Annotated in this window: 50 protein-coding genes, 1 tRNA gene, 1 other RNA gene and 2 pseudogenes; 30 read left to right on the plus strand and 24 right to left on the minus strand. The window is 68.1% G+C overall.

Translation table 11 applies throughout. The features are described 5' to 3' along the window. A pseudogene (locus H521_RS26525) lies at window positions 1-174 on the plus strand (glycerol kinase); the annotation flags it as partial. Between the two features lie 37 nt (window positions 175-211). Here H521_RS26525 and trpD read toward each other — a convergent pair. Continuing rightward, on the minus strand, window positions 212-1,264 hold the full coding sequence (gene trpD, locus H521_RS0118065) for an anthranilate phosphoribosyltransferase (protein ID WP_022894421.1): 1,053 nt from the start codon (window positions 1,262-1,264) through the stop codon (window positions 212-214). A 130-nt stretch (window positions 1,265-1,394) separates the two neighbouring features. Here trpD and ctaE point away from each other — a divergent pair, with 130 nt between their 5' ends. The 6 genes and pseudogenes from ctaE (at window position 1,395) to H521_RS0118090 (ending at window position 6,546) form a co-directional block, all read left to right on the plus strand. Beyond that, window positions 1,395-2,033: an aa3-type cytochrome oxidase subunit III gene (ctaE, locus tag H521_RS0118070; RefSeq protein WP_022894422.1), complete on the plus strand. Its 639-nt coding sequence runs from the start codon at window positions 1,395-1,397 to the stop codon at window positions 2,031-2,033. Between the two features lie 49 nt (window positions 2,034-2,082). Further along, entirely contained in the window at window positions 2,083-2,877 is a 795-nt protein-coding gene (gene qcrC / locus H521_RS0118075; protein ID WP_022894423.1) for a cytochrome bc1 complex diheme cytochrome c subunit, read from the plus strand. A 38-nt stretch (window positions 2,878-2,915) separates the two neighbouring features. Next, window positions 2,916-3,992 (plus strand): cytochrome bc1 complex Rieske iron-sulfur subunit, encoded by a 1,077-nt coding sequence (gene qcrA, locus H521_RS0118080; protein ID WP_022894424.1) that lies wholly within the window; start codon window positions 2,916-2,918, stop codon window positions 3,990-3,992. Continuing rightward, window positions 3,989-5,596, plus strand: a complete 1,608-nt coding sequence (qcrB, locus tag H521_RS0118085) for a cytochrome bc1 complex cytochrome b subunit (protein WP_022894425.1) — start codon at window positions 3,989-3,991, stop codon at window positions 5,594-5,596. The genes qcrA and qcrB overlap by 4 nt, the downstream gene beginning before the upstream one ends. Before the next feature lie 32 nt (window positions 5,597-5,628). After that, window positions 5,629-5,751 (plus strand): annotated as a pseudogene (locus tag H521_RS26695) (putative RNA methyltransferase); the annotation flags it as partial. Between the two features lie 48 nt (window positions 5,752-5,799). Further along, window positions 5,800-6,546 carry a methyltransferase domain-containing protein gene (locus H521_RS0118090; protein WP_245561019.1) on the plus strand — a complete coding sequence of 249 codons (747 nt, stop codon included), beginning with the start codon at window positions 5,800-5,802 and terminating at the stop codon, window positions 6,544-6,546. Between the two features lie 132 nt (window positions 6,547-6,678). Here the strand turns inward: H521_RS0118090 and H521_RS0118095 are convergent, their stop codons facing one another. From H521_RS0118095 to H521_RS0118115, 5 genes are all read right to left on the minus strand, one after another. Beyond that, the gene (locus H521_RS0118095; RefSeq protein WP_022894427.1) at window positions 6,679-7,110 is read right to left on the minus strand and encodes a cytochrome c oxidase subunit 4; all 432 of its coding nucleotides are present in this window, start codon (window positions 7,108-7,110) and stop codon (window positions 6,679-6,681) included. Continuing rightward, window positions 7,110-8,846: an aa3-type cytochrome oxidase subunit I gene (gene ctaD, locus H521_RS0118100; protein WP_022894428.1), complete on the minus strand. Its 1,737-nt coding sequence runs from the start codon at window positions 8,844-8,846 to the stop codon at window positions 7,110-7,112. Before ctaD ends, H521_RS0118095 begins: the two co-directional genes overlap by 1 nt. Before the next feature lie 6 nt (window positions 8,847-8,852). Beyond that, on the minus strand, window positions 8,853-9,746 hold the full coding sequence (ctaC, locus tag H521_RS0118105; RefSeq protein WP_022894429.1) for an aa3-type cytochrome oxidase subunit II: 894 nt from the start codon (window positions 9,744-9,746) through the stop codon (window positions 8,853-8,855). Window positions 9,747-9,946: 200 nt separating this feature from the next. Further along, complete coding sequence (gene erpA / locus H521_RS0118110) at window positions 9,947-10,297, minus strand: iron-sulfur cluster insertion protein ErpA (RefSeq protein ID WP_022894430.1); 351 nt, start codon at window positions 10,295-10,297, stop codon at window positions 9,947-9,949. Between the two features lie 79 nt (window positions 10,298-10,376). Next, on the minus strand, window positions 10,377-11,813 hold the full coding sequence (locus tag H521_RS0118115) for a dipeptidase (RefSeq protein ID WP_022894431.1): 1,437 nt from the start codon (window positions 11,811-11,813) through the stop codon (window positions 10,377-10,379). 37 nt (window positions 11,814-11,850) lie between these two features. On the opposite strand from H521_RS0118115, the gene H521_RS0118120 reads away from it, so the two are divergent. Continuing rightward, window positions 11,851-12,435: a DUF3043 domain-containing protein gene (locus H521_RS0118120; protein WP_022894432.1), complete on the plus strand. Its 585-nt coding sequence runs from the start codon at window positions 11,851-11,853 to the stop codon at window positions 12,433-12,435. Window positions 12,436-12,453: 18 nt separating this feature from the next. Here H521_RS0118120 and H521_RS0118125 read toward each other — a convergent pair whose 3' ends face one another. After that, window positions 12,454-13,605: an alkaline phosphatase family protein gene (locus H521_RS0118125; protein ID WP_022894433.1), complete on the minus strand. Its 1,152-nt coding sequence runs from the start codon at window positions 13,603-13,605 to the stop codon at window positions 12,454-12,456. 73 nt (window positions 13,606-13,678) lie between these two features. On the opposite strand from H521_RS0118125, the gene H521_RS0118130 reads away from it, so the two are divergent. Beyond that, window positions 13,679-16,153 (plus strand): DNA gyrase/topoisomerase IV subunit A, encoded by a 2,475-nt coding sequence (locus tag H521_RS0118130; RefSeq protein ID WP_022894434.1) that lies wholly within the window; start codon window positions 13,679-13,681, stop codon window positions 16,151-16,153. A gap of 125 nt (window positions 16,154-16,278) precedes the next feature. Further along, complete coding sequence (locus tag H521_RS0118135; RefSeq protein ID WP_022894435.1) at window positions 16,279-17,613, plus strand: FAD-binding oxidoreductase; 1,335 nt, start codon at window positions 16,279-16,281, stop codon at window positions 17,611-17,613. Here the strand turns inward: H521_RS0118135 and H521_RS0118140 are convergent, their stop codons facing one another. Then, complete coding sequence (locus H521_RS0118140) at window positions 17,614-19,692, minus strand: DNA gyrase/topoisomerase IV subunit B (protein WP_026482459.1); 2,079 nt, start codon at window positions 19,690-19,692, stop codon at window positions 17,614-17,616. A gap of 145 nt (window positions 19,693-19,837) precedes the next feature. Here H521_RS0118140 and H521_RS0118145 point away from each other — a divergent pair, with 145 nt between their 5' ends. Beyond that, window positions 19,838-20,074 (plus strand): DUF7455 domain-containing protein, encoded by a 237-nt coding sequence (locus H521_RS0118145; RefSeq protein WP_022894437.1) that lies wholly within the window; start codon window positions 19,838-19,840, stop codon window positions 20,072-20,074. Window positions 20,075-20,176: 102 nt separating this feature from the next. On the opposite strand, the gene H521_RS24225 is transcribed toward H521_RS0118145, so the two are convergent. The 4 genes from H521_RS24225 to H521_RS0118165 all read right to left on the minus strand — a co-directional run bounded on the left by H521_RS24225 (window position 20,177) and on the right by H521_RS0118165 (window position 24,669). Next, window positions 20,177-20,914 (minus strand): type 1 glutamine amidotransferase, encoded by a 738-nt coding sequence (locus H521_RS24225; protein ID WP_022894438.1) that lies wholly within the window; start codon window positions 20,912-20,914, stop codon window positions 20,177-20,179. Then, the gene (locus H521_RS24230; RefSeq protein WP_022894439.1) at window positions 20,911-22,176 is read right to left on the minus strand and encodes a Mur ligase family protein; all 1,266 of its coding nucleotides are present in this window, start codon (window positions 22,174-22,176) and stop codon (window positions 20,911-20,913) included. Before H521_RS24230 ends, H521_RS24225 begins: the two co-directional genes overlap by 4 nt. 7 nt (window positions 22,177-22,183) lie before the next feature. Further along, entirely contained in the window at window positions 22,184-23,494 is a 1,311-nt protein-coding gene (locus H521_RS0118160) for an RNA polymerase sigma factor (RefSeq protein WP_022894440.1), read from the minus strand. A 254-nt stretch (window positions 23,495-23,748) separates the two neighbouring features. Next, a complete protein-coding gene (locus tag H521_RS0118165; protein ID WP_022894441.1) occupies window positions 23,749-24,669 on the minus strand; it encodes a proteasome assembly chaperone family protein in 921 nt (306 codons plus the stop codon). Between the two features lie 86 nt (window positions 24,670-24,755). Here H521_RS0118165 and H521_RS0118170 point away from each other — a divergent pair, with 86 nt between their 5' ends. From H521_RS0118170 to sucB, 3 genes are all read left to right on the plus strand, one after another. Next, window positions 24,756-26,228: a leucyl aminopeptidase gene (locus tag H521_RS0118170; protein ID WP_026482460.1), complete on the plus strand. Its 1,473-nt coding sequence runs from the start codon at window positions 24,756-24,758 to the stop codon at window positions 26,226-26,228. 98 nt (window positions 26,229-26,326) lie between these two features. Next, the gene (gene lpdA, locus H521_RS0118175) at window positions 26,327-27,700 is read left to right on the plus strand and encodes a dihydrolipoyl dehydrogenase (RefSeq protein WP_022894443.1); all 1,374 of its coding nucleotides are present in this window, start codon (window positions 26,327-26,329) and stop codon (window positions 27,698-27,700) included. A gap of 68 nt (window positions 27,701-27,768) precedes the next feature. Beyond that, on the plus strand, window positions 27,769-29,301 hold the full coding sequence (sucB, locus tag H521_RS0118180) for a 2-oxoglutarate dehydrogenase, E2 component, dihydrolipoamide succinyltransferase (RefSeq protein WP_022894444.1): 1,533 nt from the start codon (window positions 27,769-27,771) through the stop codon (window positions 29,299-29,301). On the opposite strand, the gene H521_RS0118185 is transcribed toward sucB, so the two are convergent. Further along, window positions 29,298-30,863 carry a hypothetical protein gene (locus tag H521_RS0118185; protein WP_156891540.1) on the minus strand — a complete coding sequence of 522 codons (1,566 nt, stop codon included), beginning with the start codon at window positions 30,861-30,863 and terminating at the stop codon, window positions 29,298-29,300. The genes sucB and H521_RS0118185 overlap by 4 nt on opposite strands. A 109-nt stretch (window positions 30,864-30,972) precedes the next feature. Here H521_RS0118185 and lipB point away from each other — a divergent pair, with 109 nt between their 5' ends. The 3 genes from lipB (at window position 30,973) to H521_RS0118200 (ending at window position 33,379) form a co-directional block, all read left to right on the plus strand. Beyond that, window positions 30,973-31,608 carry a lipoyl(octanoyl) transferase LipB gene (lipB, locus tag H521_RS0118190; RefSeq protein ID WP_022894446.1) on the plus strand — a complete coding sequence of 212 codons (636 nt, stop codon included), beginning with the start codon at window positions 30,973-30,975 and terminating at the stop codon, window positions 31,606-31,608. Further along, window positions 31,605-32,594, plus strand: a complete 990-nt coding sequence (gene lipA, locus H521_RS0118195) for a lipoyl synthase (protein ID WP_022894447.1) — start codon at window positions 31,605-31,607, stop codon at window positions 32,592-32,594. Before lipB ends, lipA begins: the two co-directional genes overlap by 4 nt. Before the next feature lie 71 nt (window positions 32,595-32,665). Next, window positions 32,666-33,379 (plus strand): DUF4191 domain-containing protein, encoded by a 714-nt coding sequence (locus H521_RS0118200; protein WP_022894448.1) that lies wholly within the window; start codon window positions 32,666-32,668, stop codon window positions 33,377-33,379. A 50-nt stretch (window positions 33,380-33,429) separates the two neighbouring features. Here H521_RS0118200 and H521_RS0118205 read toward each other — a convergent pair whose 3' ends face one another. Then, a complete protein-coding gene (locus H521_RS0118205; RefSeq protein WP_022894449.1) occupies window positions 33,430-33,864 on the minus strand; it encodes an RDD family protein in 435 nt (144 codons plus the stop codon). A gap of 138 nt (window positions 33,865-34,002) precedes the next feature. On the opposite strand from H521_RS0118205, the gene glnA reads away from it, so the two are divergent. Next, window positions 34,003-35,427, plus strand: coding sequence for a type I glutamate--ammonia ligase (gene glnA / locus H521_RS0118210; RefSeq protein WP_022894450.1), 1,425 nt, complete (start codon window positions 34,003-34,005; stop codon window positions 35,425-35,427). Between the two features lie 152 nt (window positions 35,428-35,579). On the opposite strand, the gene H521_RS0118215 is transcribed toward glnA, so the two are convergent. Beyond that, window positions 35,580-38,597 carry a bifunctional [glutamine synthetase] adenylyltransferase/[glutamine synthetase]-adenylyl-L-tyrosine phosphorylase gene (locus H521_RS0118215; RefSeq protein ID WP_022894451.1) on the minus strand — a complete coding sequence of 1,006 codons (3,018 nt, stop codon included), beginning with the start codon at window positions 38,595-38,597 and terminating at the stop codon, window positions 35,580-35,582. An 8-nt stretch (window positions 38,598-38,605) separates the two neighbouring features. Continuing rightward, complete coding sequence (locus tag H521_RS0118220) at window positions 38,606-39,961, minus strand: glutamine synthetase family protein (RefSeq protein WP_022894452.1); 1,356 nt, start codon at window positions 39,959-39,961, stop codon at window positions 38,606-38,608. Window positions 39,962-40,049: 88 nt separating this feature from the next. On the opposite strand from H521_RS0118220, the gene panB reads away from it, so the two are divergent. Beyond that, window positions 40,050-40,934 carry a 3-methyl-2-oxobutanoate hydroxymethyltransferase gene (panB, locus tag H521_RS0118225; protein ID WP_022894453.1) on the plus strand — a complete coding sequence of 295 codons (885 nt, stop codon included), beginning with the start codon at window positions 40,050-40,052 and terminating at the stop codon, window positions 40,932-40,934. 10 nt (window positions 40,935-40,944) lie between these two features. Here panB and H521_RS0118230 read toward each other — a convergent pair whose 3' ends face one another. Next, window positions 40,945-41,130 (minus strand): SPOR domain-containing protein, encoded by a 186-nt coding sequence (locus tag H521_RS0118230; protein ID WP_022894454.1) that lies wholly within the window; start codon window positions 41,128-41,130, stop codon window positions 40,945-40,947. 11 nt (window positions 41,131-41,141) lie between these two features. Here H521_RS0118230 and map point away from each other — a divergent pair, with 11 nt between their 5' ends. Together map and ppgK are read left to right on the plus strand one after the other, a co-directional pair. Beyond that, window positions 41,142-42,005: a type I methionyl aminopeptidase gene (gene map, locus H521_RS0118235; RefSeq protein WP_022894455.1), complete on the plus strand. Its 864-nt coding sequence runs from the start codon at window positions 41,142-41,144 to the stop codon at window positions 42,003-42,005. A gap of 35 nt (window positions 42,006-42,040) precedes the next feature. Further along, complete coding sequence (gene ppgK / locus H521_RS0118240; RefSeq protein WP_022894456.1) at window positions 42,041-42,793, plus strand: polyphosphate--glucose phosphotransferase; 753 nt, start codon at window positions 42,041-42,043, stop codon at window positions 42,791-42,793. A gap of 15 nt (window positions 42,794-42,808) precedes the next feature. Here the strand turns inward: ppgK and rnpB are convergent. From rnpB to H521_RS0118250, 3 genes are all read right to left on the minus strand, one after another. Continuing rightward, window positions 42,809-43,186, minus strand: an RNA gene (gene rnpB / locus H521_RS25205) — RNase P RNA component class A. Window positions 43,187-43,215: 29 nt separating this feature from the next. After that, window positions 43,216-43,953, minus strand: a complete 738-nt coding sequence (locus H521_RS0118245; protein WP_022894457.1) for a zinc ribbon domain-containing protein — start codon at window positions 43,951-43,953, stop codon at window positions 43,216-43,218. A 51-nt stretch (window positions 43,954-44,004) separates the two neighbouring features. Then, the gene (locus tag H521_RS0118250; protein WP_022894458.1) at window positions 44,005-44,823 is read right to left on the minus strand and encodes a Nif3-like dinuclear metal center hexameric protein; all 819 of its coding nucleotides are present in this window, start codon (window positions 44,821-44,823) and stop codon (window positions 44,005-44,007) included. Between the two features lie 238 nt (window positions 44,824-45,061). Here H521_RS0118250 and H521_RS0118260 point away from each other — a divergent pair, with 238 nt between their 5' ends. Next, a complete protein-coding gene (locus tag H521_RS0118260) occupies window positions 45,062-45,733 on the plus strand; it encodes a helix-turn-helix transcriptional regulator (protein WP_022894460.1) in 672 nt (223 codons plus the stop codon). A 4-nt stretch (window positions 45,734-45,737) separates the two neighbouring features. On the opposite strand, the gene H521_RS24235 is transcribed toward H521_RS0118260, so the two are convergent. Further along, window positions 45,738-46,187, minus strand: coding sequence for a MerR family transcriptional regulator (locus H521_RS24235; RefSeq protein ID WP_051159349.1), 450 nt, complete (start codon window positions 46,185-46,187; stop codon window positions 45,738-45,740). A 129-nt stretch (window positions 46,188-46,316) separates the two neighbouring features. Here H521_RS24235 and H521_RS0118270 point away from each other — a divergent pair, with 129 nt between their 5' ends. Beyond that, complete coding sequence (locus H521_RS0118270) at window positions 46,317-47,042, plus strand: SDR family oxidoreductase (protein WP_022894462.1); 726 nt, start codon at window positions 46,317-46,319, stop codon at window positions 47,040-47,042. Window positions 47,043-47,111: 69 nt separating this feature from the next. Here H521_RS0118270 and H521_RS0118275 read toward each other — a convergent pair. Continuing rightward, window positions 47,112-47,184 (minus strand) — tRNA-Val (locus H521_RS0118275). 55 nt (window positions 47,185-47,239) lie between these two features. Here H521_RS0118275 and H521_RS0118280 point away from each other — a divergent pair. Continuing rightward, window positions 47,240-47,941, plus strand: coding sequence for a hypothetical protein (locus tag H521_RS0118280; RefSeq protein ID WP_022894463.1), 702 nt, complete (start codon window positions 47,240-47,242; stop codon window positions 47,939-47,941). Between the two features lie 60 nt (window positions 47,942-48,001). On the opposite strand, the gene H521_RS0118285 is transcribed toward H521_RS0118280, so the two are convergent. Beyond that, entirely contained in the window at window positions 48,002-48,457 is a 456-nt protein-coding gene (locus tag H521_RS0118285; RefSeq protein WP_022894464.1) for a peroxiredoxin, read from the minus strand. Window positions 48,458-48,630: 173 nt separating this feature from the next. On the opposite strand from H521_RS0118285, the gene aceE reads away from it, so the two are divergent. The 6 genes from aceE to H521_RS0118315 all read left to right on the plus strand — a co-directional run bounded on the left by aceE (window position 48,631) and on the right by H521_RS0118315 (window position 56,256). Further along, window positions 48,631-51,357 (plus strand): pyruvate dehydrogenase (acetyl-transferring), homodimeric type, encoded by a 2,727-nt coding sequence (gene aceE, locus H521_RS0118290; RefSeq protein ID WP_022894465.1) that lies wholly within the window; start codon window positions 48,631-48,633, stop codon window positions 51,355-51,357. An 11-nt stretch (window positions 51,358-51,368) separates the two neighbouring features. Beyond that, window positions 51,369-52,583: a PucR family transcriptional regulator gene (locus tag H521_RS0118295; RefSeq protein ID WP_022894466.1), complete on the plus strand. Its 1,215-nt coding sequence runs from the start codon at window positions 51,369-51,371 to the stop codon at window positions 52,581-52,583. A gap of 90 nt (window positions 52,584-52,673) precedes the next feature. Beyond that, complete coding sequence (locus tag H521_RS0118300; protein ID WP_026482465.1) at window positions 52,674-53,594, plus strand: ACP S-malonyltransferase; 921 nt, start codon at window positions 52,674-52,676, stop codon at window positions 53,592-53,594. 28 nt (window positions 53,595-53,622) lie between these two features. Then, the gene (locus H521_RS0118305) at window positions 53,623-54,627 is read left to right on the plus strand and encodes a beta-ketoacyl-ACP synthase III (RefSeq protein WP_022894468.1); all 1,005 of its coding nucleotides are present in this window, start codon (window positions 53,623-53,625) and stop codon (window positions 54,625-54,627) included. A gap of 66 nt (window positions 54,628-54,693) precedes the next feature. After that, entirely contained in the window at window positions 54,694-54,942 is a 249-nt protein-coding gene (locus H521_RS0118310) for an acyl carrier protein (RefSeq protein ID WP_022894469.1), read from the plus strand. A 78-nt stretch (window positions 54,943-55,020) separates the two neighbouring features. After that, a complete protein-coding gene (locus H521_RS0118315; RefSeq protein WP_022894470.1) occupies window positions 55,021-56,256 on the plus strand; it encodes a beta-ketoacyl-[acyl-carrier-protein] synthase family protein in 1,236 nt (411 codons plus the stop codon). Between the two features lie 165 nt (window positions 56,257-56,421). Here H521_RS0118315 and H521_RS0118320 read toward each other — a convergent pair whose 3' ends face one another. Beyond that, on the minus strand, window positions 56,422-56,943 hold the full coding sequence (locus H521_RS0118320) for a DUF3145 domain-containing protein (RefSeq protein WP_022894471.1): 522 nt from the start codon (window positions 56,941-56,943) through the stop codon (window positions 56,422-56,424). Window positions 56,944-57,102 lie beyond the last annotated feature (159 nt).

Below are 57,102 nucleotides of genomic sequence, written 5' to 3' on the forward strand. Positions count from 1 at the left end.
GCAGCCGGTCTCGCGGTCGGCTTCTGGTCGAGCCTCGACGAGCTGCGCGCCAACTGGCAGGAGGATTCCCGCTGGGAGCCGAAGATGGACGGCGCCGAGCGCGATCGCCAGATCCGCCTGTGGAAGAAGGCCGTCACGAAGACCTTCGACTGGGTCGACGACGACGTGAAGTGAGACGCGGATCGCGTCGACGAGGGCCAGAGGCCGTTGCTCAGACCTTCGTCGACGCGATCCACTGCTCGAGCTTGCGAGCAGCCGCGCCGCTGTCGATCGCTGCTTCGGCGACGGCGATCTTCTCGGCGAAGCGGTCGAGGATCGCACGCTGCAACTGGCCCGGGTCCTTCGCCAGCTCGAACGCGACGAGCCCGGCAGCGGCGTTCAGCACGACGATGTCGCGAACGGGGCCGCGGGCACCTGCCAGCACCTCGTGCACGATTCCCGCGTTGTGGCTGGCGTCGCCGCCTTCGAGTTGGTCGATCGTGGCTCGCTTGATGCCGAGGTCGCGCGGATCGAGGTCGTGCTCCTTGACCGTGCCCAGCGACACCTCCCACATGTGACTGTGCCCGGTCGTGGTGAGCTCGTCGAGCCCGTCGTCGCCGCGGAACACGAGGGCCGTCGCACCGCGGGTCTGGAATACGCCGACGATGAGCGGAACCCGGTCGAGCTGCGCGACTCCGACCGCCGAGGCCTCAGGGCGCGCCGGGTTCACGAGCGGCCCGAGGAAGTTGAACACCGTGGGCACACCCAGTTCGGCACGGACCCGGCCGGCATGCCGGAAACCGGGATGGAACGCCGCGGCGTAGGCGAAGGTGATGCCCGCATCGCCGAGCACTGCGGCGACGCGCTCGGCGGGCAGGTCGAGGTCGAGTCCGAGTGCCGCCAGCACGTCCGACGATCCCGACGACGAGCTCGCGGCGCGGTTGCCGTGCTTGATGACCGGAACTCCGGATGCCGCAGCGACGATCGACGCCATCGTCGAGACGTTGACCGTGCCGAAGCGGTCGCCGCCGGTGCCGACGATGTCGAGTGCCATCGGATCGACCGGCAACGCCACGGCGTGCTCGAGGATCGCGTCTCGGAAGCCGACGATCTCGTCGACGGTCTCCCCTTTCACGCGCAATGCGATGAGGAAGGCGGCCAGCTGCGCCTCGCTGATCTCACCCGTCATGACCTGCTCCATGCACCACGCGGCATCCGAAACGCTCAGATCGGTGCCCTCGAGGAGGGAATTCAGGATGTCGGGCCAGTTCTGTCGTGCAGGCATGCGTTGATCCTATCTGCGGCATTCACGGCGAATTGGCGGCCTTCCCACAGCGCGACTTAGGGTTGCCTTACCGCCGTGAGGGGACACGACTCCCCCGGATGACGAAAACTCAGGCCTCGTTTCAGCCATAATGGGATGCGTGACGAGCACCTCAATCACTTATCAGGCGAGCGCGCCCCTGATCAAACGACCGAACACCGTTGCGGTGGGCACGATCGTCTGGCTCGGCAGCGAGGTCATGTTCTTCGCGGGCCTCTTCGCGATCTACTTCACCCTGCGGTCGACATCGCCAGATCTCTGGGCGTTCGAGGCCGACCGGCTGAACTTCCCGTTCTCGCTGACGAACACGATCATCCTCGTGCTGTCGTCGTTCACCTGCCAGTTCGGCGTCTTCGCCGCCGAGCGCCTGCAGCCGTATGCGACCGGGTGGAAACCGACCCAGTGGGGCATGGTCGAGTGGTTCTTCCTCACCTATGCCATGGGCGCGATCTTCGTCGCCGGCCAGGTGTGGGAATACGCCACGCTGGTCTCAGAGGGCATCGCGATCGACTCCAATGCCTACGGCTCGGCGTTCTACCTGACCACCGGGTTCCACGGCCTGCACGTCACCGGCGGCCTGCTCGCCTTCCTCTTCGTGATCGGCCGCGTCTTCGCGGTCAAGAACTTCGGTCACCGCGAAGCGACGAGCGCGATCGTCGTCTCGTACTACTGGCACTTCGTCGACGTCGTCTGGATCGGGCTGTTCCTCGTCATCTACGTCCTCAAGTAAGCCGCACCAGGAGCGTCAGCACAGCATGCCCGTGAACAGGAAGATACCCATGACTCGCCAGAAGCGACGCACCGGACGCCGGCACCCGCTCGCCACCGTCGCGCTCCTCGCGCTCGGCCTCGTCTTCACCGGTGGCGCCTACGCCGCGCTCAGCACCGGCACCGTCGCGCAGGCCGAGGCCGACCCCAGCTCGCAGCAGACGATCGAAGAGGGCAAGAAGCTCTTCGCCGCCAACTGCGCCACCTGCCACGGCCTCGCCGCGCAGGGCACCGACAACGGCCCGAGCCTCGTCGGCGTCGGCGCTGCAGCGGTCGACTTCCAGGTCGGCACCGGTCGCATGCCGATGCAGATGCAGGGGCCGCAGGCGCTCGAGAAGCCGGTGCAGTTCACCGATGAGCAGGTCAAGCAGCTGGCGTACTACGTCGCATCGCTCGGCCCCGGCCCCGACATCCCCTCCGACCACCTCACCAACGGCGGCGGAGATGCCGCCAACGGTGCAGAGCTGTTCCGCATCAACTGCGCGATGTGCCACAACGTGGCCGGTGCGGGCGGCGCTCTCACCCAGGGCAAGTTCGCTCCTCCGCTGACGGATGTCTCGGGCGTGCACATCTACGAGGCGATGGTCACCGGACCGCAGAACATGCCGGTGTTCAACGACCTGAACATCTCGCCGGAAGACAAGCGCGACGTGATCACGTACCTCAAGTACGTGCAAGACAACCGCTCGCCCGGCGGTATCGAACTCGGCTCGCTCGGGCCGGTCGCAGAGGGCCTGTTCATCTGGATCTTCGGTCTCGGCGCGATCGTCGCGATCACCGTGTGGATCACGGCGAAGTCCAACTAGCGCTCGCCCGGCATCGAAGTAGCTGAAGAAGGAGAACCATGGCACAGGACGACCACAGCGGCGCCGAGCTCGCCGCTGCCGACTCGTCGCACGCCGCGCACGACATCGATGTCTCGCCCGGAACTGCGGTCATCGTGGCCGATTCATTCGAGAATCCCGGCTTCCCGCCGCACCGTCCCCGCGTCACCGACGAGAATCCGAAGCGTGCGAACCGGGCCCAGCGCACCGTGTACACGCTCTTCTACCTCTCGATCGTCGGCAGCATCTGGGCCATCGCGGCGTACATGCTCTTCCCGATCGAGTCCAACGACGTCGGCGCGGTTCGCCTGAACAACATGTTCTTCGGACTCGGCTCTGCGCTCGCCCTGCTGGCCATCGGCTTCGGCGTGGTGCACTGGGGCAAGGCGATCATGGCCGACGTCGAACTGGTCGACGAGCGCCACCCGATCGGCGGCGCTCCCGAGACACAGGCGGCGGCCGTCAAGGTCTTCACCGACTCCGATCGCGAATCGGGCTTCACGCGCCGCACCGCGATCCGCAACAGCCTCATCGGCGCCCTGCTCGTCTTCCCGCTGCCCGCGGTCGTGCTCTTCCGCGGCTTCGCCCCGCAAGACCAGATTCCGGTCGAACAGCTCAGCCACACCATGTGGAAGAAGGGCACCCGCCTCGCACTCGACCCGTCGGGTGTGCCCATCAAGGCGTCCGACGTCACGATCGGCAGCGCCTTCCACGTCATTCCCGAGGGCCTCAGTGAACTCGAGCACGGCAAGCTCGAAGAGAAGGCGAAGGCCGCGGTGCTGCTCATGCGCCTCGAGCCCGACGAGCTCAACGAACTTCCCGACCGCAAGACGTGGTCGTACGACGGCATCGTCGCCTACTCGAAGATCTGCACGCACGTCGGATGCCCGGTGGCACTCTACGAGCAGCACACGCACCACCTGCTCTGCCCGTGCCACCAGTCGCAGTTCGACGTGGCGAACCACTGCGAGGTGATCTTCGGCCCGGCGAAGCGTCCGCTTCCGCAGCTCCCGATCGCCGTCGACGATGAGGGCTACCTCATCGCGCAGAGCGACTTCACCGAACCCGTCGGCCCGAGCTTCTGGGAGCGTCATTGAGCACCGCACCGTCCGCCACCGCGCCGCAGAAGCGGTCGTTCACCGCGGCTGCATCCGTCTACGTCAACGAGCGCACGAGCATCGCGGGCTTCGTCAAGGAGCTCGGTCGCAAGGCGTTCCCCGACCACTGGTCGTTCCTTCTCGGCGAGGTCGCGCTCTTCAGCTTCGTCGTCGTGCTGATCTCCGGCACGTTCCTGACGTTCTTCTTCCAGGCTTCGATGGCCGAGGTGCACTACGACGGCTCCTACGTGCCACTCAAGGGCGTCGAGATGTCGGTTGCGATGGCGTCGACCCTCGACATCTCCTTCGACATCCGCGGCGGCCTGTTCGTGCGCCAGATGCACCACTGGGCGGCGCTGCTGTTCGTGGCCGCCATCGGCCTGCACATGCTGCGCATCTTCTTCACCGGCGCATTCCGCAAGCCGCGTGAGTTGAACTGGGTGATCGGGTTCATCCTCTTCATCCTCGCGATGGCCGAGGGCTTCACCGGCTACTCGCTGCCCGACGACCTGCTCTCGGGCAACGGTCTCCGCATCATCGACGGCATGGTCAAGGGCATCCCGCTGATCGGCACGTGGACCTCCTTCCTGATCTTCGGCGGCGAGTTCCCCGGCACGCAGATCGTCGGACGGCTCTACACACTGCACATCCTGCTGCTGCCGGCACTCGTGGTCGCGCTCGTCGCGCTGCACCTCGTCTTCGTCGTCGTGCACAAGCACACGCAGTACGCTGGCCCGGGCAAGACGCAGCAGAACGCAGTCGGCCCGCCCATCATGCCGATCTACGCGGCGAAGGCCGGTGGCTTCTTCTTCATCGTGTTCGGCGTGCTCGCGCTCATCGCCTCGATGTTCACGATCAACCCGATCTGGAACTACGGCCCGTACGACCCCTCCCCCGTCTCGGCCGGCACCCAGCCCGACTGGTACATCGGTTTCGCCGACGGCGCCCTGCGGTTGATTCCGCCGGGCTGGGAGTTCGTCTGGCTCGACCGCACCTGGTCGTTCAACATCATCGTTCCGCTGGTCGTGCTCGGTGGCTTCATCGTCACCGTGCTGATCTACCCGTTCATCGAGGCCTGGGTCAAGGGCGACAAGCGCGAGCACCACATCGCCGACCGTCCGCGCAACGCTCCGACTCGCACGGCGATCGGTGCAGCGGGCGTCACGTTCTATGCCGGCCTCTGGGCGGCAGCGAGCTCCGACATCCTCGCCACGCACTTCTCGCTCACGATGGAAGGCGTGATCCACGCGCTCCAGGCGACCGTGATCGTCGGTCCGTTCATCGCGTACTTCATCACGAAGCGCGTGTGCATCGCACTGCAGAAGAAGGATCGCGAGATCGTGTTGCACGGCTACGAGTCGGGCCGCATCGTGAAGCTTCCCGGTGGCGAGTTCATCGAGGTGCACCAGCCTCTCGACGAGTACGACCGCTGGAGGCTCGTGAGCCAAGAGAGCTACGCGCCGCTCATGCTCCGCCCCAACGCCCGCGGCAAGATCACCGGCGGTGAGCGCACGCGCGCCGCGCTCTCGCGCTGGTTCTTCGAGGATCGCATCGCGCCGGTCACGAGGAGCGAGCTCGAGTCCGGCCACGACACCCACCACTGACGATCCGCCAGACGGATTCGGGCACCGCACTCATGTCGATCGATTCGACCTGGCTGCGGTGCCCGAACTGTTTTCACGATCTCGAGGCAATCACCGAGCGCGTGCTCGGCTGCGACTCCGGACACCGGTTCGACGTCGCGAAGCACGAGATCGTGACGCTGCTCCCCCCACGCGCTCCACGCACTGTCGGTGACGATCGCGCCATGCTCGACGCCCGTGCCGCGCTCCTGGCGTCTGGGGCGTACGCGCCGATCGCCGCGGCGATCGTGGCGGCCGCACGTCAGCACGCCGTGCGGCGGCCCTCTCGCTCCGACGACGGCGGCGACGACGACAAGGTCGCCGGCTCGAGTGACGATTTGAGGATCGTCGACCTCGGCTGCGGCACCGGCTACTACGCGGGCGCGCTCGCAGCGGAGCTGACGGGTGCCTCGGTGCTGCTGGCCGATCGATCCCCCACTGCGGTACGCCTGGCCACACGTGCCGTGCCCCGTGCGACCGGCGTGGTGCTCGATCTGTGGCGCCCCCTCCCCGTTCGCGACGGCACAGCGGATGTCGCCATCAACGTCTTCGCACCGCGCAACGCGCCCGAGTTCGCTCGCATCGTACGGGCCGCGGGCATTCTCATCGTCGTCGTGCCGAGCGCTGCGCACTTCACCGAGCTCCGGCGACTCGGTGCGACACTCGACGTCCCCGAGGGCAAGGCCGATCGTGTGACCGAGCAGTTCAGCGCGGCCGGCTTCGATCTGCGGCAGACGACGCGCGTCGAGTACCTTCTCGACACCGATGCCGAACTCAGGGTCCAACTGGTCGATATGGGGCCAGCAGCCCACCACCGCGCGAACGCCGCTGACGACGCCGCTGACCCATCGCCCATCGATGCCCAGCTGACGGTGACCGTCTCGGTCGACGTCGTCGTCTTCGAACGGGGCTCGACTGCCGGTGCTGATTAGCACCAGCAGTCGTTCGGTGAGCTCAGACCGCACCCACCAACCTGGTCATTCGGCCGTCGATCAGCGTCGGGAGGAACGCAGAACGGCCCCGGTGCGAGTTCGCACCGGGGCCGTTCTGGAGATCGCCGATCGTCAGCGAGCGAAGTTTCCGCGGTAGTACTCGTAGACCCAGCCGACGAGGCTGATGACGCCCAGCCCGACGGCGATGAACGAGATCCAGAATCCGATCGCGAGTCCGAGGAACATCAGCGCTGCGGCGCCGGCGAGCATGATCGGCCACCAGCTCCACGGGCTGAAGAAGCCGAGCTCGGCGTCACCGTCGTCGATGTTCGCGTCGAGGCGGTCTTCGGGAAGCTCCGCGCCCTGCGCCTTGTGCACTCGACCGAGGTAGAACGCGATGAAGGCGCTCAGCACGGCCGTGAGTGTGATCGCGACCGAGCCGGCCCACTCGGGGTGGTCGAGCCCGTTGGCCGCGTTGTCGGCCCAGCTCCACATGACGTACGTTCCGGCGACCAGCAGCAGGAAGACCGTCAGGATCCAGAACAGGTTGACGTTGGCGCGCATTACTTGATCTCCTCCGTCGCGGCGTCATAGGTGGGCGCCTGCGGGGCATCCTTCGCCGGTCCGATGCCGACCGGGATGCCGGCCTCGGGGTGGTTCAGGTCGAAGGCCGGGCGCTCCGAACGGATGCGCGGGATCGACGTGAAGTTGTGGCGCGGCGGCGGGCAGCTGGTCGCCCACTCGAGCGAACCGCCGTAGCCCCACGGGTCGTTGACCGTGACCTTCGGAGCCCGACGAGCGGTGAGGTACACGTTCAGGAAGAACGGGATCATCGAGATCGCGAGGATGCCCGCGCCGATCGTCGACAGCTGGTTCATCCAGGTGATGTTGTCTTCGGGCAGGTACGAGTAGTACCGGCGGGGCATGGCGACGACTCCGAGCCAGTGCTGGATGAGGAACGTCGTGTGGAAGCCGATGAACAGCAACCAGAAGTGCCACTTGCCGAGCGTCTCGTTCAGCATCTTGCCGGTCCACTTCGGCCACCAGAAGTAGAAGCCGGCGAACATCGCGAACACCACGGTGCCGAACACGACGTAGTGGAAGTGCGCGACGACGAAGTAGGTGTCGGAGACGTGGAAGTCGAGCGGCGGCGATGCGAGAATCACGCCGGTGAGGCCTCCGAAGACGAAGGTGATCAAGAAGCCGAGCGACCAGATCAACGGGGTCTCGAACGTAATGGAGCCTCGCCACATCGTGCCGATCCAGTTGAAGATCTTCACGCCGGTCGGCACGGCGATGAGCATTGTCATGAGCGCGAAGAACGGCAGCAGCACCGATCCCGTGACGTACATGTGGTGCGCCCATACGGTCACCGAGAGCGCGGCGATGGCGATGGTCGCGTAGATCAGCGTCTTGTATCCGAAGATCGGCTTGCGGCTGAAGACCGGGAAGATCTCTGAGACGATGCCGAAGAACGGCAGCGCGATGATGTACACCTCGGGGTGTCCGAAGAACCAGAAGAGGTGCTGCCAGAGGATCACACCGCCATTGGCCGGATCGAACACATGCGCGCCGAAGATGCGGTCGGCGCCGGCGGCCAGGATCGCAGCGGCCAGCACCGGGAAGGCCATCAGCACGAGGATCGAGGTCACGAGCGTGTTCCACGTGAAGATCGGCATGCGGAACATCGTCATGCCCGGCGCGCGCATCGTGATGATCGTGGTGATGAAGTTCACCGCGCCGAGGATGGTGCCGAAGCCCGAGAGACCCAGGCCGAGCATCCAGAGATTGCCGCCCACTCCTGGCGAGAAGGTCGTCGACGCCAGTGGTTGATAGGCGAACCAGCCGAACGATGCCGCACCCTGGGGGGTGAAGAAGCCGGCGACGGCCATCAGCGAGCCGAAGTTGAAGAGCCAGTAGGCGAACGCGTTCAGTCGCGGGAAGGCGACGTCGGGCGCACCGATCTGCAGCGGCATGAGCACGTTGGCGAAGCCCGCGAACAGCGGGGTCGCGAACATGAGCAGCATGATCGTGCCGTGCATCGTGAAGAGCTGGTTGTACTGCTCGCGCGTCTGGATGATCTCGAGGCCGGGCTCGAAGAGCTGCGCCCTGATGATCAGCGCCATCACGCCGCCGATGCAGAAGTAGATGAACGCGGTGATCAGGTACATGTACCCGATGACCTTGTGGTCGGTGGACGTGATCCACTTGACGAGGATGTTGCCCTTGCGTTCGACCTTGGATGCGCCGAACGGAAGCGTGCTCGCTGAGGGGCGAGCCGGTGCGGTCGTGGTGCTCATCGCGGCTTAGTGCTCCTCTTTCAATTCGGGCGCGCCCGTGCCGGGCATGTTCTGGTTGCGGTCGTATTCGTTCGACAACTGGCCCTCTTGGCCGGCGTCGCGAAGCGACTCGATGTAGTCGTCGTATTCGCCCTGCGAGACGACCTCGACGTTGAAGAGCATCAGCGAGTGGTACTCGCCGCAGAGCTCGGCGCACTTGCCCGCGTAGGTGCCTTCACGCTCGGGCACGAACGACATGTAGTTGGTCTTGCCCGGGTACATGTCTTTCTTGTACAGGAAGTCGACCACCCAGAACGAGTGGATCACGTCGCGGGACTCGAGCTCGATCTCGACATTGGCGCCGACGGGCAGATAGAGGGTCGGCAGCTCGGACTGCACGAGCGAGCCCTTCGGGCCCTCGTCGGAGAGCTGGCCCTGGATGCCGGGAGAGTAGACGTCTTCGTTGACGTAGTTGAAGTCCCAGGCCCACTGCTTGGCGATGACCTCGACCTTGACGTCGATGTCTTCCTCGGCGAAGCGCTGCTCGATCGCCGCTTGATCACGTGCCGTGAAGGCGAAGAAGCCCAGCACGAGGATCAACGGGATGATCGTGTAGAAGACCTCGATCGGCATGTTGTACCGAAGCTGCACCGGCAGGCCGGTCTGGCCCTTGCGGCGCCGGTAGGCCACGATCGCCCAGATCGTCAGGCCCCACGTGATGACACCCACGATCAACAGGACGATCCACGACGTGACCCAGAGTCCGGAGACGCGCTCGGTGTGGTTCGTGACCGGCGCCTCCCCCTCGACGAATCCGGGGAGGAATCCGTTCAACTGAGCCTGCGTGCACCCTGCGAGTACGAGGCTGAGCGACGCTGCGATAGGAATAGCAGCCCATCGGAGACGGCGATTGTGGCGCACCGGTGACCTTTCGGGAGACTCGAAGGCGCTTCACAGTGAAGCGCGTTGATCGATGTCTAGCCTACTCCGACTCGACCCCCGGGGCGTGCATCCGAACGCGGTGTCGGGCGCGGCGCACCGCCGAATTCACCCGCGATCGGCCGAAAACACCGAAGGGAGGCCGCGATTGCGGCCTCCCTTCGGAGCAGTCGTGGGGTGGCTCAGTGGAACGAGTCACCACATGCGCAGCTGCCTTCGGCATTGGGGTTGTCGATCGTGAACCCCTGCTTCTGGATGGTGTCTTCGAAGTCGATCGACGCCCCATCGAGATACGGCACGCTCATCTTGTCGACGACGACCTCGACGCCCTCGAAATCGACGACGGCGTCACCGTCGAGGAGCCGCTCGTCGAAGTACAGCTGGTAGATCAGGCCCGAGCAGCCGCCCGGCTGCACGGCGACCCGCAGGCGGAGGTCGTCGCGACCCTCCTGCTCGAGGAGGCTGCGCACCTTGTCGGCGGCGGGGTCGCTCAGCTTGACGCCGTGCGCGGTCTCGATGATCGTGTCGCTCATGTCTCTCCTCGGTGCGTCAGGGAACGCGGAACCTTCTCCTATGGTAACCGCCGAAACGGAGACCGCGTCCGGCACGCGCTCAGGAATCTTCGCTTCGCGCGTCGAGACGCGCCAGAAACAGCGCTTCGGCGAGGAGCGCCCGCTGGAAGACGCCGAGGTGCAGCGACTCGTTCGGGCTGTGCGCGCGGGAATCAGGGTCTTCGACACCCGTCACGAGGATCTGCGCCGAGGGGAACTCCGCGACGAGTTCGGCGATGAACGGGATCGAGCCGCCGACGCCGATCTCGACCGGGGCCTTTCCCCATGCCTCCTCCATCGCGGCGTTCGACTCGGCGACCGCCCATCCCGAGGTGTCGACGAGGAAGGGCTGACCGAGTTCGAACGCGTCGAACTCGAGCTTGGCGCCGAACGGCACGTGCTGCTCGAGGTGCGATCGAATGGCAGCCAGCGCATCGACATCCGTCTGGCCTGGGGCGACACGCGCACTCAGCCGCACGGCGACACTCGGCACGAGCGTGTTCGAGGCATTGGCCACGGTCGGCGCATCGATGCCCGTGATCGTGATCGACGGCTGGGCCCAGATCCGGGAGAGGATCGTGCCGGTGCCGATCGGCGTGACGCCGTCGAGCAGGCCGGTCTCGGCGCGCAGTTGCGCTTCGTCGTAGGCCGGCGTCTCGAGGTCGGCCGAGGTCAGCCCCTCGACGGCGACGGATCCGTCGGCGTCGTGCAGCGTCGCGAGCAACTGGATGGCGGCGAGCATCGCGTCGGGCACCGCGCCGCCGAACATGCCCGAGTGCGAGGCGTGGGCGAGCGTCGACACGCGCAGCCGGAAGGCGACCGCACCGCGCAGGGCGACCGTGAGCGACGGCGTCTCGAGATCCCAGTTGCCCGAGTCGGCGACGACGATCGCATCGGCTTCGAGCACGTCGCGGTTCTCGCGGAGGAAGTTCGCGAACGACAGGGAGCCCGACTCCTCTTCGCCCTCGATGAAGAGCGCGATGCCGAGGTCGAAGTCGGCACCGAGCACCTCGGTGATCGCCCGGATCGCGCCGATATGCGCCATCACGCCGGCCTTGTCGTCCGCCGCGCCGCGGCCGTACAGCCGGTCGCCGCGAAGCGTCGGCTCGAACGGCGTCGACTCCCAGTCGGTGTCGTCGCCGGGGGGCTGCACGTCGTGGTGGGCGTAGAGCAGCACGGTGGGTCGCCCGTTGCGCGCGGCTCGGCGAGCCACGACGGCCGGCTTGCCCATCGGGGCATCCGCTTCGTCGCCGATCGCGGCGCGCCGGATCTCGACGAGATCGAAGACACCGAGCCCGCGCACGAGCTCGGCGACGGCCTCGGCGCTCGCCTCCACGTGCGCCGCATCGAACGCCGCCCACGAGACGGACGGGATCTTCACGAGGCGCGTGAGATCGGCGATCGTGGCGGGAAAAGCGGCTTCGACGGCGCCGCGCAGGGCGTCGCTCGTCGTCGGGAGGTCGGTGGTCGCGCCGTCGGCGGGAAGAGACTCGGTCATGCCGGTAATCTTAAGGGGAACCGATTCGAGGACTCCCGTGGCCAAGCAGCCGAACAACACCGATGAACCGGGCGCAGAGACGCTCGAAGAGACCCAAGCCCGCCTGAAAGCCGGCAAGGGCACGCCGACGCCCAGTCGCGCCCAGCAAGAGGCCGCCCGCAAGCGACCGCTCGTGCCGAACGACCGCAAAGAGGCCGCGAAGCAGGCCCGTGCCAAGGCGAGCGAATCGAGAGAGCGCGCCCGGGTGGGCATGGCGCTCGGCGATGAGCGCTACCTGCCTGCCCGCGACCGGGGCCCGCAGAAGAAGTACGTGCGCGACTACGTCGACGCCCGCTTCAGCATCGGCGAGGTCCTGATCCCGGTGATGTTCGCCGTGATCCTGTTGACCTTCGTGCCGATGGCAGAGGTGCAGTCGATCGGCATCCTCGCCCTCTGGGCATTCTTCCTCGTGGCCGTCATCGACTCCGTCGTGCTCGGCTTCATCCTGACGAAGAAGCTCGCCACGAAATTCGGCGCAGACAAGGTCGAACGTGTGCGCTGGTACGCGGCGATGCGTGCCCTGCAGCTGCGCCCGCTTCGCCTGCCGAAGCCGCAGGTCAAGCGCGGTCAGTACCCCGCGTGATCGGATGCCGCGGCGGCGTCAGTTCCGAGCGAACACGCCGCCGCGGATGAGCGGCACCCGCGTCTCGTCGTCGCTGAGCGAACCGTGCTGGCCGATCATGGCCTCCGCCTGACGGTTGGCCTCACGGCGGTCGTAGTAGGCGATGCCGGCACGTGCCGCGACGACGATGTCGCCGATGCGCGAACGAACGGCATCATCGACGACCGGCCCGTAGAGCCCGGCGTCGATCGCCTCCTGCCGGCTCAGCACCCACGACCTCCGCCCCTCGGCGACCCTCCAACGGTCGACGACGACGGAGCGCCCCGCCTCGGGCAGCCCGGGCTCGAAGTAGAGCGAGAGGCATCGCGGTTCTCCCCCGACATGACGCACGCCGTCGAGCAGCTCGGGCTGCGCATCGATGAAGACGTGACGGTGCTCCGGCACGTCGATGACCCCGTGGTCGGCCGTGACGAGCAGGCCGGTGCCACGGGGCATCCGTCGTTCGAAGTCGGCGAGTTCGGCGTCGAGGGTCTCGAGGTGCGTCAGCCACCGATCGGACTGCCAGCCGTGGGCGTGCGCCGCCTGGTCGAGCTCGGGCACGTAAAGGTACACGAGCGCGGGCCCTCCGGTCGACACGAGACGCTCGGCCTCGGCGAAGCGATCGGCGATGGACGCCGCGGAGCGATACTCCGCACCGCGGAGCACCGCTTGCGTGAAGCCCGAGTCCGAGTATCGCGCTGCACCGACGGCATAGCTCGGGATGCCCTCCTCGCGCATGGACTCGAACAGGGTCGGCACCCGCTGCCACGTCTCGGGGCGCATGCCGTCGTCCCACCCGCTCAGCTGGTTGACGAGGCGATCGTGTTCGGCGTCGAGCACCCGGTAGCCGACCAGGCCGTGCTCGCCCGGTCGTCGCCCGGTGGCGAACGTCGCGATTGCGGCGGCGGTCGTCGATGGGAAGACGGTGCGGATCACGTCGCGCTTGGCCATGCGTGCAGCGAGGAAGCGCGCGTGCCCGGAGCGAGCCTGGATGTTCGCGGCTCCCAGCCCGTCGACGAGCACGACGACCGCGCTCGACGCGAGCGGAAGGTCGAAGTCGTTCGGAAGGCCCCGCAGGCTCGCGAACGAGCTGCCGAGCACCCCGGCAAGGCGCGGGGCGGTGTCGGCGGGCAGCGGTAGCATGGCAGACATCGCGCCCAGTCTTCCATAGGCAGGGCGCGCCCCTGTTCCCTGCGTGCCCGCACGCCCGCCCCAGAGACGACGGATGACCCGAGCCAAGAATCAGCCCGCGCAAGACCCGATCGTCGAGCGCATCGAAGATGTCGACGTCGCCACCGAGATGCAGGGCTCGTTCCTCGAATACGCGTACTCCGTCATCTATTCGCGCGCGCTGCCAGACGCACGCGACGGGCTGAAGCCCGTGCAGCGCCGCATCCTCTACCAGATGACTGAAATGGGGCTGCGGCCAGACCGCGGTCACGTGAAGTCGGCTCGCGTCGTCGGCGAGGTCATGGGCAAGCTGCACCCGCACGGCGACACGGCGATCTACGACGCGCTCGTGCGCATGGCCCAGGCTTTCACCCTGCGGGTGCCGCTCATCGATGGCCACGGCAACTTCGGCTCGCTCGACGACGGCCCCGCGGCACCGCGCTACACCGAGGCTCGCCTCGCCTCGCCGGCGCTCGCGATGACCGAGGGGCTCGACGAGAACGTCGTCGACTTCGTGCCGAACTACGACAACCAGCTCACGCAGCCAGAGGTGCTTCCCGCCGCCTACCCCAACCTGCTCGTCAACGGCGCGAGCGGCATCGCCGTGGGCATGGCGACCAACATGGCGCCGCACAACCTGATCGAGGTCATCGGGGCCGCGCGCCACCTGATCGCGCACCCGAACGCGACGCTCGACGATCTCATGGAGTACGTTCCCGGCCCCGATCTGCCCACCGGCGGCATGATCGTCGGCCTGTCCGGCATCAAAGACGCCTACGCCACCGGTCGCGGCAGCTTCAAGACGCGCGCCAAGGTCAGCGTCGAGTCGATCACGGCGCGCAAGACGGGCCTCGTCGTCACCGAGCTGCCGTACCTCGTCGGCCCTGAGAAGGTCATCGAGAAGATCAAAGACGGCGTCAATGCGAAGAAGATCAGCGGCATCTCCGATGTCACCGACCTCACCGACCGCACCCACGGCCTGCGTCTCGTCATCGGCATCAAGACGGGCTTCAGCCCCGAGGCCGTGCTCGAGCAGCTCTACCGCCTGACCCCGCTCGAAGACTCGTTCAACATCAACAATGTCGCGCTTGTCGACGGCGGCCCGCAGACGCTCGGCCTGCGCGAGCTGCTGCAGGTCTACGTCGCCCACCGCATCTCGGTCGTGACGCGCCGCTCCGAGTACCGCCTCGCCCGCAAGCGGGAGCGCCTGCATCTCGTCGACGGCCTCCTCATCGCGATCCTCGACATCGACGAGGTCATCCAGCTCATCCGCGGCAGCGACGACACCGCCGCGGCCCGCGCCCGCCTCATCGAGGTCTTCGACCTCAGCCAGGTTCAGGCCGACTACATCCTCGAGCTGCAGCTGCGCCGGCTCACGAAGTTCTCGCGCATCGAGCTCGAGGCCGAACGCGACAAGCTCCGCGCCGAGATCGCCGAGCTCGAGGCCCTGCTCTCGAGCCGGCACCGCATCGAGGCCCTGGTCTCCGACGAACTGGCCGAGATCTCCGAACGCTTCGGCACCCCGCGCCGCACTCTTCTGACCGACGCCCGACCGAGCATCGCCGGCGCGGCGGCCAAGCGAGCAGCGGCCGTGCTCGAGGTCGCGGATGTCCCGTGCCGGGTCTTCCTCTCGGCCACCGGGCGCATCGCCCGGGTCGACCTGCCCATCGGCGACGACGGTGCCCCCACCATCACGGCGCCGGCGCGTCGCAGCAAGCACGACGCCATTCGCTCGGTGCTCGACACGACGAGTCGGGCCGAGATCGGCGCGGTCACGAGCCTCGGCCGGCTCATCCGCTTCACACCGGTCGATCTGCCGATGCTGCCACCGACCTCGGTGCAGCTCGGCGCCGGCGTCAAGATCGGTGACTACCTCGCACTGCCGAATCGCGACGAGAAGGTGCTCGCGATCGTGTCGCTCGATGCCGATCGCTCGATCGCGCTCGGCACGAAACAGGGCATCGTGAAGCGCGTCGCCACCGGCGCGTATCCCGGAAAGCCCGAGTTCGAGGTCATCGGCCTCAAGGCGGGCGACGAGGTCGTCGGCGCGGTGCAGGGCGACGAGAGCGACGAGCTCGTCTTCGTCGCCTCTGACGCCCAGTTGCTGCGATTCGCCGCCTCGGCGGTGCGACCGCAGGGCTGCCCGGCGGGCGGCATGGCCGGAATCAACCTCGGCGCCGGAGCGCACGTGATCCATTTCACGAGCCTCCCCGCCGATGCCGCTGCGGACTCGGTCGTCGTGACGATCGCCGCCAGCACCGACACCCTGCTCGGCACCGACCCCGGCAGCGCGAAGGTGAGCGAACTCGCGGAGTTCCCCGCGAAGGGCCGCGCGACCGGCGGCGTGCGCGCACAGCGTTTCCTGAAGGGTGAAGACGCGTTGCACCTCGCGTGGGTCGGCCGCTCCCCCGCACTCGCCGTGGGCCCCGACGGCTCGGCTCGAACCCTGCCCGATCCCGGCGCCAAACGCGATGCATCGGGCCAGCCGCTCGAGGCAGTGGTCGGTGCGATCGGCACGCGCATCGGCTGACACCTCGACCGGCTCGCGATGCGATGCTTGACGGCCGAGCTGGTGAGGAGCATATTCAGCCGTGGCTGCATCCCTCGCCCGCGGCTGTCGGCAGTGGGCGCGCCACTGCCTGAACGGAGTGCTGAATGAGCTCGACGATCCTGCGCGACGCGATTCGAGGGCGCGTTCTCGAACCCGGCGACATCGACTACGACGAGGCGCGAACGGTCTGGAACGGCATGATCGATCGCCGGCCGCGGTACATCGTGCAGTGCCTCGATGCCGACGACGTCGCCGAGGCGGTGCGATTCGCTGCGAACGAGCATCTCGACATCAGCGTTCGCTGCGGTGGTCACGGCATCGTGGGGCACGCGGTCGCTCATGACGGGCTCATGATCGACCTGCAGCCGATGGGCGCGGTCACGGTGGATCCCGCTGGTCGCCGCGCACGCGTGCAGGGCGGCGCGCTGCTCGGCGAACTCGATCGCGCCGCGCAGCGCTTCGGACTCGCGACGACGGCGGGCAATGTGTCGCACACGGGCGTCGGCGGGCTCACGCTCGGGGGCGGCATGGGGTGGCTGGCGCGCCAGTACGGCCTGGCCTGCGACAACGTCGTCTCGTTCGAGGTCGTCGTGGCCAGTGGCGAGCGGCTCCGGGCCGACGCCGACTCGCATCCTGAACTGTTCTGGGCCCTTCGCGGCGGCGGGGGCAACTTCGGGGTCGTCACCGAGTTCGAGTTCGCGCTGCATCCTCAGCCGGGTCATGTGGTCGTCGTCGAGCTCCAGTACCCGCTTGCCGAGGCCGGCCCGCCGATGCGCCTCTGGAGGGATCTGAGCCGTTCTGCGCCGCGCGAAGCGACGTACACGGCAACCATCGGCGGCGCCACCGTGAACCTGGGCTTCGTCTGGGTCGGCGAGCCCGGCGAAGGCAGCGCGCTCGCAGCGATCTTCGATGATGCGCTGACCGCCGTCGGCTCCCCCGAGCGCCGTTCGGTCGAGCCGATGTCGTATCTGCAGCTGCAGTCGCGCGAAGACGAGGTGAAGGGCCACGCCTGGCGCAGGTACTGGAAGGGCCACTACTTCAACGAGCTGAGCGATCAGCTCATCGACACACTGCTCGCCCGCGACGCCGACGGCCTTCCCGACGTGAGCCTGCAGGCGTACGGAGGAGCGATCGCCGATGCGGCCGATGGCGAGAGCGCATTCTCGAGGCGCGATGCGGCTTTCGAGTTCGTCGCCGCTTCACGCTGGCGCGATCCCACCGACGACGAGCTGCGCATGAACGCAGCCCGAGCGTACGCCGCGACAATGGACGGGTTCGCGAGTGGCGCCTACGTGAACGTGCTCGGCGACGACGGCGAGCACGGACTCCGGCGGGCGTATCCCGAAGCGAAGCTCGCCCGTTTGACCGAGGTGAAGACGACCTACGATCCCGAGAATGTCTTCCATCTCAACCAGAACATCCGGCCCGCGGCATCCTGATCACGCGTCGATGCGGTCGCGCTCCAGCGCATCCGCGCTGTCGATGATGAACTCCTTGCGCGGCGCCACGTCGGTGCCCATGAGGAGTTCGAAGACGCGCCCGGCATTCTCGACGTCGCCGATGCCGACCTTGCGGAGGGTGCGCTGACGACGATCCATCGTGGTGGTCGCGAGCTGGTCGGCATCCATCTCGCCGAGGCCCTTGTATCGCTGGATCGGGTCTTGGTAGCGCTTCTTCTGGCGGTCGAGCGTCGCGAGCACGCCCTTCAGCTCGGCTTCGGAATAGGTGTAGATCGTCTCGTTCGGCTTCGATCCGGGATTCATGACGACGACCCGGTGCAGCGGCGGCACGGCCGCGAAGACGCGACCGTGCTCGATCATCGGGCGCATGTAGCGGAAGAAGAGCGTGAGCAGCAGCGTGCGGATGTGCGCACCGTCGACGTCGGCGTCGGCCATCAGGATGACCTTGCCGTATCGAGCGGTCTCGAGGTCGAAGCTGCGGCCGGAACCCGCACCGATCACCTGGATGATCGACGCGCACTCGGCATTGCCGAGCATGTCGGCGACGCTCGCCTTCTGCACGTTCAGGATCTTGCCGCGGATCGGCAACAGCGCCTGGTGTTCGCTGTCACGGGCGAGCTTCGCGGTGCCCAGTGCCGAGTCACCCTCGACGATGAACAGTTCACTCTGCGCGACGTCGTTCGAACGGCAGTCGACGAGCTTGGCCGGCAGCGACGAGCTCTCGAGCGCGTTCTTGCGGCGCTGGGTCTCTTTGTGCGCCCGCGCCGAGATGCGCGACTTCATCTCGGCCACGACCTTGTCGAGCAGCAGCGACGACTGCGCCTTGTCGTCGCGCTTCGTCGAGGAGAAGCGAGCGCCGAGCTCTTTCGTCAGCACGTTGGCGACGATCGCACGTACGGCAGGTGTGCCGAGCACCTCTTTCGTCTGGCCCTCGAACTGCGGCTCGGGCAGTCGAACCGTGACGACCGCGGTGAGACCGGCGAGCACGTCGTCTTTCTCGAGCTTGTCGTTGCCCGCCTTCAGGCGCCGGGCGTTCTGTTCGACCTGCTGGCGGAGGAACTTCAGCAGCCCCTGATCGAAGCCCGCCTGGTGCGTGCCGCCCTTCGGTGTCGCGATGATGTTCACGAACGACCGCATGACGGTCTCGTAGCCGGTGCCCCAGCGCAGCGCGATGTCGACGGTGCACTCGCGTCGCAGCTCGGTGGGCACCATCGCTCCCCCGTCGGTGAGCACCGGCACGGTCTCGGTGAACTCCCCGGTGCCCGTCAGGCGCCACACATCGGTGATCGGGGCATCCGTCGCCAGGTGCTCGACGAACTCCGAGATGCCGCCCTCGAACTGGAACGACGTCGTGTGCGGTGTCTCGCCGCGCTCGTCGGTGACGTCGAGCGCGATGCCCGGCACGAGGAACGCGGTCTGGCGTGCGCGTGAGAGCAGTTCTTCGGTCTGGAACTCGGCGCCCTTGGTGAAGATCTGCCGGTCGGCCCAGTACCGGATGCGGGTTCCGGTGACGCCCTTGGCAACCTTGCCGACGACGCGAAGCTCGCTTCGCTTCTCGAAGGGGGTGAACGGTGCGTCGGGCGAGGGAGCGCCGGAGTCGGCGAAGTTGCCCGGCTCGCCTCGGTGGAACGACATCGCCCAGGTCTTGCCGTCGCGATCGACCTCGACGTCGAGCCGCTCCGAGAGCGCATTCACGACGGATGCCCCGACGCCGTGCAGCCCGCCGGAGGCCGCGTAGGAGCCTGAGCCGAACTTGCCACCGGCGTGCAGCTTCGTGAACACGACCTCGACACCCGAGAGCCCGGTCTTCGGCTCGATGTCGACGGGGATGCCCCTGGCCTGGTCGCGCACCTCGACGCTGCCGTCAGGGTGCAGCGTCACGCCGATCTCGTTGCCGTGACCCGCGAGCGCCTCGTCGACGGAGTTGTCGATGATCTCCCAGAGGCAGTGCATGAGGCCTCGGGAATCGGTCGAACCGATGTACATGCCTGGCCGCTTGCGCACGGCCTCGAGGCCCTCGAGCACGGAGAGATGGCGGGCGGAATAGTCGGAGCTCACGTCGGTCAAGCCTACTGAGGCATACCGACACTTCGGTTCAGGCGCTACGCGCTGAGCGAAATGCCCGGCCCAACGGAAGGAACCTGCCCTCCCGCGTGTTTTCATTGATGAACGGAACACCGAGCATGAGCACGAAGGAGGAGCCATGACCCAATACACCGAGACCACCGGTGCGGTCGATGAACTCGAGACCCCTTACGAGCTCACCGCGCTCGATCGATGCGACGCGTGCGGCGCCCAGGCGTACATCCGCGTCGTCGTCGCAAGTGGCGAACTGCTGTTCTGCGCCCACCACGGTCGCAAGCACCAGGAGAAGCTCTCGCAGATCGCGCACAGCTGGCACGACGAGTCGAGCAAGCTGCTGACCGACGACCGTCACTGACCCACACCGACTTCAGAACGCCCCGGCTTCGGCCGGGGCGTTCGTCGTTTCACGGGCATGTCTGCGTCGGCATCGGCGCCGACATGCCCGGAACGCGTGAACTCAGGAAACCGGAACGCTCACGCCGGCAACGGCGAGTTGTGCGGCCCGCGCGGCCGCGGCATACCCGTCGACGGTTCGCGCCTGTTCGCCGGGCGTGTACTCCTGACCGGAGCGCGCCGCGATGGTCGAGAGCAGGTGGTCGGCGAACACCGGGTTCTTCGCGAGGATGGGCCCGTGCATATGCGTGCCGTAGACGCTGCCCATGACGGCGCCCTCCTGCCCGGAATCGCGCCCGTTGCCGTGGCCGGCGCGCACGCGCCCCAGTGGCGAGCCCTCGGCTCCCACGTAGTCGCGCGCGTGGTTCTCGAAGCCCACGAGGGCGCCCAATCGCGGTGCCGCGATGACGAGATCGCCGGTGACCCTGCCAGCGCGGGGCACGGCGCGCCCCGGAAGGATGCCGAGCCCTTCGATCGAACGGCCGTCGTGCAACTCGACGCCCCAGCTGAGCAGTTCCCAGCCGGTGCCGATCGACAGGATCGGCACGCCTTCGGTGCCCCAGCGGCGCAATTCGTCGTGCATCGTGAGCAGGGCAGCACGGCTCGGCTCGAGCGCCGAGTCACTGCCGGAGCCGAGCACGACCGCATCGACCCGTGAGGGAAGGGCCTGCGCCGACTCGACGTCGACCACGGTCGCCTCGAGCCCGGCCCAGCGGGCACGGGCAGCGAGCACGTGAGCGTTCTGAGCGTCGCCATTGGTGTTCTGGAGGCGAGGCAGCAGCGACACGATCGTGAGGGTCATTCTGCTCCTGCGAGTCCGAGATGGGCGCGGGTGCGGCGCATGGAGTCCGCGGTGAAGACGATCGTCTTCACCCCGTTCGCCGGCGTCGGCATGGCGAGGAAGTCATCGAGTGCGCGGTCGAGATCCGGCTCGACGCGATCGATCGCGACGCCGTCGTAGGCGAGCATCAGCGCCGCCTCGGCGGCCTTCGACCCGCTGACCACGCTGACCCGGCCGAGGGATGCGGCATTCGTCGGCCAGAAGTACGAGGGGTCGCGCACGTCGGACCCGACCGCGAAGAGGATCTGCTCGGTGCCGGGCGCGATGCTGTCGACGTTGAGCTGGTAGCTCGCGGGGTTCTGGACGAGCACGAAATCGACCTCGTGGCCGCGCACCGTCGCCCGCTCACCGCGGCCGAAGACCGCGGGGATCGAGCTGAGCGCCTCGGTGGTGAGCTTCGCCGAGAATCGATCGCCGAGCACGGCATGGGCCGTCGCATACGCGGCCGCGGCGTCGACGGCGTAGTGCACACCGCGTGCCGGAAGGGACGTGGTGACGCGGTCTCGGCCGTCGTCGAGGGTTGCCGACCGACCGTCGACCGATTCGACTCTGACGCCCGGCCGCTGTTCGTCGATCTCGAGGCGCGACTCGGATGTCTCGGTGTACCCGAGGCCGCGAGGCGCAGTGGCCAGCACCGCCTGCGCCACGCCGAACCGGTGCACCGCGACGCCCGGTCGTACGCGCGCCGCGAGCCGTTCGAGGTAGGCGTCGTCGGCATTGACGACGACGGCCTCACCGGCCCGTGCTGCGATGCGTGCGAGCATGCCCGCGACCATCTCGGAGTCGTGGAATCGGTCGATCTGGTCGACCATCACGTTCATGAGGGTGACGACGCGCGCGTCGACGCCCTGCATCACGAGCGCGCCGTGGCCCTCGTCCATTTCGAGCACCGCGACGTCACCGGGCACTCGGCCACGCCAGTCGGCCTGCTCGAGCAGCGCCGAGGTCAGGCCCTGGCTGATGTTCGCGGTCGACGGATTGGTGAACACGTCGACCCCGTGGGCGCGCAGGATGGCGACGAGCATCTTCGTCGTGGTCGACTTGCCGCTCGAGCCCGAGACGACGACGAGCCCCTGCGGGAAGCCCGACAGCGTGCGCTTCAGGTAGCCGGGGGCGATGCGATTGACGACCAGCCCCGGAACGGCCGATCCGCCGCCGGGCTTGCGCAGCCGGGCGGCGAATCGGGTGAGCCTGCCGACGAGGATCGCCGGCGCGTAGCGCACTCGCGGCCTACTCGAGGTAGTCGCGGAGCGACTGCGAGCGCGAGGGGTGGCGCAGCTTCGCCATCGTCTTGGACTCGATCTGGCGGATGCGCTCACGCGTCACGCCGAAGGTGTCGCCGATCTGGTCGAGCGTCTTGGGCATGCCGTCGCCGAGGCCGAAGCGCATGCGGATCACGCCCGCCTCGCGCTCCGAGAGCGAGTCGAGCAGGGACTCGAGCTGCTTCTGCAGCATCGTGAAGCCCACGGCGTCGGCGGGGACGACCGCCTCGGTGTCCTCGATGAGGTCGCCGAACTCGCTGTCGCCGTCTTCACCGAGCGGGGTGTGCAGCGAGATCGGCTCGCGGCCGTACTTCTGCACCTCGATGACCTTCTCGGGGGTCATGTCGAGCTCGCGGCTCAGCTCTTCGGGCGTGGGCTCGCGACCGAGGTCTTGCAGCATCTGCCGCTGCACGCGCGCGAGCTTGTTGATGACCTCGACCATGTGCACCGGGATGCGGATGGTGCGGGCCTGGTCGGCCATGGCGCGAGTGATCGCCTGACGGATCCACCACGTCGCGTAGGTCGAGAACTTGAAGCCCTTGGTGTAGTCGAACTTCTCGACCGCACGGATGAGGCCCAGGTTGCCCTCTTGGATCAGGTCGAGGAACTGCATGCCACGACCCGTGTAGCGCTTCGCGAGGGAGACCACCAGACGCAGGTTCGCCCCGAGGAGGTGACTCTTGGCGCGCTGGCCGTCTTTCGCGACCCACTGCAGTTCGCGACCGAGCTGCGAACGCTTCTCGGCATCGGTCATGTGCGACAGCTTCTCTTCGGCGAAGAGACCCGCCTCGATGCGCATGGCCAGCTCGACCTCTTCGGCCGCGTTCAGGAGCGCGACCTTGCCGATCTGCTTCAGGTAGTCCTTGACGGGGTCGGCCGTGGCGCCGGTGATGGCGCTCGAGTAGACCGGCACATCGTCTTCGTCGTCGACGGCCCGCAGCACGAGCGCACCGGTCGGGTGGGGCTCGACGGCGACGGGCTTCGCGTCGTCGTCGTCGGAGTCCGTCGCCGAGTCGTCGCCGGCCTCGGTCGTGTCGACCTCTACCTCGACGGCCCCGTTCTCCTCTGTCTCCTCTTCGCCATCGTCGCTCGATGCCTTCGCCTTGCCACGCGGCTTGGCGGCGGTCTTCGCGGTGCTCGCGCGCGGCGTCTTCGCTGCGGGGGTCGCCGCGGCCTTCGCCGTCGTCTTCGCGGCGCCCGACTTCGCGGCGGGCGCGCGCTTCGCAGCGGGCTTCTCCGCCTCGCTCGCAGCCTTCGTCGCGGCTTTCGTCGTTGCCATTCGTTGAACCTCTCCTACCGTCATGCCCGTGTGCTCTTCTGAGTACTCGGCTCATGCACTCGGTCCGGGTCGTTTTCGGACACTATGAGGACCCATGTCAAGTCCGCGGGATCGGCGTGAGCAACGTCACGCCCTGCGGACCAGAACGGGTCCTGCCTCCATTATACAGCTCCGCGCCGGTGCAAACGCCGATCGACGGGCCACGCCCTCATTGACCTCAACAACGGGGCCGGAAACGGAATTCCCCTCGGCGGTCAGATGCTGTAGGGCGTATCGTCGCCCCGCCGGAAAGCGAGGAACTTCTCGAGTTCTGCCGCGATCTCGTCGGCCGACGGCAGCTCACCGTCTTCATCGGTCAACGGCGACCGAAGGGTCGTGCCCTCCATGTAGGCGTCGTGACGCTCTTCGAGCGTGCCGACGAGCTTGGCCAGGTCGGTGTTCTCCGACACCTGCTCATCGATGCGGGCGGTGAACTCGCGGCCCTGTTCGCGCAGTGCGTCGGTCGGGAAGATACGACCGGTCGATGCGCTGATCGCCTCGAGAGCGGCGATCGCCGCAGAGGGGTACTCCGCATCGGAGAGGTAGTGCGGGATGAGAAGCACGAAGCCGGTGGTCGGGTGCTCGAGCTCTTGAAGGCGGTACTCGACGAGATGCAGCGCATTGGCGGGCACCTGGGTCGTCGGTCGCCAGATCGACATCGCGTCGATCAGCTCGGAGCGGTTGCCACTCACGGTCACGCCGATCGGGCGGGTGTGCGGAACGGGCATCGGGATCGAGTTGATCCACGTGGTCGACGACACTCCGAACTGCTCGATCAGGCCGAGCACGGCCGAGCTGAACCGCTGCCACTGGAAGTCGGGTTCGAACCCGGTGAGCAGCAGGAACTGCTGCCCCAGCTCGTCGACTGCCAGGTCGAGGCTCAGCCGCGGCGGCGTGTAGTCGGTGAGATGGTCGGCCTCGAAGAGGATGATCGGCCGTCGTGCCCGGTAGTCGAGCAGCTCGTCGGCATCGAACGAGGCGACCACCGTGCTGTCGAGCGTGTCGAGCAGGTATTCCGTGGTCTGGGCGACGGCCGCGCCGGCATCGGCGAATCCCGTGAGGCCGGCGACGAGCGGGAGTCCGACGGGTACCGTCACGTCGGGGTTCAGCTCGTAGAGGGAGCGGGGATCGCGCATGCATCCAGCCTACCGACGTCGACGGAGACGGCCTCCGGATCGATGTCGGCCGCGTGATGCCCAGAGCGAACACGTACGATCGCAGCATGGCCGTACCCATCCTCTCCGTGACCGACTCCCCCGCATCCGACGCCGACGCCGATGTCGTCGTGATCGCCGCACGAACGGGCGCTGCGGGGCCCGAGCTCCTCGCCGAGGGCGGGTTCGAGTGGGTGGCGCCGCTTCTCGAGTTGCTCGATATCACCGGTGCCGCCGAGGAGTTCGTACGCATCCCGGCACCCGAGGGCGGGCCACGCGTCGTGGTCGTCGCGGGCATCGGCGAGCGAGCGGATGCCGCGAGCCTCCGCCTCGCGGCCGGCAGCGCACTGCGCCAGGTGAAGGGCGCCATCACCGTGGCGCTCGCCGTACCGACCGATGACGCCGATCAGGCCGCTGCGCTCCTTGAGGGCGCGGCGCTCGGCGCGTACGGCTACGACGAGTACCGCTCCGAGGCGAAACCGCGACCGACCGGCATCATCCTGCACAGCTCCTTCGACGAGGCCGCCGTCAATCTCGATCGCGTGCGCTCGGTCGTCGCAGCCGTCGCCCGCACGAAGGACCTCGTCAACATGCCGCCCCTCGACCTGTTCCCGGCACGTCTCGCCGACCTGGCCGTCGAGGCCGCCGCCGGCGTCGGCATCACCTCACGGGTGTGGAACGAGGCCGAGCTCGCCGCCGACGGCTTCGGCGGCATCCTCGCGGTGGGCCAGGGTTCCAGCCGAGGGCCACGACTCGTGCGCCTCGAGTACGCTCCGGCCGGGGCATCCGTGCACCTCGCCCTCGTCGGCAAGGGCATCACCTACGACTCGGGCGGCCTCTCGCTGAAGCCGATGAACTCGCTCGTCGGCATGAAGACCGACATGGCCGGCGCGGCGACCGTGCTCTCCGCGATGGTCGCGCTCGCCGAGCTCGACGTGCCGATTCGCGTCACGGGGTGGCTCTGCATCGCCGAGAACCTTCCTTCATCGACCGCCGTACGGCCCAACGACGTGCTGCGCATCCGCGGCGGCAAGACCGTCGAGGTGCTGAACACCGATGCCGAGGGCCGGCTGGTGCTGGCCGACGGCCTGGTCGCCGCGAGCGAGGAACAGCCCGATGCCATCGTCGACGTCGCGACCCTCACCGGCGCGCAGGTCGTTGCGCTCGGGCATCGCATCGCCGGTCTCATGGGTGACGACGCACTCGTGGCGAGTGTGCGCGACGCCGCCGAGGCGGTCGACGAACGCACCTGGCCGATGCCGCTCCCCCGTGATCTCATGCCGTACCTGAAGTCGAACGTCGCCGACCTCACGAACACGAAGCTCGGCATGACGGTGCCCGGCATGCTCCTGGCCGGCGTCTTCCTGCAGGAGTTCGTGGGCAAGCGAGACGGCAGCGACGAGCGGATCCCCTGGGCACACCTCGACATCGCGGGACCATCGGACAACACGGGTGGCGGCTTCGGATTCACCGGCACGGGGGCCACCGGCGTCGCCGTGCGCACGCTCGTTCGGCTGGGCGAGCAGCTCGCCGCCAAGTAGTAAGGTCGTATGGGCGAGAACGTCGCCCATACAGCCTGTCCCGGCAACGAACCGGAGACAGTCCATGTCGCAGATTTGATGCGCGAGGGAGAGTGCGGTTGTCCGAGCAGAACTTTGACATTGTCGTCCTGGGCGGAGGCAGCGCCGGTTACGCCGCCGCGATCCGTGCCGTCGAACTCGGCCTGACGGCCGTCGTGATCGAGAAGGACAAGCTCGGCGGCACGTGTCTTCACCGCGGCTGCATCCCGACCAAGGCGCTGCTGCACTCGGCCGAGGTCGCTGAAGTCGCACGCGAGTCGTCGAAGTACGGCGTCAAGACCTCGTTCGAGGGCATCGACATCGCCGGCGTCTCCGCCTACCGCGAGGGCATCGTGGCGAGCAAGTTCAAGGGCCTGCAGGGCCTGTTGAAGGCTCGCGGCATTCCAGTGGTGGCCGGTGAGGGCCGCCTCGTCGGCGCGAACACCGTCGCCGTCGGCGACGATCGGTACACCGGCAAGAACGTCGTGCTCGCGACCGGCTCCTACTCGCGGTCGCTTCCCGGCCTCGAGATCGGCGGCCGCGTGATCACGAGCGAGCAGGCGCTCGAGCTCGACTTCATCCCCAAGAAGGTCGCCGTGCTCGGTGGCGGCGTCATCGGCGTCGAGTTCGCGAGCGTCTGGAACTCGTTCGGAGCCGAGGTGACCATCATCGAGGCGCTGCCGCACCTCGTGCCGAACGAAGAGGAGTCGATCTCCAAGCAGCTCGAGCGCGCGTTCCGCAAGCGCGGCATCGACTACTCGCTCGGAGTTCGCTTCCAGGGAGTTACTCAGAACGACGACGGCGTCGTCGTGACGCTCGAGAACGGCACGACCTACGAGGCCGAGCTGCTGCTCGTCGCCGTCGGCCGCGGACCGGTCACCCAGAACCTCGGCTACGAAGAGGCCGGCATCACGATCGACCGGGGCTTCGTGATCACCAACGATCGCCTCGAGACGAGCGTGCCCGGCATCTACGCGGCCGGCGACATCGTTCCCGGCCTGCAGCTCGCGCACCGCAGCTACCAGCAGGGCATCTTCATCGCCGAAGAGATCGCGGGCCTCGCCCCGATCGTCGTCGAAGACGTCAACATCCCGAAGATCACCTACTGCGAGCCCGAGGTCGCCTCGGTCGGCTACACCGAGGCGAAGGCGGCCGAGAAGTTCGGCGCCGACCAGGTGTCGTCGTTCGAGTACAACCTCGCCGGCAACGGCAAGAGCTCGATCCTCGGCACCTCCGGCTCGATCAAGGTCGTGCGGGTCAACGATGGTCCGATCATCGGCGTGCACATGATCGGCGGCCGCGTCGGCGAGCTGATCGCCGAGGCCCAGCTCGCGGTGAACTGGGAGGCCTACCCCGAAGACATCGCCCCGTTCATCCACGCCCACCCGACCCAGGGTGAGGCATTCGGCGAAGCCATGCAGAAGCTGGCCGGCAAGCCATTGCACGCCATCTGAACCGGCCGACCCAATGATCGACTGCAATAAGCTAGAAAGCGTTCCCACGCTGTGAAGGAGACAAGCGAATGAGCGAATCCGTCAGCCTCCCGGCACTCGGAGAGAGTGTCACTGAGGGCACGGTCACCCGCTGGCTGAAGAATGTCGGCGACCGTGTCGAGGTCGACGAGCCGCTGCTCGAGGTCTCGACCGACAAGGTCGACACCGAGATCCCGTCGCCCGTCGCCGGTGTCATCGAGGCGATCCTGGTGCAAGAAGACGAGACCGTCGAGGTCGGCACCGCACTCGTGACCATCGGTGATGGTTCGGCCGCGGGCGCGGCGCCAGCTGCACCTGAGGCAGCGGTCCCTGCCGCCCCTGAGGCGGCTCCCGCTGGTCCGGTCGCTGAGGCCCCCGCTGCTCCGGCTCCTGCTGCGCCAGTTGCGGAGGCCCCTGCTGCTGAGGCACCTGCGGCGCCTGCTCCCGCGGCACCCGCTGCAGAGGCACCGGCTGCGCCCGCTCCTGCTCCTGCGGCACCTGCTGCCGAGGCAGCTCCTGCGCCTGCGGCACCTGCTGCCGAGGCAGCTCCTGCACCTGCGGCACCTGCTGCCGAGGCAGCTCCCGCACCCGCAGCCGCTCCCGTCGCCGAGGCGCCCGCCGCGCCTGCTGCCGCACCGGCTGCTCCGGCCGCACCTGCTGCTCCGAGCGGAGGCTCGCACGCCGGCCCCGCCGGATACGTGACTCCGATCGTGCGCAAGCTCGCGAACGAGCAGGGCGTCGACCTCGCGAGCGTCACCGGCACGGGCGTCGGCGGACGAATCCGCAAGCAGGACGTCATCTCGGCCAACGCGGCACCCGCCGCAGCGGCCGCTCCGGCGGCAACTCGCCAGCCGCTCGAGATCTCGCCGCTGCGCGGAACCACGGTGCCGATGACGCGTCTTCGCAAGGTCGTCGCCGAGCGCGCCGTCGTCTCGATGACGTCGACCGCGCAGCTCACGACGGTGGTCGAGGTCGATGTCACCCGTGTCGCGCGCCTGCGCGACACGGTGAAGGGCGACTTCCTCGCCAAGACGGGCAACAAGCTCTCGTTCCTGCCGTTCTTCGCTATGGCGGCCGCCGAGGCGCTGCGCGCGTACCCGATCATCAACTCCACGGTCGACGGCGACAGCATCGTCTACCCGGCTCAAGAGAACATGAGCATCGCGGTCGACACCGAACGTGGCCTGCTCACGCCGGTGATCCGGGATTCCGCTGAGCTCGACCTGGCCGGCCTCGCCGCACAGATCGCCGATCTCGCCGAGCGCACCCGAAACAATCAGTTGAAGCCCGATGAGCTGTCGGGTGGCACGTTCACGCTGACGAACACCGGTTCGCGCGGCGCGCTCTTCGATACCCCGGTCGTGTTCCTGCCGCAGTCGGCGATTCTCGGCACCGGCACCGTCGTCAAGCGCCCCGTGGTCGTCTCGACCGACGGTGCCGACGCGATCGCCGTGCGCTCGATGGTGTACCTGGCCCTCTCGTACGACCACCGCATCATCGACGGCGCCGACGCTGCCCGCTTCCTGACCGCGGTCAAGGAACGGCTCGAAGAAGGCGCGTTCGAGAACGACCTCGGCATCTAGTCGAAGATCTCGCGCAGTCGCCAACCGGCCTCGCCCCTCATCACGAGGAGCGAGGCCGGTTGTCGTTCAGCTCCTGCATCTGCTGCATAGTTCACGGTCAACAACACGGCGGAGCCCATCTCGGCGGCCACGGTGATCGCTTTGGTGTCGAATGCCGGGGGAAGCTCCCCTCCCTCGCGAGCAGCCGTCATGGCACCGACGTCGTCGGACTCGCTCGTCGAACCCGGCTGCAGCACTTCTGACAGGCACTCGAGGTCGAGTGCGTCGAAGCACTCCGCCCGCCGCTGCAGCAGTGCCGCGGTCGCCGGCACCACGTCAGCGACATTCGCGGCTTCGACTGCCTCCGTCGTACGCTCGATGCCGCCCGACGGGTCCACCGCGGAATCGTCGTCGGAGTCCACGGCATCGACGACACCAGTCCGAGCGGGCGACGTGGAGCTTCCGGCGTCGGGCCGAGTCCCACTGCCGGCAGTTGCCGGTGGCACCAGCGTGAGCAGCAGGGCCAGCGCTCCCCCGCCGACGAGTCCGCCGACGACGAGCACCGGCCGGCGCCGGCGTACCGCTGCACGCAGCCTGCGGCCGATGTTCGAGTCGTCGTCGACTGCCGCGCGCGCCGCCGCCGTTCGCCCTGCGAGCGCGGCAGGCCACTGGGCGAGGTCGAGGAGTGTGCGTACGATCGGGCGAGACCGCTGCTCGGGCGGCCCGATCTCCCCGTGATCCGCGTGTCGGGCCTCGACCGGGAGGTCGAGCGGTGCCGTCACCCGCGTCGGCAGTGGCGTGCGGCGCGGCCGCACTGCGACGCCGCTCACCGCCTCGGGCGCGGCGGCGGCGAACAGTCGCCGCTCGATCTCCGCCTCGCACGGCGTGAACGGCCGAGCCGCCAGGCGGTCGCGCAGAAGTTCGGCGACCGGAACGAGCAGCTCGGCCGGCCTCGTCGCGGCGATCACGTCGTCGAAGAGGTCTGCCAGGGCGGCATGTCCGGCCTGGAGCAAGCGGGTACGGGCATGCGCCGCCGCCGGCAGACGCTCGAGGCCACCCAGCCCGATGAGCCTCGGCCGGCCACGATCATCGAGCAGGACGTCGCCCGGCGAGAGCCTGGAGTGCACGAAGCCGAGCCGCGCGAGTTCGGCCACGGCGACGACGATGGGTGCGAGGATCGTCACCGCCTCACCGGGCGTCAGCGTGCGCTCTGCGAGGATTCGCGCGATCGACGGTCCGGGAAGCCGTTCCACCGCGAGTGCGCAACGCCCGTCGTCGAGTGTCGCGATGTCGAAGAGCTCGGGCAGCGAGCCCGATGCATCCGTCGACATCGCCTCGATCTCGGCGGCGATGGCTGCACCATCGGCCGCGGCGTCGTAGACACGCACCGTCACCACCGCCGATTCGTCGGCACCGGGTTCCCCTCTCTCAGCGCGGGCATCGAGGGCCGCAAGGAAGATGTCGGCGCGCTCACCGGTCGCGATCCGTCGGAGCAAGCGGTATCCCGCGAGCGTCGACTCGGTCGGCGTGTGCCGCTCGGGGATCGCCGCTTCGGCGGCGACGCGTCTGCCATGTCGAACCATACCGAGCAGCGTGCCGTGCGGGCCGGCGCGCACGGCCGGATCGGCGATCGTTGTGGAACGACACCGACCACCGTCGGTTGTCGAGGAGGAGTGACCTAAGCTGAAGGACATGCTCGACTTCGTCGTCGCGGGGCTAAGCGCCAACTCCGTGCCGTACATCGAGGGTCTCGACCTTCAGCGCGCCGTCCATCGCGCGGTCGTCAGGGGCGAACGCCCCGACACCGTCCTCCTTCTGGAGCACCCCTCCGTCTACACCGCCGGAAAGCGCACCTCGCCCGACGAACGGCCGACCGACGGCACCCCCGTCATCGACGTCGATCGCGGCGGCAAGATCACCTGGCACGGCCCCGGCCAGCTCGTGGGCTATCCGATTCTGCGGCTGCCGGAGCCGATCGATGTCGTCGGCTACGTGCGACGGCTCGAGGGCATCCTGATCGATGTCCTCGCCGGCGTCGGCGTGGACTCGCGCCGCGTCGAGGGCCGGTCGGGCGTCTGGGTCGGTCCGAAGGGTGCCGAGAACAAGATCGCGGCCATCGGCATCAGGGTCGAGAGCGGTGTCACGATGCACGGCTTCGCCCTGAACGCCAGCAACGCGCTCGACGCCTACGAGCGGATCGTCGCGTGCGGCATCCGCGACGCCGGAGTGACCACCATCAGCCGCGAACTCGGCCGTACGGTGACCCCGACCGATCTCATCGAGTCGGTACGCGAACGATTCCTCGCCGAGGAGGCGGTCGCAGCGTGAGCACCGCACCAGATGGGCGCAGGATGCTGCGCCTCGAGATCCGCAATGCCGAGACCCCGATCGAACGCAAGCCCGAGTGGATCAAGACGCGAGCGAAGATGGGCCCCGAGTACCGCGCCCTCCAGGCGCTCGTGAAGAGCGAAGACCTGCACACCGTCTGCCAGGAGGCAGGCTGCCCGAACATCTACGAGTGCTGGGAGGACCGAGAGGCGACCTTCCTGATCGGCGGCTCGCAGTGCACCCGTCGCTGCGACTTCTGCCAGATCGACACCGGCAAGCCCGCCGACTTCGACGCCGATGAACCGCGGCGCGTCGGCGAGTCCGTGGTGCGCATGCAGCTGCGCTACTCGACCGTCACGGGTGTCGCCCGCGACGATCTGCCCGACGGCGGCGCCTGGCTGTACGCCGAGACGATCCGCGAGATCCACAGCCAGTCGTCCGGCACCGGGGTGGAGATCCTCGTGCCCGACTTCAACGGAGTGCCCGAGCTGCTGCAGCAGGTGTTCGACGCTCAGCCCGAGGTGTTCGCGCACAACGTCGAGACGGTGCCGCGCATCTTCAAGCGGATCCGCCCGGCGTTCCGCTACGAGCGATCGCTCGACGTGATCACGCAGGGGCGCGACGCCGGGCTCATCACGAAATCCAACCTGATCCTCGGCATGGGCGAGGAACGGGAGGAGATCTCGCAGGCTCTCCGCGACCTGCACGATGCCGGCACCGACATCATCACCGTGACCCAGTATCTGCGGCCGAGTCCGCGCCACCTTCCCGTGGCCCGCTGGGTGCGGCCCGAGGAGTTCGTCGAGATCAAGCAGGAGGCCGAGGAGATCGGATTCCTCGGCGTGCTCGCCGGCCCTCTCGTGCGGTCGTCCTATCGGGCGGGCCGGCTCTGGGCGCAATCCATGCAGGCGAAGGGCCTTCCGCTGCCCGCTGAGCTCGCCCACCTCGCCGACGCATCGCTCGGCTTCGCGCAAGCGGTCGGGTAGCGGCAAAGCCGTCTCGGACCGCTCGCAGATCGCGGTCCGAGACGGCTCTCCGCGCCGGTATCCTTGAGACCATGGCACGCACCAAGGACGCATCGAAGGCTCAGAAGGAGCCCGGCCGCATGAAGCAGATGTGGCAGGTCTTCCAGATGACCCGCCGCTACGACTCCACTGCACAGTGGCTCATGCTCCTCGGCTTCCTCGCCCCAGTGCTCGTGGGCCTCGGCCTCGCGCTGTGGCTCAGCGAGGGCAACGGCTTCACCATCGCCCTCTGGGTGGTCGCCGGCGTGCTCGCGGGCCTCTTGATCGCGCTCCTCATCCTCGGCCGTCGTGCCGAACGTGCCGCCTACTCGCAGATCGAGGGCCAGCCCGGCGCCGTGGGCGCGGTGCTCCGCAGCGGCCTCCGCGGCGGCTGGGTCGGCAACGAGATGCCCGTCGCCGTCAACGGCAAGACGCAAGACGCGGTCTACCGTGCCGTCGGCCGCGGCGGTGTCGCGCTCATCAGCGAGGGGCCGACGAGCCGCACGCAGCGCATGCTCGACGACGAGCAGCGCAAGGTCACCCGCATCCTGCCGAACGTGCCTGTCACGCTCGTCTCCGTCGGTCTCGACGAAGATTCGATCCGGCTGCACCAGCTTCCGGCGACGCTGCGCAAGTCGAAGAAGGCCCTCACCAAGCCCGAGGTGCTCGCGGTCTCGAACCGTCTGAACTCGCTGCAGAGTTCGCTGCCGATCCCGAAGGGCATCGACCCGATGAAGGCTCGTGCGCAGCGCGGCAAGATGCGCTGAGATCGAGCTCGAGAACGCGGCATCCGTCATCGACGGATGCCGCTTTCAGGTCAGTACCGGATCAGCACGGTGCCGGCGACCTTGTCGTGGAAACCGCGCTGGTCGGAATCCCAGACGAGCGCCGGCACGACGACGACGAGCAGTGCCGTGCGCAGGATCGGCCGCCACACGCCGATCCAACCGCCGACGAGCGGCACGACGCGCATGCCCAGCAGGCGGTGGCCGAGACTGCCGCCGAGCGTGGGGATGAAGACGATCTGCAGCACTGCGAACACGAGCGGCGTCACCCAGGTGTAGGCGACCGACTCGTATGGAGTGAACAGCAGCGCGATGAGCATGGCGCTCGCCCAATCGACGAGGAGCGCGGCGAGACGACGACCGACCCGCGCGACCGAGCCCCGGCCTTCGCTCGGGAGCCCGAGTCGCTCGCCGGGCCACTGGCTCGGCTCGAGGTCTCCGAAGGTCTGGGGTTTCGCGTCAGGCACCTCCCGAGTCTACCGAGGGGTGCGGCACGTAACATGCTCGAAACATTCCGGTCATGGCAGGGAAACCGCACCCGGCTATCGTCGCTACCGGCTGTGCACGTCCGTTCGGCCCACCCGCCCCCTTGGAGATTTCGTCACATGTTCAGTGATTCGTCTGAAGTGCTCAAGTTCATCAAAGAGACGGATGTCAAGTTCCTCGACATCCGCTTCACCGATCTCCCGGGCGTGCAGCAGCACTTCAACATCCCGGCCTCGACGGTCGACGAGGAGTTCTTCACCGTCGGCCAGCTCTTCGACGGCTCCTCGATCCGCGGCTTCGCGAACATCCACGAGTCCGACATGCAGCTGATCCCCGACGTGACGACGGCGTACATCGACGCATTCCGCGCCGAGCGCACGCTCATCATGGTGTTCGACATCTACAACCCGCGCAACGGCGAGATCTACGCGAAGGACCCGCGTCAGGTTGCCAAGAAGGCCGAGAAGTACCTCGCCTCCACCGGCATCGCCGACACCGCCTTCTTCGCCCCCGAGGCGGAGTTCTACATCTTCGACGACGTTCGCTACGAAGTGAACCAGCACTCGAGCTTCTACTCGGTCGACTCCGAAGAGGGCGCCTGGAACTCGGGCCGGGTCGAAGAGGGCGGCAACCTCGCCAACAAGACCCCCTACAAGGGCGGCTACTTCCCGGTCTCCCCCGTCGACAAGCAGGCAGACCTGCGTGACGACATCTGCCTCAAGCTCATCGACGCCGGCCTCATCCTCGAGCGCAGCCACCACGAGGTGGGCACGGGCGGCCAGGCCGAGATCAACTACCGCTTCGACACGATGGTGCACGCGGCCGACGACATCCTGAAGTTCAAGTACATCGTCAAGAACACCGCCGAGCAGTGGGGCAAGACGGCGACGTTCATGCCGAAGCCGCTCTTCGGCGACAACGGCTCGGGCATGCACACCCACCAGTCGCTCTGGAACGACGGCACGCCGCTGTTCTACGACGAGGCCGGCTACGGCGGACTCTCGGACCTCGCCCGCTGGTACATCGGCGGCTTGCTGAAGCATGCCCCCGCCGTGCTCGCCTTCACGAACCCGACGGTGAACTCGTATCACCGCCTGGTGCCCGGCTTCGAGGCTCCCGTGAACCTGGTCTACTCGGCCGGCAACCGCTCGGCGTCGATCCGCATCCCGATCACCGGCACGAACCCCAAGGCCAAGCGCATCGAGTTCCGCGCTCCGGATGCCTCGGGCAACCCGTACCTCGCCTTCGCTGCGCAGCTCATGGCCGGCCTCGACGGCATCAAGAACCGCATCGAGCCGCACGAGCCCGTCGACAAGGACCTCTACGAGCTGCCGCCCGAAGAGGCCAAGTCGATCCCGCAGGTTCCCGGCTCGCTCGGCGAGGCACTCCTGGCCCTCGAGGCCGACCACGACTTCCTCCTCGAAGGCGGCGTGTTCACCAAGGAACTCATCGAGACCTGGATCGACTACAAGCGCGAGAAGGAGCTGAAGCCGCTGGCTCAGCGCCCGCACCCGTTCGAGTTCGAGCTCTACTACGGCGTCTGATCACTGCAGCCCCCTCTGCAGTTCCGGGTCCGAACCCTGCATCCCCCCTGCACTCGGATCCGACCGGATGGGCCCGCACCGCTTCGGCGGGCGGGCCCATTCGCGTGTCAGCACGTTCTGCGCAAGCGCGACTCAGCCCGAGGTCGGCTGACTCAGCCCGAGGTCGGCTCGCGGCGCGGCTCCACGCCGTAGAAGCCGCGATCGAACACAGCGCGCGCTCGGCGCGTGAGGTGCAGGTAGTCCTGCTCGAGCTGGGTCGCCGATCCCGGCGGATAGCCCATGATGCGGGCGACGCCTTCGAGCTGCGAACGTTCGACGGGCAGCACGTCGGTCGTGCGCTCGAGCCAGAGTGTCAGTGCCGAGCGGGCGCGCGAGGCGAACACCCACGCGGCGCGCAGCACTTCGGCGTCGGATGCCTCGACGAGACCGTGTTCGACGGCGGCGGCCAGGGCATCGAGCGTCGAGGTCGTGCGCAACGCCGGCACCTCGGCCGCGTGCTGGAGCTGCGCGAGCTGCACGAACCACTCGACGTCGGAGAGCGAGCCGCGCCCGAGCTTGAGGTGCCGGTTCGGGTCGGCGCCCTGGGGCAGCCGTTCATTCTCGACTCGCGCCTTGATGCGCTTCACCTCGCGCACGTCGCGCTCGCTGATCGACTCGGGGTACCGCACCGAGTCGGCGAGCCCGGTGAACTCGTCGACGAGCCCTCGATCGCCCGCGACTCCCCTGGCGCGGAGCAGTGCCTGCGCCTCCCAGGTCAGCGACCACCTCGCGTAGTACGCGCGGTAGGCGTCGAGTGAGCGGGCGACGACGCCGTTGCGCCCCTCGGGGCGCAGATCGGCGTCGAGCTCGAACGGCAGGCGTGCGTCTTCGCTGAGACGCACGAGCTCGGCCACGATGCGCAGCGCTCGCGAGTGCGCGGCGTCGGCCGCGGCATCCGTGGCACGGTACACGTAGATGATGTCGGCGTCGGAGCCGAGGCCGAGCTCGCGGCCCCCGAACCTGCCCATGCCGATGACCGCGAACTCGATGCCGTCGGGCTCGCCACCGCGAATGGCGGCGACGAGGGCGGCGATGTGGTTCTCGGTGACGTCGCTCAACGCATGCCCCAGCTCTTCGACGGTGCAGACGTCGAGCATCGCCGAGAGCGCGAGGCGCAGCACCTCACGCCGCCGGATCGCGCGGAAGATCTTCGCCGCGGCGTCGGGCTGCTCGTGCCGCGCGAGCACCGCCCGGGTCTCGTCTTCGAGCGCCGCGAGGGAACGCGGGCGGAGCTCGTCGACATCTTCGAGCCAGACGACCGCCTCGGGACTCCGCTCGAGCAGTGCTGCGGCGAAGCGCGACCCCGAGAGCACGCGCGTGAGCCGCAGCGCGGCGTCGGAGGAGTCGCGCAGGAGTCGGAGGTACCAGTGCGTCGTGCCGAGGGTGTCGCTCAGTCGACGGAACGAGAGCAGCCCGAAGTCGGGGTCGGTGCCGTCGGCGAACCACGAGATCAGCACCGGCATCAGATGTCGCTGGATCTGCGCGCGCCGCGAGACCCCTGCGGTGAGGGCCGCGATGTGAGCGAGCGCGCCACGCGGATCGCGGAACCCGATGGCGGCGAGGCGGGCCTCGGCTTGCGCGCTCGTCAGTTCGAGGCCCGATGCCGGCAATGCGGCCACCGCGGACAGCAGCGGACGGTAGAAGAGCCGCTCGTGCAGGCCGCGCACACGCTGCCTGGTGGCCTGCCAGACGCTCATCAGCTCAGCGGCCGTGCGCCCGAGACCCGAGGCCCGGGCGAGCACCCGCAAGCGGTGCTCGTCTCGCGGCATCAGGTGCGTGCGGCGCAGGCGTTCGAGTTGCATGCGGTGCTCGAGCACGCGCAGCACCCGGTAGTCGCGGGCGAACTCCGCCGCCTCGTCGCGGCCCACGTAGCCGAGTTCGGCGAGTGCAGCGAGGGCGGGCAGCGTGCCGCCCTGCCGGATTCCTTCGTCGGTGGCGCCGTGCACGAGCTGCAGCAACTGCACCGTGAACTCGATGTCGCGGATGCCGCCGGGGCCGAGCTTGATCTGCACGTCGACCTCGTCGGCCGGGATGTGCTGCGTGACCCGTTCGCGCATGGCCTGCACGGATTCCACGAAGCCCTCGCGACTGGAGCTCGTCCAGACCTTCGGCGAGACGCCGTCGAAGTAGCGACCGCCGAGTTCGAGGTCGCCCGCGAGCGGCCGAGCCTTGAGCAGCGCCTGGAACTCCCAGCTCTTCGCCCAGCGCTCGTAGTACTGCAGGTGCGATTCGAGGGTGCGAACGAGGGCGCCGTCTTTGCCCTCGGGCCGCAGGTTGGGGTCGACCTCCCAGAGTGGGGGTTCGATGCCGGGCTCGCCGATGATGCGCATCGTGAGCATCGCGAGCCGGGTTGCGATGTCGAGTGCTCGTGCGGTCGAGACGACCGACTCATCGGCCGACTCGGCGACGAAGATCACGTCGACGTCGCTGACGTAGTTCAGCTCGCGCGCGCCGGCCTTGCCCATGCCGATGACGGCCAGCCGAGTCGCCGCGACCTCGACGGCGGGGTACCGTCCGGGCGCGGCCGGGTCGCCCGCTTCGCGGGAGACCGCTCGGCGTGCCGCCTCGAGGGCGGCGTCGAGCGTCGCGCCGGCGAGGTCGGCGAGACCCGCGGCGACGACATCGACGACATCGACGGCGTCGCCCCGGGTGAGATCGAAGACGGCGATCTCGGCGAGCAGTCGCCGGTACCTGATGCGGATGGCCCTCGCGGCCTGCTCGGGAACATCGACCGGGGCCGCAGCGACTTGGTCGAGCGCAGCGAGCATCGAGGATCGAGCCTCGCTGACGCTCGGCGGCGCGGCCGGAAGCTGACGGAAGATCGCGAGCTCCGACGGATGCCGCAACAGGAACTCGGCGAACCCGCGCGATGTCCCGATGAGTCGAACCATGCGGACGGCTGCGCTCTCGTGAGCGAGCACCACGCCCAGCTCCGCCGGCTCCTGCTCGTGGAGTCGGTGCACGACCGACAACGCCTCGTCGGGGTCGGCGGCCTCGGCGAAGACATCGAGCAGCGACTCCACGTCGACCCCGGCCTCGGCCGCGAGGTGCGCGAGCGATGCGGACGCGCCGTCGAGGTCGGCGAAGCCCGCACGCGCGACTCTTCCGAGAGTTGGGGCCTTCCGAGACATCCGCTGGGTCAGAGGATCTCGAGGTTGCGCTGCAACTCGAACGGAGTGACCTGCGAACGGTAGTCGCGCCACTCGGCGCGCTTGTTCGCGAGCACGTAGTTGAAGACCTGCTCGCCCAGCGTCTCCGCGACGAGTTCAGACTCCTCCATCTGCTGGATCGCGTGATCGAGGCTCGCCGGCAGCGGGTCGTAGCCGAGCGCGCGCCGCTCGCGATCGGTGAGCGCCCACACGTCGTCTTCGGCCTCTGGAGGCAGTTCGTAGCCCTCTTCGATGCCCTTCATGCCGGCGGCGAGCAGCAACGAGAAGGCCAGGTAGGGGTTCGCCGCGGAATCGATGGCGCGATACTCGACGCGCGCGCTCTGGCCCTTGTTGGGCTTGTAGAGCGGCACTCGCACGAGCGCGGAGCGGTTGTTGTGACCCCAGCAGATGAAGCTCGGTGCCTCTGCGAGCTTGTCGGGTCCTACCCCGCCCCACAGCCGCTTGTACGAGTTCACGAACTGGTTGGTGACCGCGGAGATCTCCGACGCATGGCGCAGGAGTCCCGCGATGAACTGACGGCCGATCTTCGAGAGCTGGTATTGCGCACCGGGCTCGTAGAAGGCATTCGCATCGCCCTCGAACAAGGACAAGTGGGTGTGCATGCCGCTTCCGGGCTGCAATGAGAACGGCTTCGGCATGAACGTGGCGTAGACGCCCTGCTCGATCGCGACCTCTTTGATGACGGTGCGGAACGTCATGATGTTGTCGGCCGTCGTGAGCGCGTCGGCGTAGCGGAGGTCGATCTCGTTCTGGCCGGGGCCGGCCTCGTGGTGGCTGAACTCGACGGAGATGCCGAGGTCTTCGAGCATGCGCACCGAACGGCGACGGAAGTCGTGGGCGGTGCCGCCGGGAACGTTGTCGAAGTAGCCGGCCGAGTCGACCGGTTCGGGCCCCGTCTCGCCGTACTTCGACGACTTGAGCAGGTAGAACTCGATCTCGGGGTGCGTGTAGAACGTGAACCCGCGATCGGCCGCACGAGCCAGGGTGCGCTTCAGCACGTTGCGGGGGTCTGAGACCGCCGGCTCGCCGTCGGGCGTCGTGATGTCGCAGAACATGCGTGCGGTCGGGTCGATGTCGCCCCGCCACGGCAGCGTCTGGAACGTCGTGGGATCGGGGTAGGCGAGCAGGTCGGACTCGAAGGTGCGACTCAGCCCCTCGATCGCCGAGCCGTCGAAGCCGATGCCCTCGGTGAACGCACCCTCGACCTCGGCGGGCGCAATGGCCACCGATTTCAAGGTGCCGACGACGTCGGTGAACCAGAGCCTGACGAACTTGACCCCTCGCTCCTCGATCGTGCGAAGAACGAAGTCGCGCTGCTTATCCATCCACACCCTCTCTCGCACCTCTCAGCGTACTGGCTCGGGCGGGCTCGTGAGGCCGGGCGCGGATGCCGCGTGTGCCAGACTTGGCCTCATGTCAGGCGAGCCCCAGTCCGCAGCATCCGACACCTCGGCCGGCGCCGAGCAGAACCCGTATGGCGGTGCCGCCGCATCCGGAGGGCCGAAGCGCGTGCGCACTCGGCACTTCCAGAATGCGAAGCGCGACGGCATCAAGATCACGGGGCTGACGAGCTACGACCAGCTCACGGCGCGCATCTTCGACGAAGCCGGCATCGACTTCCTGCTCGTCGGCGACTCGGCGGGCAACAACGTCTTCGGCTACGAGACGACCCTGCCCGTCACGGTCGATGAGCTCATCCCGTTGACGCGGGCGGTCGCTGGTGCGGTCAAGCGTGCCTTCGTGGTGGCCGACATGCCGTTCGGCTCCTACGAGAACGGCCCTGAAGACGCACTGCACACCGCGGTGCGGTTCATGAAGGAGGCCGGCGCGCACGCCGTGAAGCTCGAGGGCGGCGAACGCAGCCACAAGCAGATCCGCCGCATCGTCGGTGCCGGCATCCCTGTGATGGGCCACATCGGCTACACGCCGCAGAGCGAGCACGGCCTCGGCGGCCATGTGATCCAGGGTCGCGGCGACGGCGTGAAGCAGCTGCTCGCCGATGCGAAGGCGGTGCAGGAGGCGGGCGCATTCGCCGTCGTGCTCGAGATGGTGCCGGCCGATGCCGCGCGACAGGTGACCGAGTTGCTCGAGATTCCCACGCTCAGCGTTGGCGGCGGCCCCCACACCGACGGGCAACTGCTCGTCTGGACCGACTGGGCCGGCCTCACGATCGGGCGCGTGCCGAAGTTCGTCAAGCAGTACGCCGATCTCTCGGGCATTCTCAGTGCTGCGGCGAAGGAGTGGCGCGCCGACGTGGAGTCGGGCGTCTACCCGAACGCCGAGCACTCGTACGAGTAGCCCCGGGCCGTCAGTCTTCGGCGGCCTCTTCTTCAGCCCACTTCGCGCTGTTCGCACGCAGGATATCGAGCGCGCGCTCGGCTTCGGCGCGGGTCTCGAACGGACCCACCCGGTCAGTCGACGGCGACTCGAATCCCTGCTCCACCTCTCCGGTGCGCAGGTTGTACCAGAACATGTGTTCGACGTCCTCGGCCATAGGCTGATCCTATGCCCAAAGACGCCTCCGGCCACCTGATCCCGGGTCGCCTGTCGCCGCAGCGATCGGTGCGCGCCGACATCCCCCGGCCTGAATACGTCGGCCGACGGGCGCCGGCGGCCTACACCGGCGACGACCGGTACTCGCCTGTTGAGGTCGAACGCATCCGGGCCGCCGGCCGCGTCGCCGCCGGCGCCATCGACGCGGCAGCCGCCCTGATCCGGCCCGGAGTGACGACCGACGAGCTCGATCGAATCGTGCACGACTACGTCGTGGGGCACAGCGCCTACCCGTCGACGCTCGGCTATCGCGGCTACCCGAAGTCGTCGTGCACCTCGGTCAACGAGGTCATCTGCCACGGCATCCCCGACGACACCGTGCTCGTCGACGGCGACCTCGTGAACATCGACGTCACGGCGTATCTCGACGGCTACCACGGCGACCTCAACCACACCTTCCTCGTCGGCGAGGCGAGCGAGGCGGCGACGCTGCTCGTCGAGCGCACACGAGAGGCGCTGCGCCGCGGCATCCGTGCCGTCGCCCCCGGCCGCCAGGTCAACGTGATCGGTCGTGCGATCGAGGCGTACGCGAAGCGGTTCGGTTACGGCGTCGTGCGCGAGTACACGGGTCACGGGGTCGGCCGCGCGTTCCACTCGGGGCTCATCATCCCCCACTACGACGCGCCCGAGCACGACACGGTGATCGAAGAGGGCATGGTGTTCACGATCGAGCCGATGCTGACCCTCGGCGGACGCGAGTGGGAGGTGTGGGACGACGACTGGACGGTCGTGACCCGCGACCGCTCGCTGACGGCCCAATTCGAGCACACCCTCGTGGTCACCGAGCGCGGGGCGGAGATCCTGACGCTTCCCTGAACGCCGCCCGAATGACCCGCGATAGTCTGGCGACCATGGCGACAGAGCACGCGATCGGCATCGATATCGGCGGTACGGGCATCAAGGGCGCGGTCGTCGACCTCCGCTCCGGCGAGCTCGTCTCGGAGCGGCGAAAGGTGTCGACCCCTGAGGGCGGCCGGCCGGCCGACATCTTGCGGGCCACCGGCGAACTGCTCGACGGACTCTCGAACGAGTTCGGCGATGCCCTGCCGCTCGGCGTCTGCTTTCCTGCGGTCGTGAAGCACGGGCACACGCTCTCGGCAGCGAACATCTCGAGCGAGTGGATCGGCCTGCCCGCCGAGCAGCTCTTCGAAGACACCTTCGGCCGCGAGATCCACTTCATCAACGACGCGGATGCCGCGGGCTACGCGGAATCCCGCTACGGCGCCGCCGTGGGAGCTGAGGGACTCGTCATCCTCACGACGCTCGGCACGGGCATCGGGTCGGCCTTCCTCTACGACGGCGTGCTCCTGCCGAACACCGAACTCGGTCACATGGAGGTCGACGGCGTGCAGGCCGAGAAGCGCGCCGCATACTCGGCGATGGAACGGGAGTCGCTCGATTGGCCCGACTGGGCGGCGCGGCTGCAGCGCTTCTACGCAGCGGTGGAGTTCCTGTTCTCCCCCGACCTGTTCGTCGTGGGCGGCGGCGTCTCGAAGCACCACGCGCAGTTCCTGCCGTTGCTCGAGCTCAACACCCCCATCGTGCCGGCGGTGCATCGCAACAACGCGGGAATCCTCGGGGCGGCATCGCTCGCTGCGGGGTGACCCGCAGAAAAGGTGCGAATGGGCCGGCTGATACGCCGGGTTCTGTTCACCGGGCGCTTTCGCGACACCGGCTGGACGGCCATCTCTCTCGGGACTACGTTGCCGCAGCCCTCCAGCGGTCTACCCGGGAACGGGACGGGCAGCCCCATCGTTCCCTGTCTGACCTTGCTCCGGACGAGGTTTACCGAGCCGGCCGCGTCACCGCGGCCGCTGGTGGGCTCTTACCCCACCGTTTCACCCTTACCCGACGCTTGCGCGCCAGGCGGTCTGCTTTCTGTGGCACTGTCTCGCGGGTTGCCCCGGGTGGGAGTTACCCACCGTCCTGCCCTGCGGAGCCCGGACGTTCCTCGGCGCACGATCGAAACCGTGCGACGCGACCGTCTTGCCGACCCACTCGCCCGACCAGTCTATCGTGTGGGCGCTCAGAGCCCCGACTCGTCGGTGCGCACGAGGATCCGGTCGCACTCCGGGCATTGCACGACCTCATCGGGTGCAGCTCGGCGAACCGACTCGAGGTCGGAGCCGGTGAGCGTCATGCCGCAGCCACCGCACGTGCGCGCCTGCAGCAGTGCAGCTCCGACTCCCCCACCGCGCACGCGAGCCCGCTCGTAGTACGCGAGCAGCGGCTCGGCGACGTCGCCGGCGAGCACGGCGCGATCGCGCTCGGTCTGCTCGCGCTCGATACCGAGACCGCCTGCTGCCTGATCGCGCTCGGCTTCGAGCGCGGCGACCTCGTCGACGATCGCCGCTCGCTGCATGTCGATACTCGAGACGGCGACCTCGGCCTCTTCGACGCGCTCCATGACGACGAGTTCCTGCTCCTCGAGGTCGTTCAGGCGGCGGCGAAGCGACACGAGTTCGGCTTCGAGGGCCGAGACGTCCTTGACCGATGAGGTGTGCTGCAGTCGCTCGCTGTCACGGGCGATGCGCGCCTCGACGACCTTCACGTCGGATTCGAGGCGATGCAGCTCGAGACGGGCGTCTTCGAGCGTGCCGAACGCCTCGGCGCGCGTGCCGCGCACAGCCTGGTCGCGGCTGGCGAGCTCGGCGAGCGGCTTGGCCTGCGGAAGCGAGCCGAGTCGGTGCGCGAGCTGCGCGAGTCGCGTGTCGAGCGACTGGAGTCGCAGCAGGTGTTCCTGTTCGGCGGGACTGGCCTTCACGTGGTACTCCTCGAGGTTCGGGTTGTCGGTGACGACGTGGTCGGTGCGGGTTCACTGCACGATCTGGAAGTCCCAGGGATCGGTGCGGAGTTCGGAGACGACGACGGTGAGCTCGGGGTGCGCGGCGCGCAGCTCGGCGGCTGCCGTCTCGAGCCAGAGCCATTCGCTCGCCCAGTGCGACACGTCGATCAGCGCAGGGCCGCCCGAGAGCTTCGACTGCTCGCGCGACTCCGACGCCGGGTGATGGCGAAGATCGGCCGTGATGTAGGCGTCGGCCGTGCGCACGACAGGCTCGGAGAGCAGCGAGTCGCCCGCTCCGCCGCACAGGGCGACCGTGTTCACGACGTCGTCGAAGCTACCGGCGACGCGCACCCCGGTCGCGGTCGGCGGGAGGATCGCGGCGAGACGACGCGCGAGACGGCCGACAGTGGTGGGTTCGGCGAGTCGTCCGACGCGCCCGAGACCGAGGGCCATGTCGTTCGACGGTACGATCGGACGGATGTCGCTGAGACCGAGCCGTTCTGCGAGCACCGCCGAGGTGCCGGAGGCGACGACATCCGCGTTGGTGTGCGCGGCGACGAGCGCGCAGTCGGCACGGATCAGGCGAGCGAGCAGCGAGCCCTTGTACCGGTCTTCGGCGACCGAGGTCACTCCCCGGAGCAGTAGCGGATGGTGCGCGATCACGAGATCGGCGCGCTCGGCGATGGCTTCGTCGATGGTCTCGGCCACCGCGTCGACGGTGAAGAGCACGCGATGAACCGCGGCATCGGGGTCGCCGGTCACGAGGCCGGCCGCGTCCCACGATTCGGCGCCGGCGAACGGCCACAGACGATCGATCGTCGTCAGGAGTTCGGCGAGGCTCGGGGTCACCCGCTCAGCCTACCCGCGCGACCGACGCTGCCCCGTGCCATCCGCTCAGCACGAACCTGCGCGAGGTTCATCGCGCCGGTGTCCGCGATGAACTCGCGCCGCTCGCGATCGCCCCGAAAGACCACCTCGGGCACTGCGGGTGAGCCGACAGTACGAGCGTGCATTTCTTACGTTAAGACTTGCTGTTTTAGATTCGCTCTTTTGTTGAGAACTGCTTTTTTAGAGTTAGGATCTGCACATGGACGACTCCGCGCGGCACGACGATCTGGTCGCCGTCGCTGCGATCGCAGACCCGCAACGGCGGTCGCTGTTCGACTTCGTGGCGCGTCAGTCGGCGCCCGTCGGTCGCGACGAAGCGGCCGCCGAGCTTCGGATGACCCGCGGCACCGCGGCCTTCCACCTCGACCGGCTCGTCGAAGCGGGGCTGCTGGCCACGGAGTTCCGCCGACGCAGCGGGCGCTCCGGCCCAGGTGCGGGCCGGCCGGCGAAGCTCTACCGCGCGATCGCCGGCGAGCTCGTGGTCTCGGTGCCCGAGCGTCACTACGACCTCGCCGCAGAACTCCTCAGCCGTGCCGTCGACGAATGCGACCGCACGGGCGCTCCCATCCGGCCGACGCTCGAACGGGTCTCGGCGAGCCTCGGCCGAGAGCTCGGAGCGGCATCCGATTCCATGACCGAAGTGCTCGAGCGACTCGGATACGAGCCTGTCAACGACGGTCACGACGGAACCCGGCTGACGAACTGCCCGTTCCATCGAGTGGCGCAGCGTCATTCATCGACGATCTGCGCCGCGAACGCGGCCTTGCTGCGCGGCGCGGCGGAGACCGTCGATGAACAGGGCCGAACGGTCGTGCTCGATCCCCGCGACGGATACTGCTGCGTGCGACTCGCTCCAGCCGCACCGGCGTGACTCGTCAGACGACGGCCCGCGCCTCCGCGGGCGCGTGCTTCGATGCCGTGCTGGCTTCGTCGGCGTCGTAGGGCGCCCAGGCTGGCTCACGGAGCGCGGGGCAGTGCTCGGGGGTCGGATGATTCGCGATGTCGATGACCCGGTCGAGGGCATCGCGTGCAGCCGAGAGGCCGGCCATGGCGGCGGTGATGCGTTCGCGCTCGGCGGCCATCAGTTCGAAGACCTCGGGGGAAGCCTGCCCGGCTTCGATGCAGGGCATGAGTTGCAGAATCGTGCGGCTGGGCAAGCCCGCACTGAACAGCTGCTGGATCAACCCGACGCGTTCGACCGCCGATTCGGCGTAGATGCGCTGGCCGCTGTGGGTGCGTTCCGAGGTGAGCAGACCGTGTTCTTCGTAGTACCGGAGCGCTCTGGTGCTGACCCCTGCCCGGTGTGCGACTTCTCCGATTCGCATCTGCGCCCCCTTCTGGTCGGGCTCTATGGCGTTCGACTTGACGTTGACGCCAACGTCAGGTTCTAGCGTAGTCGACGCCGGGCCCGACGTGGCCGGAGCACCATCGCCGCTGCAGAGAGCAAGGAACCCATGAACGTCACTGATCAGATCGCCCTCGTCACCGGAGCCAACCGCGGTATCGGCCGTCAGTTCGTGCTCGAGCTGCTGGAGCGCGGGGCGAGCACGGTCTATGCGACGGCCCGACGGCCCGAGAGCCTTGCATTCGCCGACAGTCGAGTGGTGCCGCTGCGGCTCGACCTGCTCGATCACGAGTCGGTCGTCGCTGCAGCATCCGCAGCCCGCGATGTCACGCTCGTGGTGAACAACGCCGGCATCTCCACCGGCGCCGCACTCGTCACGGGCGACCTCGCCGACCTCCATCGCGAGATGGACACCCACTTCTGGGGCTCACTCGACGTGATCCGCGAGTTCAGCCCGGTGCTCGCCCGCAACGGCGGAGGCGCGATCGTGAACATCCTGTCGGCGCTGTCGTGGTTCGCCGCCCCCGGTTCGGGCGCGTATTCTGCCGCCAAGGCCGCGGAATGGAACATGACGAACGGCGTACGTCTCGAGCTCGCTGCTCAGGGCACGCGCGTTCAGGGGGTCCTCCTCGGCGCCGCCGACACCGACATCGCGGCCGGATACGAGGGGCCCAAGATCGACCCGCGCGAGGTGCCGCGCCGATCGCTCGACGGCCTCGCAGCAGGCTCGATCGAGGTGATCGTCGATGACTGGACCACGATGGTGAAGGCGTCGCTCGCCGGCGACCCCGCCGCATTCTACGCACAGATCACCGAGCTGCTGGGCGCGAGCTGAGCGGCGCACGCCGGCGGAGGGTCCATCCGGACGTGAGGAGCGGCTGCGTTGCATTGGTCGTCGCGTGGGTGGGCCCTGCCGGGCTCGAACCGACGACATCCACGGTGTAAACGTGGCGCTCTACCAACTGAGCTAAAGGCCCTCGCGCCGCGCGCGGCGCACGCCAATGGTACCGCGCGATGCCTAGACTCACGGCCATGGAGCCGATGCCGCAGCATCCGAGTCGAACCACGCCGTCGGAGCACCGCTGGCCCTCCGTCGTCGCGCTCGTCATCGCGCTGGCGCTCTACGCGGCGCTGCCCAACGACTTCCTCGGTCCGCAGCGGTTCATCGTGGTGGTCTTCGGACTTGCACTGCTGGTGCCGCTCGTCATCGCCAACCCGCACCGACTGACGAAACGGTCGACGTTCACGAAATGGGCGTCGATCGCGCTCGCCGCCGGCCTCGTCGTCGCGAACCAGCTCACCCTCGTGCTGCTGCTCGCGTCGCTCGTGAGCGAGCGCGCCGATGACGCCCCCGGCCTGCTCGTGGCCGCGGCCCAGATCTGGGTGGCGAACGTCATCGGGTTCACGGTGCTCTACTGGGAACTCGACCGCGGCGGCCCGGTGATGCGCACGATGGCCGCCCGGTCCGAACTCCCCCCGGCCGACCTGCGCTTCCCGCAAGACGAAGATCACGACGCGGTCGCCGAGGTGGCCGCACGCTCATCCGTCGTGCGGGACTGGATGCCCAGATTCGTCGACTACTTCTACTCGACCGTCTCGAACTCGATGGCCTTCAGCGCGACCGATGCCATGCCGCTGTCGGGCCGGTTCAAGCTGCTGATGGCACTGCAGGCGTTCGGCGGTTTCCTGATCCTCGCGCTCGTGATCGCACGCTCGGTCAACATCCTCGCCTGAGCGGGCAGTACCGCCACTGGCAGCATTCACCGAGCACCGAGCGGATGTCTCAGGCCCGCGTCAGAGCGTCGCGAGCGCGTTGCGGTACTGGTCGAGCGACCGGGCCTCACCGCGGTCCGTCGCGAAGCTCGCGGCCACACGTCCGTCTGCGTCGATCACGAAGGTCGCCCGTCGCGCCACGCCGGCGGAGTCGTCGAAGGCGCCGAACGCGCTCGCTACCGCCCCGTGGGGCCAGAAGTCGGCCAGCAACGAAAATTCGTAGCCTTCGCGCTCGGACCAGGCGCGAAGGGTGTGCTTCGAATCGACCGACACCGCCAGCAACTCCACGCCGAGCTCCTCGAACATGCCGAGGTTGTCGCGGAGCGCACTGAGTTCGCTCTGGCAGACGCCCGAGAACGCGAGCGGGAAGAACACGACGGTGACCTGCCGACCCAGGAAATCAGCGTTGCGCACGGGCTGGCCGAACTGGTTCACGAGGGTGAAGTCGGGTGCGGCGGCTCCGGCGGGAAGGATCACGGAACGGGTTCCCTTCACAGGATGTGCGGTCGCGTCGAGGCCTCAGCCTAGCCGTCACCTCGCAGGCATAGAATCACTAGGATGGCGTGGTGCCACCCGGCCGCGAACCGGCCCATTCGGCGTGCGCACGTCCCACACCCGCAGGCATGATCTGCTGAAGAGAGAGGTCGAGTGTGACTGTCAACGACCAGGATCCCTACTCGGTCGAGGCGATGGACGCCGATCCGGAAGAGACATCCGAATGGGCTGAATCCCTCGATGCGCTTGTCGCAGAGAAGGGACACCAGCGTGCGCGAGAGATCATGCTGAGCCTGTTGAAGCGCTCGAAGGAACTGCACCTCGGCGTGCCCATGGTTCCGACGACCGACTACCTCAACACCATCGCTCCCGAGAACGAGCCCGACTTCCCGGGCGATGAAGAGATCGAGCGCCGCTACCGCGCGTGGATCCGCTGGAACGCCGCCGTGCTCGTGCACCGCGCTCAGCGCCCCGGCATCGCCGTCGGCGGGCACATCTCGACATACGCCTCGTCGGCAGCGCTCTACGAGGTCGGCTTCAACCACTTCTTCCGTGGTCAAGACCACGCCGGCGGTGGCGACCAGATCTTCGTGCAGGGTCACGCCTCCCCCGGCACCTACGCCCGCGCCTTCCTCGAGGGGCGCCTCTCGACCGATCAGCTCGACGGCTTCCGCCAAGAGAAGTCGCACGCTCCCAACGGCATCTCCTCATACCCGCACCCGCGGCTCATGCCCGAGTTCTGGCAGTTTCCGACCGTGTCGATGGGCCTCGGCCCGATCAACGCGATCTACCAGGCGCAGCTCAACAAGTACCTGACGAACCGCGGCATCAAAGACGCGAGCGACCAGCAGGTCTGGGCGTTCCTCGGCGACGGCGAGATGGACGAGGTCGAGAGCCGCGGCCAGCTGCAGGTCGCCGCCAACGAGGGTCTCGACAACCTCAACTTCGTCGTCAACTGCAACCTGCAGCGGCTCGACGGGCCGGTGCGCGGCAACGGCAAGATCATCCAGGAGCTCGAGAGCTTCTTCCGTGGCGCCGGCTGGAACGTCATCAAGGTCGTCTGGGGCCGCGAGTGGGACGACCTGCTCGCCCGCGACCACGACGGGGCGCTGCGCAACCTCATGAACGTCACGCCTGACGGCGACTACCAGACGTACAAAGCCGAGTCCGGCGCCTACGTGCGCGAGAACTTCTTCGGTCGCGACCCGCGGGCGCTCGAGCTCGTCTCGCACCTCAGCGACGACGAGGTGTGGGGCCTGAAGCGTGGCGGCCATGACTACCGCAAGGTCTATGCGGCCTTCAAGGCCGCGAGTGAGCACAAGGGCCAGCCGACGGTCATCCTGGCGAAGACGATCAAGGGCTACGGCCTGGGTCCGGCCTTCGAGGGGCGCAACGCGACCCACCAGATGAAGAAGATGACCCTCGAGAACCTGAAGACGTTCCGCGACCAGATGCGCATTCCGATCACCGATGCGCAGCTCGAGGAGAACCCCTACCTGCCGCCGTACTACACGCCCGGCGATCAAGACGAGGCGATCCAGTACCTCCACGAGCGCCGCCGCGAACTCGGCGGCTACCTGCCCGAGCGCCGTTCGAACCACACGGCGATCTCGCTGCCCGATGACTCGACCTATGCGATCGCGAAGAAGGGCTCCGGCACGCAGGAGATCGCCACCACCATGGCGTTCGTGCGACTGCTGAAAGACCTCATCCGCTCGAAGGACTTCGGCCACCGCATCGTGCCGATCATCCCCGACGAGGCACGCACCTTCGGCATCGACGCGTTCTTCCCGACCGCGAAGATCTACAACCCGAACGGCCAGCACTACACCTCGGTCGACCGTGAGCTCCTGCTCGCCTACAAAGAGAGCCCTCAGGGCCAGATCCTGCACGTCGGCATCAACGAGGCCGGCGCCATGGCGGCCTTCACGAATGTCGGCACCTCATACTCGACGCAGGGCGAGCCGCTCATCCCGGTCTACGTCTTCTACTCGATGTTCGGCTTCCAGCGCACCGGCGACGCCATGTGGGCTGCCGGCGACCAGATGGCTCGTGGGTTCATCATCGGCGCCACCGCGGGCCGCACCACGCTCACGGGCGAGGGCCTGCAACACGCCGACGGTCACTCGCCGCTGCTCGCATCGACGAACCCGGCTGTGGTGTCGTACGACCCCGCCTACGGCTACGAGATCGGGCACATCATGCGCTCGGGCCTCGAGCGCATGTACGGCGGCAACCACCCCGACCCGAACGTCATGTACTACGTCACGGTCTACAACGAGCCGATCGTGCACCCCGCCGAGCCCGAGAGTGTCGACGTCGACGGCATCATCCGCGGCATCCACCGCATCAGCGAGTCGAACGCCGCCGGCCCCAAGGCGCAGCTGCTCGCGTCGGGCGTCTCGGTGCCCTGGATCATCGAGGCGCAGAAGCTCCTCGCCGAAGACTGGGGCGTCTCCGCAGATGTCTGGTCTGTCACCAGCTGGGCGGAACTGCGCCGCGACGGCCTCGCCGCCGACGAGCACAACTTCCTGAACCCCGACGCCGAGCGCAAGGTCTCGTACCTCACGCAGAAGCTCGCCGACGCGCGCGGCCCGTTCGTCGCCGTCTCCGACTTCATGCACGCGGTGCCCGACCAGGTGCGTGCTTACGTGCCCGGCGACTTCGCGACGCTCGGTGCCGACGACTTCGGGTTCTCCGACACTCGGCCCGCCGCCCGTCGCTTCTTCAAGATCGACGGCCCGTCGGTTGTCGTGCGCACGCTCGAGCTGCTCGCAGACCGTGGTGAGATCGACCGCTCCCTCCCCGCACAGGCCATCGAGAAGTACCGGTTGTCCGACGTGAACGCCGGCACCACCGGATCGGCCGGCGGCGAGAGCTAGCAGGCGACGAGGTGGCGACGAGGCCCAAAACGAAGGCGGAGACGCTCGCATGGTTGCGCACCATCGCGGGCGAGCTCGCCACCGCGACGCTCAAACGTCTCGAAGACACGTTGCCGTGGTACGGCGACATGCCGCCGAGCCGTCGCTCAGCGGTGGGCCTCGTCGCCCAAGCCGGCATCTCCTCGTTCATCGCCTGGTTCGAGGATCCGCGCTCCACGCCGTGGATCGCCGCCGACGTCTTCGGCGCCGCACCGCGTGAGCTGCTGCGCTCGGTGAGCCTGCAGCAGACGCTGCAGCTCATCAGGGTAACGGTCGAGGTCGTCGAAGACCGCATCAAAGACGGTGGTGAGCCGCTTCGCGAGGCGATCCTGCTCTATTCGCGCGAGATCGCCTTCGCCGCGGCCGATGTCTACGCTCGGGCCGCAGAAGCGCGCGGACTGTGGGACGCGCGGCTCGAGGCTCTCGTCGTCGACTCGATCCTCTCGGGCGAGGCCGACGATGAGCTGCCGAGCCGCATCGCGGCGCTCGGCTGGCACGGGCACGGCGAGGTGTCGGTGCTCGTCGGCACCGCGCCGAAGCAGCTCGACGTCGACCACGTGCGCCGTGCCGCACGGCACATGCACGCCGATGTCCTGATCGGCGTGCAGGGCAATCGGCTCGTGCTCGTCATCGGCCGGGCCGACCCGCTCGCGCGCGAAGCCGATGATTCGATCGGCACCGCCCCGGCACTGACCTTCATGGAGATCGCCGATCAGCTCGAGCCGCATTTCGGAGCCGGGCACCTCGTGCTCGGGCACGCCGTGCCGAACCTGGTCGACGCGTCGAAGAGCGCGAAGGCCGCGCTCGCTGGTTTCGCGGTGGCGCGCTCGTGGCGCCACGCACCACGGCCCGTGCACGCCGACGACCTGCTGCCAGAGCGAGCGCTCGCGGGCGATCCGCTCGCGCGAGCGACCCTCGTGCACCGCATCTACCGGCCGCTGCAGGCGCATTCGACCGAACTGCTGACGACGCTCTGGAGCTATCTCGACAATGGTCGTTCGCTCGAGGCGACGGCCCGCGAGCTGTTCGTGCACCCGAACACGGTTCGCTATCGCCTGAAGCGCGTCTCCGACGTCATCGGATGGGACGCGACCGGCGCACGCGAGGCCCTCATCCTGCAATCGGCCCTCATCATCGGCTCGATGAGCGACCACGAGCTTCCTCCGCGGCGCCGTCCCTCTAGCTGACGACTCGCTGTACCGTCTGTACAAGGCTTTCCCGAAGAGCTTGTGGTGTGTGCACACCCAGGCCCGCCACTCGATTGGCAGACTGGTGTGGTGATCGTCGTCGTCTGCCCTGGACAGGGCTCTCAGACCCCTGGATTCCTCTCTCCCTGGCTCGCCGAGCCGGCCTATGCCGAACGGCTGTCGGTGATGTCCGAGGCCTCGGGGCTCGACCTCGCGCACTACGGCACCGAAGCCGATGCCGACACGATCCGCGATACCGCGATCGCGCAGCCGCTCATCGTCGCAGCCGGCATCCTCACGCTCGGCACCCTCCTGGCCGATGGGCGGGCCGACCGCATCGGCGGCATCGCCGGACACTCCGTGGGCGAGATCACGGCCGCAGCGGCATCCGGAGTGCTGAGCGAGACTGACGCGATCCGGTTCGTCGCCGAACGCGGGCGGGCCATGGCGGATGCCGCGGCGCTCGTGCCGACGGCCATGAGCGCCGTGATCGGCGCCGACGAGCACGCACTGCTCGCTCGCCTCGACGAGCTCGACCTCGAGCCGGCGAACTTCAACGGCGGCGGGCAGATCGTCGTCGCCGGTGCGCTCGACGCGCTCGACGCACTCAAGGCCGAGCCGCCGGCCGGGTCGCGGGTGATCCCGCTGCAGGTGGCCGGCGCCTTCCACACGCGCTTCATGCGCCCCGCCGTCGAACGCCTCGCCGAGGTCGCTGCGGGTCTCGCGCCCGCCGATCCGACGTTGCCGCTCTGGACGAACCGCGACGGCAGCACCGTGACGTCGGGCGCCGCGTTCCTCGAGCTCCTCGTCGGGCAGGTCTCCTCCCCCGTACGCTGGGACCGCTGCATGGAGTCGTTCCAGGCGGCCGGCGTGACCGGCATCATCGAGGTCGCCCCGGCCGGCGCGCTCGTCGGTCTCGCAAAGCGCGCCCTCAAGGGCGTGCCGACCGTCGCCGTCAAGACTCCCGACGACCTGCCTGCGGCGATCGAGCTCATCGAGCAGCACGCCTGAGCCGACGAACGACACGAGAAAGCCGAACATGACGCGACCGACCCTGCAGCAGTCCCACGGGCCCGCCTACACCCGCATCTACTCGATCGGGGCGGCTCGGGGCGCCAACGCGGTGCCGAACGACGATCTCGTCGGCCCGATCAACTCCTCCGACGAGTGGATCCAGCAGCGCACGGGCATCGTGACTCGGGCACGCGCGGGCGCCGATGTGCTCGCGATCGACCTCGCGACGGATGCCGCGCGCGAGGCGATCGAGCGATCGGGCATCGCGCCCGAGCAGATCGACCTCGTCATCATCGCCACGATCTCGAACGTGCAGCAGACGCCCTCGATGGCCGCCGTGGTCGCCGACAGGGTCGGTGCGAACCCCGCCGCCGCCTACGACACGAACGCCGCGTGCGCCGGCTACGCCTACGCCGTCGCCCAGGCCGACGCCCTCATCCGCACCGGTGCGGCGAACTACGCCCTCGTCATCGGTGCCGAGAAGCTCTCCGACGTCGTCGACCCCACCGACCGCAGCATCTCGTTCCTGCTGGGCGACGGCGCCGGCGCGGTCGTCATCGGCCCGAGCGACACGCCCGGCATCGCACGAACCGTCTGGGGCTCCGACGGCTCGAAGGCCGGCGCGGTCGGCATGAACCACACGCTCACCGAGTTCCGTGACGGCGAGGCCGAGTGGCCCACTTTGCGCCAAGAGGGCCAGACGGTCTTCCGCTGGGCGGTGTGGGACATGGCGAAGGTCGCGAAGCAGGCGCTGGATGCCGCTGGCGTGACGTCGGACGACCTCGCCGCATTCATCCCCCACCAGGCGAACATGCGCATCATCGACGAGTTCGCCAAGCAGCTCAAGCTCCCCGAGACGGTCGTCATCGCCCGCGATATCGAGACCACCGGCAACACGTCGGCCGCGTCCATCCCGCTCGCGACGCATCGCCTGCTCGAGGAGCACCCTGAACTCTCCGGAGGGCTCGCCCTCCAGATCGGCTTCGGCGCCGGACTCGTGTTCGGCGCCCAAGTGGTGGTTCTGCCCTGAACCACCTGCCCCTGTCCATCTAGACTGTCTCTCGGTCAAACGAGACACCCCCAAGGAGAAGAACCAATGGCATTGTCCACCGAAGAAGTGCTTGCCGGCCTGGCCGAGCTCATCAACGACGAGACCGGCATTGCGACCGACACGGTTGAGCTGGACAAGTCGTTCACCGACGACCTCGACATCGACTCGATCTCCATGATGACGATCGTCGTCAACGCCGAAGAGAAGTTCGACGTGAAGATCCCCGACGAAGAGGTCAAGAACCTGAAGACCGTCGGCAACGCCGTCGACTTCATCGTCAAGGCCCAGGCCTAACAACTGCGTGGAGCGGGCCGGCGCCTCAGCCCGGCCCGCTCGATCAGTACGACCGTTCTCCATCGGAGTGTTTCTCGAATGACCAAGAAGATCGTCATCACCGGCATCGGTGCGTCCTCGCCGCTCGGCGGCACCGCACCCGAGAGCTGGAACGCCCTGCTCGCCGGCGAGTCCGGCACGCGCACGCTCGAGCACGAGTGGGTCGCCGAACTCGAACTGCCCGTCACATTCGCCGCCGAAGCCAAGGTGCGCCCCGAAGCGGTGCTCGAGCGCCCGGTCGCCAAGCGACTCGACCCCTCGAGCCAGTTCGCGCTGATCTCGGCGAAAGAGGCGTGGGCTGACGCCGGCTCGCCCGAGGTCGCGCCCGAGCGGCTCGGCGTCGACTACGCCACCGGCATCGGCGGCATCTGGACCCTGCTCGACGCATGGGACACCCTGCGCGAGCGTGGCCCGCGCCGCGTGCTGCCCATGACCGTGCCCATGCTCATGCCGAATGCGGCCGCAGCGGCCATCTCGATGCACTTCGAGGCTCGTGCGTTCGCCCGCACCGTCGCCTCGGCATGCGCCTCGAGCACCGAATCGCTCGCGAACGCCTACGAGCACCTCCAGCTCGGCCTCGCCGATGTCGTCATCGCCGGCGGCTCCGAATCCGCGATCCACCCGATCACCCTCGCTTCGTTCTCCTCGATGCAGGCCCTCTCGCGTCGCAACGACGACCCTTCGCATGCATCGCGCCCGTACAGCGTCGACCGCGACGGCTTCGTCATGGGCGAAGGCGCGGCGAGCCTCGTGCTCGAGACCGAAGAGCACGCCCTCGCTCGCGGCGCCCGCATCTACGCCGAGCTCGCGGGCGGCGCCGTGAGCGCCGACTCGTACCACATCACGGCGAACGACCCCGAGGGTCGCGGCGCGAGCCGGGCCGTGAACGACGCGCTCGCACAGGCCGGCGCCACGCATGAGCAGGTCACGCACATCAACGCCCACGCCACGAGCACCCCGGTCGGCGACATCGCCGAGTACACGGCGCTCGCGAGCGTCTTCGGAGATCGCGTGCACGAGATCCCGGTTTCGGCCACGAAGGCTTCGACGGGTCACCTGCTGGGTGGCACCGGTGCGCTCGAAGCCGTCTTCACGGTGCTCGCCCTCGTGAATCGCGTCGCGCCGCCGACCATCAACATCAGCACCCAAGACCCGGCGATCCCGCTGCTCGTCTCGGGCGCACCGCAGCCGCTCGGCGACGGGCCGCAGCTCGCCATCAGCAACTCGTTCGGGTTCGGCGGCCACAACGCGGTCGTCGCGATCCGCACCCCGTAGCTCGAACGGGTCGCACCCGGCCACGGGTCGCTCCCGGCATGAGAAGACCCCGGTCGCAGTCACTGCGCCGGGGTCTTCTGGTGCACGGTCCGAGGGTTTCGCTCGTGCGCTGCCGGGAATGCGTCATCCAACCTCGCGTCACGCCGCCGGCGGACCGAGGCTCGCTCAGCCCACCTGGTGCAACCAGACGACCGGAGCGAAGTCGCTCGCATGGCGGAAGGGTTCGAGCTCGTCGTCCCATGCCTGGCCGAGGGCGAGTCGCAGTTCTCGGTGCAGCTCGATCGGATCGGTTCCGCCGACCTCCATCGCGTAGCGGATGCGGTCTTCGGGCACCACGGTGTTGCCGGCCGTATCGGTCTGCGCGAAGAAGACGCCGAGCTCGGGGGTGTGCATCCAACGGGCGCCGTCTGAGCCCGGAGTCGGGTCTTCACTCACCTCGAAGCGCAGCTGCTCCCAGCCGCGCAAAGCCGACGCGAGCTTCGCACCGCTGCCGGCCTCGCCCTCCCAGTAGAACTCCGCGCGCATGGCACCGCGAAGCACCGGTTGCTCGCTCCAGTCGAAATTCACCGCCGAACCGAGCGCGCCGCCGGCCGCCCATTCGACATGGGGGCACAACGCCCTCGGCGAGGAGTGCACGAACAGCACGCCTCGCGCGGTGCGCACTGCCCGCGTGGCATTCTTCGTCATCTCGATCTCCGTTCTTGAGGTGCGTCTTCCCCAACGACCTCTGACGGACGGATGACCGGTATTCGATTGTTCGACGAGCGAGCCGTCACGCCGATTATCCCCCGCATCAGGCTCATTGACAAGACTCGGAACCATATACTCGGTGAGACGTTCATTTCG

The sequence above is a fragment of the Agromyces subbeticus DSM 16689 genome (assembly GCF_000421565.1).
Taxonomy (GTDB): domain Bacteria; phylum Actinomycetota; class Actinomycetes; order Actinomycetales; family Microbacteriaceae; genus Agromyces; species Agromyces subbeticus.

Excerpts from the sequence above, each read along its gene's own strand:
- trpD (WP_022894421.1), bottom strand. The coding sequence starts at position 1,264 with ATGCCTGCACGACAGAACTGGCCCGACATCCTGAATTCCCTCCTCGAG.
- ctaE (WP_022894422.1), top strand. The coding sequence starts at position 1,395 with ATGGGATGCGTGACGAGCACCTCAATCACTTATCAGGCGAGCGCGCCC.
- qcrC (WP_022894423.1), top strand. The coding sequence starts at position 2,083 with ATGACTCGCCAGAAGCGACGCACCGGACGCCGGCACCCGCTCGCCACC.
- qcrA (WP_022894424.1), top strand. The coding sequence starts at position 2,916 with ATGGCACAGGACGACCACAGCGGCGCCGAGCTCGCCGCTGCCGACTCG.
- H521_RS0118090 (WP_245561019.1), top strand. The coding sequence starts at position 5,800 with ATGCTCGACGCCCGTGCCGCGCTCCTGGCGTCTGGGGCGTACGCGCCG.
- H521_RS0118095 (WP_022894427.1), bottom strand. The coding sequence starts at position 7,110 with ATGCGCGCCAACGTCAACCTGTTCTGGATCCTGACGGTCTTCCTGCTG.
- ctaD (WP_022894428.1), bottom strand. The coding sequence starts at position 8,846 with ATGAGCACCACGACCGCACCGGCTCGCCCCTCAGCGAGCACGCTTCCG.
- erpA (WP_022894430.1), bottom strand. The coding sequence starts at position 10,297 with ATGAGCGACACGATCATCGAGACCGCGCACGGCGTCAAGCTGAGCGAC.
- H521_RS0118115 (WP_022894431.1), bottom strand. The coding sequence starts at position 11,813 with ATGACCGAGTCTCTTCCCGCCGACGGCGCGACCACCGACCTCCCGACG.
- H521_RS0118125 (WP_022894433.1), bottom strand. The coding sequence starts at position 13,605 with ATGTCTGCCATGCTACCGCTGCCCGCCGACACCGCCCCGCGCCTTGCC.
- H521_RS0118130 (WP_022894434.1), top strand. The coding sequence starts at position 13,679 with ATGACCCGAGCCAAGAATCAGCCCGCGCAAGACCCGATCGTCGAGCGC.
- H521_RS0118135 (WP_022894435.1), top strand. The coding sequence starts at position 16,279 with ATGAGCTCGACGATCCTGCGCGACGCGATTCGAGGGCGCGTTCTCGAA.
- H521_RS0118145 (WP_022894437.1), top strand. The coding sequence starts at position 19,838 with ATGACCCAATACACCGAGACCACCGGTGCGGTCGATGAACTCGAGACC.
- H521_RS24225 (WP_022894438.1), bottom strand. The coding sequence starts at position 20,914 with ATGACCCTCACGATCGTGTCGCTGCTGCCTCGCCTCCAGAACACCAAT.
- H521_RS0118160 (WP_022894440.1), bottom strand. The coding sequence starts at position 23,494 with ATGGCAACGACGAAAGCCGCGACGAAGGCTGCGAGCGAGGCGGAGAAG.
- H521_RS0118165 (WP_022894441.1), bottom strand. The coding sequence starts at position 24,669 with ATGCGCGATCCCCGCTCCCTCTACGAGCTGAACCCCGACGTGACGGTA.
- H521_RS0118170 (WP_026482460.1), top strand. The coding sequence starts at position 24,756 with ATGGCCGTACCCATCCTCTCCGTGACCGACTCCCCCGCATCCGACGCC.
- sucB (WP_022894444.1), top strand. The coding sequence starts at position 27,769 with ATGAGCGAATCCGTCAGCCTCCCGGCACTCGGAGAGAGTGTCACTGAG.
- H521_RS0118185 (WP_156891540.1), bottom strand. The coding sequence starts at position 30,863 with ATGGTTCGACATGGCAGACGCGTCGCCGCCGAAGCGGCGATCCCCGAG.
- lipB (WP_022894446.1), top strand. The coding sequence starts at position 30,973 with ATGCTCGACTTCGTCGTCGCGGGGCTAAGCGCCAACTCCGTGCCGTAC.
- H521_RS0118200 (WP_022894448.1), top strand. The coding sequence starts at position 32,666 with ATGGCACGCACCAAGGACGCATCGAAGGCTCAGAAGGAGCCCGGCCGC.
- glnA (WP_022894450.1), top strand. The coding sequence starts at position 34,003 with ATGTTCAGTGATTCGTCTGAAGTGCTCAAGTTCATCAAAGAGACGGAT.
- H521_RS0118215 (WP_022894451.1), bottom strand. The coding sequence starts at position 38,597 with ATGTCTCGGAAGGCCCCAACTCTCGGAAGAGTCGCGCGTGCGGGCTTC.
- H521_RS0118220 (WP_022894452.1), bottom strand. The coding sequence starts at position 39,961 with ATGGATAAGCAGCGCGACTTCGTTCTTCGCACGATCGAGGAGCGAGGG.
- panB (WP_022894453.1), top strand. The coding sequence starts at position 40,050 with ATGTCAGGCGAGCCCCAGTCCGCAGCATCCGACACCTCGGCCGGCGCC.
- H521_RS0118230 (WP_022894454.1), bottom strand. The coding sequence starts at position 41,130 with ATGGCCGAGGACGTCGAACACATGTTCTGGTACAACCTGCGCACCGGA.
- map (WP_022894455.1), top strand. The coding sequence starts at position 41,142 with ATGCCCAAAGACGCCTCCGGCCACCTGATCCCGGGTCGCCTGTCGCCG.
- ppgK (WP_022894456.1), top strand. The coding sequence starts at position 42,041 with ATGGCGACAGAGCACGCGATCGGCATCGATATCGGCGGTACGGGCATC.
- H521_RS0118260 (WP_022894460.1), top strand. The coding sequence starts at position 45,062 with ATGGACGACTCCGCGCGGCACGACGATCTGGTCGCCGTCGCTGCGATC.
- H521_RS24235 (WP_051159349.1), bottom strand. The coding sequence starts at position 46,187 with ATGCGAATCGGAGAAGTCGCACACCGGGCAGGGGTCAGCACCAGAGCG.
- H521_RS0118270 (WP_022894462.1), top strand. The coding sequence starts at position 46,317 with ATGAACGTCACTGATCAGATCGCCCTCGTCACCGGAGCCAACCGCGGT.
- H521_RS0118280 (WP_022894463.1), top strand. The coding sequence starts at position 47,240 with ATGGAGCCGATGCCGCAGCATCCGAGTCGAACCACGCCGTCGGAGCAC.
- H521_RS0118305 (WP_022894468.1), top strand. The coding sequence starts at position 53,623 with ATGACGCGACCGACCCTGCAGCAGTCCCACGGGCCCGCCTACACCCGC.
- H521_RS0118310 (WP_022894469.1), top strand. The coding sequence starts at position 54,694 with ATGGCATTGTCCACCGAAGAAGTGCTTGCCGGCCTGGCCGAGCTCATC.
- H521_RS0118315 (WP_022894470.1), top strand. The coding sequence starts at position 55,021 with ATGACCAAGAAGATCGTCATCACCGGCATCGGTGCGTCCTCGCCGCTC.
- H521_RS0118320 (WP_022894471.1), bottom strand. The coding sequence starts at position 56,943 with ATGACGAAGAATGCCACGCGGGCAGTGCGCACCGCGCGAGGCGTGCTG.